Source organism: Klebsiella sp. AqSCr (assembly GCF_008452795.1).
GTDB classification, from domain to species: Bacteria; Pseudomonadota; Gammaproteobacteria; order Enterobacterales; family Enterobacteriaceae; genus Klebsiella; species Klebsiella pneumoniae.
In genome coordinates this window covers 3,186,705-3,242,915 of sequence record NZ_MJDM01000005.1, presented here as the reverse complement: position 1 = coordinate 3,242,915, position 56,211 = coordinate 3,186,705, and the positions used below count along the sequence as shown (strand labels likewise).

The window sequence follows — 56,211 nt, the reverse complement described above, 5'->3', positions numbered from 1 at the left end:
TTATTAACAACCCGACCCGCGTCTGGTTAGCCATTTTGCTGTTAGGGGTGGGTGGCCTGCTCGCCCTGCTCAATATCGGCCGCCTGGAAGATCCCGCCTTCACCATCAAAACGGCGGTGATCGTCACCCACTACCCTGGCGCGTCCGCTCAGCAGGTGGAAGAGGAGGTTACCCTGCCGCTGGAAAACGCGATTCAGCAGCTTCCCTCGCTGGATAACGTCAGCTCCATCTCCTCGAATGGCTTATCGCAAATTACGGTGAATATTGCTTCGCAGTACCATTCCAGCGAGCTGCCGCAAATCTGGGATGAGCTACGTCGCCGGGTCGGTGACGCCAGCCGCCTTTTCCCCCCTGGCGTAGTCCCCCCTTTCGTCAACGATGACTTTGGCGATGTGTTTGGCTTTTTCTTCGCTATCTCGGGCGACAGTTTTACCAACCCGGAGCTGGTGCGCTATGCCGAACAGTTGCGCCGGGAGCTGGTGCTGGTGCCGGGGGTCGGTAAAGTCGCTATCGGCGGCGTCATTCCGCAGCAGATCAATGTGGATATCTCGCTGGCGAAGATGGCGGCGCGCGGGATCACCCTCAACCAGCTCGCCGCAATCCTGGCCCGACTTAACGTGGTGTCCAGCGCCGGGGAGATCCGCGTTGGCAGCGAATCGATCCGCCTCCACCCCACCGGTGAGTTTCAGAGCATCGATGAGCTGGGAGATCTGCTGGTCAGCCCTCACGGCGCCAGCGCCACCACCCGACTGCGGGATATTGCTACGCTGTCGCGCGGGCTAACCGACTCGCCGGCCAGTATCTATCATGCCAACGGGCGCCAGGCGGTGACCATGGGAGTTTCTTTTATCCCTGGCGTCAACGTTATTGACGTCGGCCACGCTCTCGAGGCCCGCCTCCAGCAGATGGCCGCCGACAAACCGGCGGGCATCGACATCGCTATTTTTTACGATCAGGCAGCTGAGGTGGCCCACTCGGTCAATGGCTTTATTACCAATTTTCTGATGGCCCTGGCGATTGTCGTCGGCGTGCTGCTGGTATTTATGGGGGTGCGCAGCGGGATTATTATTGCTCTGTCGCTGGCGCTCAACGTTCTCGGCACCCTGCTTATCATGTATATCTGGGGGATCGAACTACAACGGATCTCCCTCGGAGCGCTTATCATCGCCCTGAGTATGTTGGTGGACAATGCCATTGTGATTGTCGAAGGGGTGCTCATCGCCCGTCAGCAAGGCTCTCCGTTACTGGGCGCGATTAACTATGTGCTCCGTCGCTCTGCGCTGCCGCTGCTTGGCGCGACGATCATCGCCATCCTCGCCTTCGCGCCGATTGGCCTCTCCCAGGACTCTACCGGGGAGTATTGCAAATCGCTGTTCCAGGTGCTGCTGATCTCCCTGATGCTGAGCTGGTTTTCCGCTCTGACCATCACCCCGGTGCTTATTAAGTGGTGGCTGTTTAAAAACGCCCCGTCGGCCGCCGCCGCGGAGGAAAAGGCCGATCCTTACCGCGGCAGCTTTTACCGTGGCTATCAGCAGGCGCTGCGAATACTGCTGCAGCAAAAGACCCTGACCCTGTTGCTGATGGGTGCGCTGTTAGCCGGAGCGATCTGGGGCTTTACCTTTGTTCGGCAGAATTTTTTTCCGTCATCGAATACGCCTATATTCTTTGTCGACCTGTGGCTACCCTACGGTACCGATATAAACGCCACGGAGAAGATGACCCGGGATATCGAGCGGTCGATAGCCGGTCAGCCGGGGGTGGTCACCACCGTCTCCACCATCGGCCAGGGCAGTATGCGTTTCATTCTCACCTACAGCGGGCAGCGCCAGTACAGCAACTACGCGCAGATTATGGTGCGGATGGATGATCAACGCGGCATCGCCCCTGTCACCCGCCACGTGGAGGACTGGATTGCCAGAAACTACCCGCAGGTTAACGCCAGCACCAAACGCATTATGTTCGGCCCCTCCGGAGATAGCGCGATTGAGGTGCGCATTAAGGGCCCAGACCCGGATACGCTGCGCGCGCTGGCGAGTCAGATAGGCGATATCCTCGCCGCGGACCCGGCGACCGACAGCGTGCGTAATGACTGGCAGAACCGCAGCAAAGTGATCCGCCCGCAGTATTCCCCGGCGCTGGGACGCGAGCTGGGGGTGGATAAACAGGATATTGATAACGCGCTGGAGATGAATTTCTCCGGGAGTCGCGCCGGGTTATATCGTGAAGGGGCCGATCTGCTGCCAGTGATCGTCCGGCCGCCGGAAGCAGAACGTCAGGATGCCAACCATCTGAATAATGTGCTGGTCTGGAGCCAGAGTCGCCAGCAATATATCCCGCTGAGTAACGTCATCAATGGTTTCGCCCTGGAGTGGGAAGATCCGTTGATCCTCCGCCGGGATCGTACCCGGGTACTGACGGTCCAGACCGACCCCAGCCCGCTAAGCGGCCAAACCTCGGGTGATATTCTCGCGCGGGTGAAACCGCGCATTGACGCACTGCCGCTGCCGCACGGCTACCGTATCGAATGGGGCGGCGATGCCGAGAACTCCAGTGAGGCGCAGCAGGGGCTGTTTACAACCCTGCCGCTTGGCTATCTGGTGATGTTTATCATAACGGTGCTGATGTTCAGTTCGCTGAAAAACGCCGTCGCCATCTGGCTGACCGTTCCGCTGGCGCTGATCGGGGTCACACCCGGCTTTCTGCTTACCGGCATCCCCTTCGGCTTTATGGCCTTAATCGGCTTGCTCAGCCTGAGCGGTATGCTGATCCGTAACGGCATTGTGCTGGTAGAAGAGATAGAGCAACAAAAACAGGAGAAAGATCAACGACAAGCTATTATTGATGCGGCAACCTCTCGTCTGCGGCCGATCCTGCTGACCGCCTTCACCACCGTACTTGGCCTGGCCCCGCTGCTGCGCGATGTCTTTTTCCAGAGTATGGCGGTGGTGATCATGTTCGGCCTCGCCTTTGCCACCGTGCTGACGCTGCTGGTTCTGCCGGTGATTTACGCCTGCTTTCACCATAAGGATATGACGCCTCAACGATGAACAGTACCGGTCTGAGCATTATCAAGACATTAGGCTGTATGACAGCGGTGACCTTTTTCACCATCTATAACACCTGGGATCGCTTTGATTATGACTATCACTGGATCCTCGGGCTGCTGACATTTATCTCGACCATCGCGACGCCGCTGTTTTTTGTCGTGGCCGGCTATCTTGATGCGCAGACGCGCCACGATGCCAACTGGCAAATTGGTAAAATTAAAAGCGTGGTCATCGTCTTTCTGTTTTGGGTGACGGTCTATTATGTCTGGGAGCCTTACCAGCGCGGCTACCTGATCCAGCCCTGGTTTATTTTCGCCCTGATTGTCATCTATACCTTTCATCCTTTGATCGCCTGGCTCAGCCAGCGGCGCGGGCTCTTTTTCGCCGTGCTCCTGACGCTGCTGTGCTGCTCCTACGGTTACGACCTGCTCTCGGTGATCTACCCGGACAGACATCTTTTCAGTTTGCCGCCGCAGTATCGCCTGTGGACATGGCTACTGTTTTATTTAACCGGGCAGTTGTTTAACGATCCAAAGGTCGCGGAGTGGATACGCAACCCACAGGTGATTAAAGGGTCGATTATCGCCCTGCCCTTTGTCTATTTATTTACCTGGTTTTATGAACGCCATTTCTTCTTCGCCCTGTTTAAAGCAGATCGTAATGCGTTCATTCTCACGGGATCGCAAATTTATATCCTGATCGTCCTGCTGGTTATCGCCGCTAACGCCGTGCAGTTTAAAAAGAACCGCGAGTGGAAAGAGGCCGTGCTGGCGACGGTCAGTAAAGCGATGACCGGAGTTTATATCCTCCACTATTCCGTGTTTCACCTGCTGGTGATGCTCATCCCTGTGCATTCGCTAGCCACCAAGTTGGGGGTAATAGCGCTGACCTTTGTCCTGTCGGTGCTCATTTCCCTTGCCGCGCTCTCCAGTACGCTGCTCAGGAAGGTGATTACCTTGTAACCGACAACGGGACGATTTAGCGGAAGCTCCACTGGATACTGATCACAAACACGCTGGGAATAATAATGCCGCTTTCAACGGCGAAATAATCGGTGAAGTTATACTGGATAGCGTGGTAGATATAGGGTGAAAAGCCGATCCCCGTGGCGTCCTTAAAGTCTTTATAGGAGCCATGATCGCCGCAATGCTCGAAGGCGTCGAAGAAGAATTCGCCGGTATAGCCGTAAACGCCTTTGAAGGTCCACCCGCTGCCGCTGTGGTACCAGTCTCTTCTCACCCCCAGCGCCAGGCAGCGATCGTTGAAGCTGTTATTCATAGTGCCAAGCAGAAGGCTGTATTTGGAGTCTGCAGAGAATTTCCGCTCCACTGAGAAAACATGATTTTCGAAATTCTCTGTATATTGTCCGTGATTATTGGTCAGATGGTAAACATAGGAACCGGTATTCACAGAATAGAGGTTAAGTTCGTTCGCCTGCGCGAGAGAGGCTAACCCGGCCAGGAGCATCACGCTTTTGCCGCGCATTTTCCCTCCTCAGTCCTCAAGGCCTGTCCAGGGACAGAAAGCTTTTGCCGTATTTACCGGTCGTGACAGGGGTATAAGACTCGACAGGGAAATGGGGGAAAGATAACGATGCCAAACCGCCGCGTCGTTACCAAAAAGCGTAGCACAGCCCTTATTCGCCAACAAATCGAATGGGCCGTTTACGACATGGCAGACGTTACCCCTTTACCTTACTGTGCAAAAAGCAGACAAAGCCTCATCATATTTAATGAGATGGTCACTCCCTCCTTCCCGGTACTATGCTGAGGACAGGCTTTCATTCGGAGAACTATCATGGAAAACATTGCGCTCATTGGTATCGATCTGGGTAAAAACTCTTTCCATATTCATTGCCAGGATCGTCGCGGGAAGGCTGTTTACCGTAAAAAATTTACCCGGCCAAAGTTGATCGAATTTTTGGCGACATGCCCCGCTACAACCATCGCAATGGAAGCCTGTGGCGGTTCTCACTTTATGGCACGCAAGTTGGAAGAGTTGGGGCATTCCCCAAAGCTGATATCACCACAATTTGTCCGCCCGTTCGTTAAAAGCAATAAAAACGACTTTGTCGACGCCGAAGCTATTTGTGAAGCTGCATCGCGTCCGTCTATGCGTTTTGTGCAGCCCAGAACGGAATCTCAGCAGGCAATGCGGGCTCTGCATCGTGTCCGTGAATCCCTGGTTCAGGATAAGGTAAAAACAACCAATCAAATGCATGCTTTTCTGCTGGAATTTGGCATTAGCGTTCCCCGAGGAGCTGCCGTTATTAGCCGACTGAGTACCATTCTTGAGGATAATAGTTTGCCTCTTTACCTCAGCCAGTTATTGCTGAAATTACAACAGCATTATCACTATCTTGTTGAGCAGATTAAAGATTTGGAATCCCAGTTGAAACGAAAGTTGGACGAAGATGAGGTTGGACAGCGCTTGCTGAGCATTCCCTGCGTCGGAACACTGACAGCGAGTACTATTTCAACTGAGATTGGCGACGGGAAGCAGTACGCCAGCAGCCGTGACTTTGCGGCGGCAACAGGGCTTGTACCTCGGCAGTACAGCACGGGAGGTAGGACGACATTGCTGGGAATTAGTAAGCGAGGTAATAAAAAGATCCGAACTTTGTTGGTTCAATGTGCCAGGGTATTCATACAAAAACTGGAACACCAGTCTGGCAAATTGGCCGATTGGGTCAGGGATTTACTGTGCCGGAAAAGCAACTTTGTCGTCACTTGTGCTCTGGCAAACAAGCTGGCCAGAATAGCCTGGGCCCTAACGGCACGACAGCAAACTTATGTAGCATAACGGCAGAAATACACCGGTTTAAAGAATTACTGATCTGGTTTTGCGAATACTGATATTGATGATACTAACGGCCCACCGGCCTGTTGAGGAACCTGTAAAACGGAAAGGCTCATTGAAGCCGTATATTTTCTGGAGGTTCATCAGGCGCGGAACTCATCAAGGCGCGGGAATAAAATCCCATTCAGACGCCGGATAGATTCAAGCAAGCCAACTTGTCGTCAAAATCGGTGTTGCAAAAACGGGAGTGACCATAGATTCCGCTATGCTCAGACTCCGACGCGGAAGAAAGCCACCTGTCGACGACAGCGTTGCTGTTTACCCCTTCGCGCGTCGGCGCAATTTCATGCATTTCGCCAGCCATGACAGAATTTTCACAATTGGCTTTCTTCTACCATCATCAGCTTCTTCCCGCTGGTTTTACAGCTAAATCCTGCACAACCCGACTTTTCTGTACAAGTTATCACTTAATAAAATTGTTATAAATCAACAAATTAAAACACACACAAAAAATAAGCCGTTACGTTGTACATATAGTAATGAAAAAAGTTGTACATAGTGAAATCAGCGTCTATAGTTTTGGAGTGTTAACTGCTTGTTGCGCAACAAAGCGGGGAAGCTTGACGATTGCGCAGCGAGTCGGACGGTGGTTCCTGGTTATACATTTCCTGTTCGTGACTTGGCGCGTACCAACGGTACGCTGCGACTTTTATTGTCTGTTTGCTTTATACGTGGGAGAGTTCGAGCTATGCATATTAAAAATACCATTCCAGCAGAGTTTGTCTTCAATTCGGCCCTGATGAAGAATATTGAGAATACGCTCATTAAGCAGCACAGAACGGTAAATAATGAGCGGATGATTACGGAAATCCAGCATCGTCTGCAAACGGAAAGTAACGAAATACTTTCCGATCTCTATCTGCAGGCGCTGGATATGCTGTACAGCAAACCTCATCATTAAATAAACCCACTGTGCTGGCAGCAGGCTTCGACCTGCTGTACCGGCGCGCCTGGGTCTCTATCGGCTAACTGAGGCAAAAAAATGTCACACCATAATACTTGCTATCGTTCTGAGCATTACGATCTGTGGTTTGATAATGGTTTTCTTCTCTATGGGATGTCGCTGATCCTGAATAGCCTGCCGGCATCTTACTTCCGCAAAAAACATGTTTTCTTCACCAGCGACAATTATTTCGCGGTACTGCAGCACAACTATAATCGGCGGGATACATTATTTATTCTGTTAACCGAAGGCAACGATCTTAATTTTCTTAGTGAACTGCCTATGCTGCGCTTACCGGCCAACTCGACGCCGGAAGAGTTAAAGATATTTCTGCATCAACCCACCCGCTATTACAAAACCCATCCGGCGCCAGGCGCCTCGGTGCAGTTTACCGAGCGGGAAAAGAAAGTTATTCAACTTATCAGCAATGGCGAAGCGGTCGCCAGCATTGGCCGGTCGCTAAATCTGCATATAAAAACCATTTATCAGATCCGGCTGAATCTGATTAAAAAGCTCGGCTGCAGCGGTAGAACCGATTTTTTTAATATCAGCCGCAGCGAAACGTTCAAATCCTGGAGCCAGATTCACCTGTAACCCAGCACTCAAGCCCTGATCCGCACCACGGATCGGGGCGCTTAATTTTGGCCGTGAAAATGGATGCTGAAGCCCTGCTCCTGCCAGTGGCTGAGCAACTCCTCCTGCAGAGGCGTGGCGGCACGTCCGGTCCAGACGAAAATATGCTGCCCGGGAAATAGCTCAGGCCGCGGCGACTCCAGCGGTTCGGCGAGAACGTTGACATGCCAGCCGCGTTGGGAAAGACGCCATGCCTCCAGCCACAGACGCGTCCTGTCCTCATTGCTCCAGCCCACCAGCAGCGTCTCTTTGCCATTTTTTTTACGCGCTTCGGCGAGAAACAACGCTACGCAGTCAATTAACAGGCCGTCCAGCATGCTGCTAATCACCAGCGAGGTATTCTGATCCAGCTTGAGACGCTGTCGTACCGGCACTAACAGGCTATCGATGAGGGTGTCGACGGGGTGTTGATGACTGAGCGCCATTAATTTGGCGCGGATTCTGGCGGGCTGCATATAACGCAGAATGGACATCATCTCTTCCTGAAGATGCGCGGATTCGTCGCGCGCCGCCGGCAGGTTATCCTCCAGCAGCGCTTTGACTTTCCCTACTGATACACCGCGCTCTATCCAGCGCTTGATCTCTTCGATACGCAGGATATCTTCTTCATCAAATTGTCGATGCCCGCCTTCGCTACGCTGCGGTTTCAGTAGACCGTAACGACGCTGCCAGGCGCGCAGTGTGACCGGATTGATTCCGCAACGTTCGGCGACTTCACCGATACTGTAAAACGCCATAGCAGCCTCACATCAACCTGATACCTTAATACCTAAACTAACGAATTCAGGCATCCTGTACAACTCTATTTTCTTGTACAGATAAAGATATCAGGTTGCGGCTCACAGCGCCCGGGAAAAAAGATGAAAAAATGTTTAGTTGATTTCGCGGTGGTTCATTTTTTCTCCGGCCATGCGACGGCGGGTAGGCCCCCCAGGCGCGCGCTGGCGAACAAATTGCCCTGAAACTGTGAAATACCGGCTGATTCCAGCCACATCCACTCTTCAGCACGCTCAACGCCGACGGCTGAGACCGCAATCTCCAGAGAAGTACAGCATTTGATAATCGCCTGTACAATCGACTGGCGCGGTCCGTCCTGGTGGATATTGCGTATCAGCTCATGGTCGATTTTAATTCTGTCGGGTTGGTATTGCGCCAGCAGCGATAGCCCGGCAAACCCGGCGCCGAAGTGATCGATGGCAAGATTAATTCCCGCGCCCTTCAGTTTGCGCACCGCATCGGTAAAATCGTCCATCCGCGAAATCACTTCCCGCTCAGTGAACTCGACAATAATCTGCTCCGGAATAAGGTCATTGCGACTAATTTCGTCGAGCAGGAAAGCCACCGCATTCGGCGCTTTGACCATGGTCATCGGCAGTAAATTAATGCTTAACGCCTTATTACGTAAACCTAATTTTCCCGCCAGCGACAACGCCACCCGTTTACTGTGCAGGTCGGCGAGATAAATATCGTCCCCGGTCAGCCCGGCAAAATAGGCGCCGGGGGATTGCCCGTCCGGTGTACGCAACAGCGCTTCCCACGAAATAATTTCGCAGGCGAAAGGGTCGACAATCGGCTGGAAGGCAAAGGAACAACCTTCCGTATTATCGATAATCGGGGTATCAGGATAGAACGTCTCCTTATCAGGAATAAAAACCCAACTATCTGCGGAAGGAATCTCAAAATAGTTCGCTTTTTCTGTGGCTTCGACAAAAGTACGGAAAAATTGCAGCGCCCGGTCATCATAGGTGAGCTGATATTTTGACGTCCCCCGGTCCATCACCGCCTGCAGAACTTCCTCGCGATCGTGTTCGCGTAAATCAAACAGTTCCATCCCGACCTTACCAAAACGACGGGACGGCGCATAATCGCAAAGCAACTCCACCAGATTATAGTGGCGAGGATCCTGGCAGATATGCTGATAAATATCCTGAACCTTTTCTTCAGGCCCCTCAATGAGTTGAAAAAAATGCGTCCCGTTAAAAAGTAAAATACCGGTGACGTCCGCCTGCCCATTTCTTTCGTTTGCCCTGGCGACCATGGCCTCGATCGATTTGAATGAGACATTGTCGCAGATATGGCTGCGATAAATGATGGTGGTTAGCATAGTGATTCCAGATGGGAGGGATAAGCATTCACAGTAGCAGTTATCAGGCTAAGGGTCTCGTAAAACTACGTTTTGTCTTAACAAAAAAGATACACTAAAAATCCCTTTTTTGTGCAAGGTTTTCCTTTTTTTCTTTCCTTGTACAACATGCAACGCTAAACCCCACCTTTACAAGCCAGAACCGCGCCAGGCAAAAAAAATTAAACAATTAAAAATCATATAGTTAAACTAACATGAATCATTATTGTGCAACTTTGTGTGTACAGGTTAATAATTATTGTATAAGTTTAATGGCAGTTAACAGATGAATGAAATGAAAGGAGCACATATGCAGCAGAATGGTTACATTCCAGATACAGCGAACGCAATTGCCCAGTATTTCAACAAAGCATCTTTGCCTTCCCAGCAGGAAACCCTGGGTCAGATCGTGATGGATATTCTTAACGAAGGGCGTCATCTCAACCGCAAAGCGCTATGCACCAAACTGTTGAGCCGCCTGGACCGCGCTCGCGCGCCGGAGGAAGAGAGCCACTATCAGACCTTAATTGGTCTGCTGTTTGCTGGCCAGGAATAACGTCATCGATCGTCGCCTGTTGCAGCGCCGCAGTAGCAGATGAGGGGCGATCGCTTCCACAAACCTGCTGCTGACCTGAATGCCCGTTCGCCTATTCAGGAAAAGGGTGGCATGCATAGAGACGGTTATGAATAACAGTGAAACTGAGGAAATAACCGATGAAATCATCGGCGAGGCGGTTCTAGCGCTTCTGAAAACGAATCGCCCGATTACCACCCCGACCCTGCTGGTTCGACTTCGGTTAATGCAGGCGACAGAACCAGATCGCCAGCGTAGAAAGATCATCGCTGCCGTGATCGAAGAAATTTGCGCGAAGCTTATCCGTCAGCGGAAGTACGCGCCTTTACAGGTAAAGAAAATCAATGGCCGTTGGGAAACCAGAGGTTCGCTGGCGCCAGACAGCATGCCGTCGGAAGCTAAAAAGATCCACTGATTATCCCAACCATGGTGAATTAAACAGAGTGAGAATGTGATGAGACAGACTATGCATCAGCAACCAGATATTTACGCAAGACTGCAGGACACCGCGCTCTCCGACTATTTCCGTAACGCCGGTGATAAACTGGTTGATGAGTCCGCCGTCATGTCGCTCGCCATCAACAGTATTCTCCAGTCCGAGGGTCACCTGAACAATAAGGCCATTATTTTATGGCTGATTCAGGCGCTGGAAACCACCGATGACGTGGTGACCGCGGACGTGATCCGAAAAACGCTGGAGATTGTCGTTGGCTACACCATGGACGATATCTAACGTCGTCACGCTTCTGGCCCGCCAGGACAACTCCTTCTCCGCAGAGCCTGTCCGCTCTGAGCAAAAAAAACCTCGCTAAGGCGAGGTTTTTTCTTTTACCTGATGGCGGTTCAGTGGGCGTTGACCACCACCCACATCGGCCCCTGCCCAACCGCATAGCGGCCTTTCTCCTGCAGCAGTCCCTGCTCACCGACGATATCGTACACCGCGATATGGTGCGACTTCTGCCCGGCGGCAATGAGATATTTACCGCTGTGATCGAGGTTAAAGCCGCGCGGCTGGGTCTCGGTAGGCTGATAGCCTTCCACCGCCAGCACGCTACCATCTTCCGAAACGCTGAACACCGTGATGATGCTGGCGGTACGATCGCAGGCGTAAAGATGACGGCCATCCGGGGTGATATGAATATCCGCCGCCCAGCGCACGCCGCTAAAATCAGGCGGCATCATATCCAGGGTCTGTACACATTCGATGTTGCCCTTAGGATCTTTCAGCTCCCAGACGTCAATCGAGCTGTTTAGCTCATTGACGCAGTAACCATACTGCTGGTTGGGATGGAATACCATGTGACGCGGACCGGCGCCCTCGACGGTCGTCACTTCCGCGGGCTCCTGTGCCGAAAGGAAACCATCGTCGCTGAGGGTAAACAGGCAAATGCGATCCTGCTTCAGCGCCGGCACCCACAGGGTGCGATTATCCGGGGAGATATTGGCCGAGTGGCAGCCTTCCAGCCCTTCCACCACGGTGATGGTTTCGCCCGGCAGGCCGTCGTGCAGCGGGGTCACGCTGACACAGCCCTGATTGTAGGAGGCGCTGAAGACAAAGCGGCCATGGTGATCGGTAGAGATATGGGTCGGGCTGCCCGGCAGCGCAGCTTCGCCCGCAAAGGTTAACGCCCCGTTATCCGGCGTGATGCGATAGGCCAGCACGCGAAACTCCGGACGAACGCCAACGTACAGAAATTCCTTGTTGGGGCTGACCACCATCGGCTGGACCTGCCCTGGGGCATCAACCACCTGCACCAGCGTCAGTTTGCCGTCCGCTTCAAGACTCCAGACATGGATTTGTTGGCTTTCCGGGCTGGCGGTATAAACGGTTTGTTTCATGACTACTCCTTCCCTCACTGCACGTGGAATTTTCATTTTCAGGATAACAGCACCCTGAAAATTATAAGACATCCGCCCATGATACTCGCATCGTCCGCCGAATTTCCGCCGGACGGCGGCACAAAGGGCATACAGACATTCACGGCAGATGTGGAAAAATTGGTCCTGACGCCACGGCGGTGTACCATCATGGCCAGGTCACTTTTCAACATCAACCGGAAATAACACATGACAACACGCGTGATTGCCCTGGATTTAGACGGCACCCTGCTTACCAGCAAAAAAACCATTCTGCCCGCTTCGCTGGAGGCGCTGGCCCGCGCCAGAGAGGCAGGCTATCAGGTCATCGTCGTCACCGGACGTCATCACGTCGCTATCCATCCTTTTTATCAGGCACTGGCTCTCGATACACCTGCAATTTGTTGTAATGGCACCTATTTGTATGATTATCACGCAAAAAAGGTTTTGGCCGCCGATCCTATGCCGGTAGAGCAAGCGGTAAGCCTCACTGCCATGCTCGCCAAACAGCAGATCCACGGCCTGGCATATGTGGACGACGCGATGCTTTATGAACACCCCACCGGGCATGTGATCCGCACCCGCAACTGGGCGCAGGCGTTACCGGAAGATCAGCGTCCAGTTTTCGCTCAGGTCGATTCGCTGGCGCAGGCGGTTCGCGAAGTTAACGCGGTATGGAAATTCGCTCTCACCGATGACGACATTCCCCGCCTGCAGCGGTTTGCGCAGCAGGTTGGCGAGACGCTGGGCCTCGAGTGCGAATGGTCGTGGCACGATCAGGTAGATATCGCGCGCGCCGGCAACAGCAAAGGCAAACGCCTGGCGCAATGGGTGGCCGACCAGGGGCTGTCGATGCAGGATGTGGTGGCCTTCGGCGATAACTACAACGATCTTAGCATGCTGGAAGCGGCGGGCACCGGGGTGGCGATGGGCAACGCGGTGGACGAGGTGAAAGCCCGCGCCAACATAGTCATCGGCGACAATGAGTCCACCAGCATCGCCGAGTTTATCTACCGCCAACTGCTGTAATCAGGCGGCGATCGACACGCTTTTGATCTGGGCAAACACCTGCTGACCTGGCGCTATCGCCAGGTCGTCCCGCGCCCATGGGCTAATCCTGCCCCATAGCAGACGGCCACTCACTCTGAGCTGCACTTCAATCTGTCCGTTGACCTCCAGACACTGAGCCACCTCGGCGCGCAAGATATTGCGGATGCTGGTCCCGGACGGCTGGGCCAGTGTCAGCGAAACGTCCGACGCCTGAATGCGGATCCGTGCGGTGTCGCCTGCGGGACGTTCGAGCCGGTTGACCCACAGCAACTGGTCCCCCAGCGCCAGGGCCGTCATCGCATACTGCGGGTGCTGCGCGGCGACGGTGGCGCTAAGGATCGTACTCTGCTGTTCCGCCGGCAGCCAGGGGTGCATCACGCTGCTGCTCCAGACCTCCTCCAGCGGACCGAAAGCTTTCACCTTACCGGCCTCCAGCACCAGCACGCGATCGGCCAGATGCTGGATCTCATCCAGCGAGTGGCTGACGTAGAGCATCGGAATATGGATCTCCTGCGCCAGCCGCTGCAGGTAGGGCAACAGTTCGCGTTTGCGCGGAATGTCCAGCGAGGCCAGCGGCTCATCCAGCAGCAGTAGCTCCGGTGCGGTCAGCAGGGCGCGGCCGATGGCCACTCGCTGCTTTTCGCCGCCGGATAACCGGCCCGGCAGACGATCCAGCAAGGGCGCAATCCCCAGCAGATCCACCAGCTTATCGAACTGGCTGACCATGGATTTCGCCATCCCATACTGCAGATTGCCGCGCACTTTATAATGGGGAAACAGGCGCGCATCCTGAAAGACATAGCCGATACGGCGCTGCTCCGGCGCCAGGCAGATACGCTGCGCGGTGTCGTTCAGCACCCTGCCGTTGAGCACGATCCGCCCCGCCTGGGGTCGGGTCAGGCCGCTGATGGCGTTAATCAACGAGGTTTTGCCCGCGCCGGAGACGCCAAAGACGGCGGTGATCCCGCTGGCGGGCAGAGTTTCACGGATCTGCAGGCAGTGGCTACCGAGGGTCTGGGTAAAGTCCAGCTCCAGCATCATTATCCTCCCATGCGCTGGCGGCTCACGCGGGCCAGCCATTCCGAGATCAGCAGCGAAACCAGCGCCAGACCGATGGCGATGAGGCAGAGGCGGGCCGCCGCCCCCTCCCCGCCCGGGGTTTGAATCAAGGTGTACATCGCCGAAGGGAGGGTGCGCGTTTCACCGGGAATATTGGAGACGAACGTGATGGTCGCGCCAAACTCCCCTAACGAGCGGGCGAAGGCCAGCACCGTGCCGACAATAATCCCCGGCAGAGTCAACGGCAACGTAATGGTCAAAAATACCCGCCAGCGGCTGGCCCCGAGGGTTCTCGCCGCTTGCTCCAGTTTGACGTCCACCCCTTCCAGCGCCAGGCGAATGGCGCGCACCATCAGCGGGAAAGACATCACCGCCGCCGCCAGCACCGCCCCGCGCCAGCTAAAAGCAAAGCTGATGCCGAACCAGTCATACAGCCAGCTGCCAATAAACCCGCGCCGCCCCATGGCCACCAGCAGCAGGTACCCCACCACCACCGGAGGCAGCACCAGCGGCAGATGGAGAATACTGTCGAGCAGTGCCTTGCCGGGAAAGGTGCGCCGGACCAGCAGCCAGGAAAAAAAGATGCCAAAGGGCAGGCTCAAGGCCACCGCCAGGGAGGAGACTTTCAGGCTCAGCAGCACCGCCTGCCATTCGGGTTCGCTCAGAAACATCAGCGGGTGGTAAATCCGTAACGTTTAAAGATAGCGGACGCTTCCGGCCCTTTCAGGTAGTCATAGAAGGCGCTCACGGCCGCATTGCGGTGCCCATCGACAATCGCCAGCGGGTACTCGACTTTCTGATGCGAGGCTTCCGGGAAGGTGCCGACCACTTTCACCCCCTTGCTGGCCACGGCATCGGAGCCATAGACAATCCCCAGCGGCGCTTCGTTGCGCTCCACCAGCGCCAGCGCACCGCGCACGTCTTCAGCCGGGGCGAGCTTCGGCGACAACGTCTCCCAGGCACCGAGTTTCTGCAGTGCTTCTTTGGCATAGATACCGGCCGGGACATGCTGTGGATCGCCCACCGCCAGACGGCCTCCTTTCCGCAGGCTGGTCCAGTCGGTTTTCTCATCAATGGTTATCGCCCCCTGCGCACTGGCTTTCGGCGCGACCACCACCAGGCTGTTGCCAAGCAGAGTGGCGCGGGTTGCCGGATCGATGGCCTTTTTATCTGCCGCGTAATCCATCCATTTCTGATCGGCGGAGATAAACAGGTCCGCTGGCGCACCCGCTTCTATCTGCCGCGCCAGCGTCGACGACGAGGCAAACGACGACACGACCTCGACGTTTTTTTCTTTCTTGTACGCCTGGGCAATATCCTGCATCGCGTTGGTTAACGATGCGGCGGCGAAAACGGTCACTTTACCCTCTGCCGCCAGCGCCTGACCCGCGACGCACAGCGTGAGTGATACCCCGACAACCCCGCGTAACCAAGAACCTGCCATCTTACTCTCCTGTCAATGCGTTATGTAGTCGATAATATAACGATATGCGAAGCGTTTTTATAGTGATACAGGACAATAAAACGAAGGGAAATGATACAGGAGGGAAATAGCACAGCGCCCGGTTAAACCGGGCGCCGGGAAATCAGTGATTTTGCTGGCTGCGATCTTTGTGGCCTACGCCGGAGAAGAGGTTGAACACTTCGCCAAGACCGTAAATCAGTCCCAGGATGACCGCCATCACCACCGGTACCATGATGACCGCAAAAACCAGACTTTTCAAAAGCTCTAACATGGTTCACTCCAGATAGTATGATTTCCTGATTGTAACGATTTCAGCCGAAAAAACACGTCCCATTTGTGCGGTGGGTAATGACCAACCGCGCAGAGAGGTTTTGCAAGTGGGCGACTATCGGTCACAATACCCTTTTTTGTCAGGAAACGATTATGCAGGCCGAAATTCTTCTCACCCTTAAGCTACAGCAGCGCCTGTTTGCCGATCCGCGGCGGATCGCCCTGCTCAAACAGATTGACCAGACCGGTTCGATAAGCCAGGGGGCGAAGCATGCGGGTATCAGCTATAAGAGCGCTTGGGATGCAATCAATGAGATGAACCAGCTCAGCGAACAGCCGCTGGTGGATCGCGCCACCGGCGGAAAGGGCGGCGGCGGCGCGGTGCTGACCCGCTACGGGCAGCGTCTGATCCAGCTGTACGATCTGCTGGCGCAGATCCAGCAGAAAGCGTTTGATGTACTCAGCGATGACGATGCCCTGCCGCTGGATAGCCTGCTGGCGGCCATCTCGCGCTTTTCCCTGCAGACCAGCGCCCGCAACCAGTGGTTCGGCACCATTACCGGCCGCGATCGCCAGCAGGTGCAGCAGCATGTGGAAGTACTGTTGGCTGACGGAAAAACCCGCCTGAACGTCGCCATCACCGCGCAAAGCGCTGAGAAGCTGGGACTCGATGAGGGCCAGGAGGTGCTGGTCCTGCTCAAAGCGCCATGGGTCGGCATCACCCTCGATCCCGCAGCAGCCCGCCAGGCCGATAACCAGCTGTCGGGACGTATCAGTCATATCGAATGCGGGTCCGGACAGTGCGAAGTACTGATGACCCTGGCGGACGGTCAAACCCTGTGCGCCACCCTGCCACAGGCGCAGGCCGCTGGCCTGGCGGAAGGAACGGAGGCGATCGCTTACTTCAATGCCGATCGCATCATTCTCGCGACGTTATGCTGACCCCATTGACATTACGCGCCTGAAGTCGTATCCCTGATGCACATCGCTGCAAAAAATGGGATACATCATGTCATCATTGCAAATTTCGCAAGGCACGTTTCGCCTGAGCGATACAAAGACCTTAAAAATAGACCACCTGAGCGTGGCGGCGGGTGAAAGCTGGGCGTTCGTCGGCAGCAACGGCAGCGGCAAATCCGCCCTCGCGCGGGCCCTGGCAGGCGACCTGACCCTGCTCAGCGGCCAGCGCGAAAGCCACTTCTCCCGCGTGACCCGCCTCTCCTTCGAGCAGTTGCAGAAGCTGGTCAGCGACGAGTGGCAGCGCAATAACACCGACCTGCTCAGCCCAGGCGAAGAAGACACCGGCCGCACCACCGCGGAGATTATCCAGGATGAGGTGAAAGATCCTGCCCGCTGCGCGCGCCTGGCCGAACAGTTTGGCATCAGCGCCCTGCTGGACCGCCGGTTTAAATACCTGTCGACCGGGGAAACGCGTAAGACCCTGCTGTGTCAGGCCCTGATGACCGATCCGCAACTGCTGATCCTCGATGAACCTTTCGACGGTCTCGACGTCAACTCCCGCCAGCAGCTGGCTGCCCTGCTGGCCGACCTGCACAGCGCCGGCATCACCCTGGTGCTGGTGCTCAACCGTTTCGATGAGATCCCGGAGTTTGTGCAATTCGCCGGCGTGCTGGCTGACTGCACCCTCAGCGAGACCGGCGAGAAGTCTTCCCTGCTGCAGCAGGCGCTGGTCGCCCAGCTGGCGCACAGTGAAAAACTGGACGGCATCACCCTGCCGGAGCCGGATGTCCCACCGGCCCGTCATGCGCTGGCAGACTCGGCGCCGCGTATCGTGCTCAACGACGGCGTGGTCTCCTATAACGATCGCCCGGTCATCAATCACCTCTCATGGACCGTGAATCCGGGCGAACACTGGCAGATCGTCGGTCCCAACGGCGCCGGTAAATCTACGCTGCTGAGCCTGGTCACCGGGGATCATCCGCAGGGCTACAGCAACGATCTCACGCTCTTTGGCCGCCGGCGCGGCAGCGGTGAGACCATCTGGGATATTAAAAAGCATATCGGCTACGTCAGCAGCAGCCTGCATCTGGACTACCGGGTCAGCACCAACGTCCGCAACGTCATCCTGTCGGGCTATTTTGACTCGATCGGCATTTATCAGGCGGTCTCCGACAAGCAGCATAAGCTGGTGCAGCAATGGCTGGATATTCTCGGCATCGATAAGCGCACCGCCGACGCGCCGTTTCACAGTCTGTCGTGGGGCCAGCAGCGGCTGGCGCTTATCGTCCGCGCGCTGGTGAAGCATCCAACCCTGCTGATCCTCGATGAACCGCTGCAGGGGCTGGACCCCCTCAACCGCCAGCTGGTGCGCCGCTTTGTCGACGTGTTGATTGGCGAAGGGGCCACACAGCTGCTGTTTGTCTCGCACCATGCGGAAGATGCCCCGGACTGTATTACCCATCGCCTGGCGTTCGTTCCCAGTGGAGACGGTTACACTTATCAACTCGGCCCCGTGGCCTGACGCCCCCTGCCGGGGATCGAAAGATCCCTGGTATTTTTCAGAAAAATAGCGCCAAACAAACCTAATACATTGAATTAAAATTAAAAATATAAAATTTACGTTATTTACACCCCAAGTGTAAACGATTCCACTAACTTGCCCTATGTCACACTTTTCACTTCTTTGATATGCTATCTTCCTCACAAACGATAAGCCGAATGGAGCGAATCATGAAAGTTCTGGTTACAGGTGGTAGCGGTTACATTGGAAGTCATACCTGCGTTCAACTGCTGCAGCAGGGACACGAGGTGGTGATCCTCGACAATCTCTGCAACAGCAAGCGCAGCGTACTGCCGGTGATTGAACGTCTCGGCGGCAAAGAAGCCACCTTTATTGAAGGCGATATTCGTAACGAAGCGCTGATGACGGAGATCCTCCACAATCACGCCATTGAGGCAGTGATCCACTTCGCCGGGCTGAAAGCCGTCGGGGAGTCCGTCGCCAAGCCGCTGGAATATTACGACAATAACGTCACCGGCACACTGAAATTAGTCTCTGCCATGCGCGCCGCTGGCGTGAAGAACTTTATCTTTAGCTCCTCCGCTACCGTCTACGGCGATCAGCCGAAAATCCCGTATGTCGAAAGCTTCCCGACCGGCACCCCGCAAAGCCCTTACGGCAAAAGCAAGCTGATGGTAGAGCAGATCCTGACCGACCTGCAGAAAGCCCAGCCGGAGTGGAGCATTGCCCTGCTGCGCTACTTCAACCCGGTCGGCGCCCACCCGTCGGGCGACATGGGGGAAGACCCGCAGGGGATCCCGAACAACCTGATGCCCTACATCGCCCAGGTCGCCGTTGGCCGTCGCGAATCGCTGGCCGTTTTTGGTAACGACTATCCGACCGAAGATGGTACCGGCGTGCGCGATTACATCCATGTGATGGACCTCGCCGATGGCCACGTCGCGGCCATGGAAAAACTGGCTGACAAAGCCGGGGTGCATATCTACAACCTTGGCGCCGGCGTCGGCAGCAGCGTGCTCGACGTAGTCAATGCTTTCAGCAAGGCCTGCGGCAAACCCATTAACTACCATTTCGCGCCGCGCCGCGATGGCGACCTCCCGGCCTACTGGGCGGATGCTGCCAAGGCCGACCGCGAGCTGAACTGGCGCGTAACGCGCAACCTGGACGAAATGGCGCAGGACACCTGGCACTGGCAGTCCCGTCATCCGCAGGGTTATCCAGACTAAGGAACCTTCATGAGCGTATTTAACCCCGTTGACCATCCACATCGTCGTTATAACCCGTTAACCGGACAGTGGATTCTGGTTTCCCCGCATCGCGCCAAGCGCCCCTGGCAGGGGGCGCAGGAAACGCCGGCAAAACAGACCTTGCCGGCCCACGATCCGGACTGTTTCCTGTGCCCGGGCAACACCCGGGTGACCGGCGACACCAACCCGAATTACACCGGTACCTACGTATTTACCAACGACTTTGCGGCCCTGATGACCGACACCCCGGACGCACCGGAGAGTGACGATCCGCTGATGCGCTGCCAGAGCGCCCGCGGCACCAGTCGGGTGATCTGCTTCTCGCCAGACCACAGCAAAACGCTGCCGGAACTGAGCCTTGAAGCGTTGGAAGGCGTGGTTAAAACGTGGCAGGAACAGACCGCGGACCTCGGGAAAAGCTACCCGTGGGTGCAGGTTTTTGAAAACAAAGGGGCAGCGATGGGCTGCTCCAACCCTCACCCGCATGGTCAGGTGTGGGCCAACAGTTTCCTGCCTAATGAAGCGGAACGGGAAGACCGTCTGCAGAAAGAGTATTACGCCGCACAGGGCCAGCCGATGCTGCTGGACTATGTGCAGCGCGAACTGGCCGACGGCAGCCGCACGGTGGTGGACACCGAGCACTGGCTGGCGGTGGTGCCCTACTGGGCCGCCTGGCCGTTCGAAACGCTGCTGTTGCCGAAAGCGCACGTGCAGCGCATAACCGATCTCACCGACGCCCAGCGCAGCGATCTGGCGCTGGCGTTGAAAAAGCTGACCAGCCGTTACGACAACCTGTTCCAGTGCTCATTCCCCTACTCCATGGGCTGGCACGGCGCGCCGTTTAACGACGAAGACCATAACCACTGGCAGCTTCATGCCCACTTTTATCCGCCGCTGCTGCGCTCCGCGACGGTCCGCAAGTTTATGGTTGGTTATGAGATGCTGGCCGAAACTCAGCGCGATCTGACCGCCGAGCAAGCTGCCGAACGACTGCGCGCCGTCAGCGACGTCCATTTTCGTGAATCCGGAGTGTAATGATGAGTCTGAAAGAGAAAACCCAAACCCTGTTCGCTGACGCCTTCGGCTACCCGGCCAGCCATGTCATTCAAGCGCCAGGCCGCGTCAACCTGATCGGCGAGCATACCGATTACAACGACGGTTTTGTGCTGCCCTGCGCTATCGACTACCAGACGGTGATCAGCTGTGCGCCGCGCGACGATCGTACGGTGCGGGTGATTGCCGCCGATTACGACAATCAGACCGATGAGTTCTCTCTCGACGCGCCGATTATCAGCCACGACACCCAGCAGTGGTCGAACTATGTCCGCGGCGTGGTAAAGCATCTGCAGCAGCGGAACAGCCACTTTGGCGGCGCGGATCTGGTGATCAGCGGCAATGTACCGCAGGGTGCGGGGTTAAGCTCCTCAGCCTCGCTGGAAGTCGCCGTCGGCACCGTGTTCCAACAGCTGTATCATCTGCCGCTGGATGGCGCGCAAATCGCCCTCAACGGCCAGGAGGCGGAAAACCAGTTCGTCGGCTGCAACTGCGGCATCATGGATCAGCTGATTTCAGCGCTGGGCAAAAAAGACCACGCGCTGCTGATCGACTGCCGTTCGCTGGGCACCAAAGCCGTCTCGATGCCGAAAGGCGTGGCGGTGGTGATCATCAACAGCAACTTTAAGCGTACTCTCGTCGGCAGCGAGTACAACACCCGTCGTGAACAGTGCGAAACCGGCGCGCGCTTCTTCCAGCAGCCCGCCCTGCGCGATGTCACCCTTGAGCAATTTAACGCCGTCGCCCATGAGCTGGATCCGGTCGTCGCGAAGCGCGTACGCCACGTGCTGACGGAGAATGCCCGCACTGTGGAAGCCGCCAGCGCCCTCGAAAAAGGCGACCTGAAGCGGATGGGTGAGCTGATGGCAGAGTCCCACGCCTCGATGCGTGATGATTTCGAGATCACCGTCCCGCAGATCGACACCCTGGTGGAGATCGTTAAGGCCGCGATCGGCGATAAGGGCGGCGTGCGCATGACCGGCGGCGGCTTTGGCGGCTGCGTGGTAGCGTTAATCCCGGAAGATCTGGTCGATACCGTTCAGCAGGCCGTTGCCAACGAGTATGAAGCGAAAACCGGTATTAAAGAGACATTCTATGTCTGCAAACCGTCACAGGGGGCCGGGCAATGCTAACGCAAACCACCGCGCTGGCCCCGGACGATCAGCCATGGCAGCAGGTGACCCTGCGCAATAAGTCGGGGATGACCGTCACCGTGGCGGACTGGGGCGCGACGCTGCTCAGCGCCGAGGTGCCGTTGGCCGATGGCAGCCTGCGCCGACCGCTGCTGGGCTGCGCAAAGCTGGAAGACTATGCTCGCCAGGCCGCATTTCTTGGCGCCTCGGTAGGCCGCTACGCCAACCGTATCGGCCACAGCCGCTTCCCGCTTGACGGCCAGGTCGTCAACGTCACGCCGTCAAACGACGCGGGCCACCAGCTCCACGGCGGCCCGGAAGGATTTGATAAGCGCCGCTGGCGCATTGTCCGCGCCGACGAGCAGGAAGTGCTGTTCGCCCTGACCTCGCCCGATGGCGATCAAGGCTTTCCGGGCACCCTGCAGGCCACCGCGCACTATCGTCTGAGCGACGATAACCGCATCGCGATTACCTATCGCGCCACCGTGGACCAACCCTGCCCGGTGAATATGACCAATCACGTCTATTTCAACCTCGACGGTGAGCAGGGCGATGTGCGCCAGCATCAGCTCCAGATCCTCGCCCAGAGGTATCTGCCGGTGGAAAGCGACGGTATCCCGGGTGGCGAACTGAAAGATGTTGCTAACACCAGCTTTGATTTCCGCCAGCCGAAAACCATCGCCGCCGACTTCCTCGCGGATGCCGATCAGCAAAAGGTGAAGGGATACGATCATGCCTTCCTGCTGGATGCCAAAGGCGACGCCAGCCAGCCTGCGGCACAGGTCTGGTCGCAGGATGGCAAGCTGCAGATGACGGTCTATACCTCCGCTCCGGCGCTGCAGTTTTACTCCGGCAACTATCTCGGCGGCACCCCGTCGCAGACGACGGAGCCCTACGCCGACTGGCAGGGACTGGCGCTGGAGAGCGAATTCCTGCCGGATTCGCCGAACCATCCGCAATGGCCGCAGCCGGACTGTGTATTACGTCCGGGCCAGGAGTATGTCAGCCTGACGGAATATCAGTTTATCGCCCGATAATCGCCAGCGCCCTCCATCAGGGGGCGCTGCTTTTCGTCCCCGCCCTCCTCTCTGCCGCCTCTTTTTTCAGCAACCTGCTCTATTTTCCGTCACCAAAGGACAAAAAAATAACCTGTGTATTACAAGCACCTTACACTGCGACACTATTTTCGCTATGGTTAGGGATAAGCATTGCCGTGCGCCAAATCACGGCAATATAATGAGAATAGTTATCAATCAATAACACATACACCATCACATTCAGCGCACCGTTCGCGGCGCGAGGGATGGCGTGTAGAGAGGAGTGAGAGAATGGCTGTAACTAAGCTGGTACTGGTTCGTCATGGCGAAAGCCAGTGGAACAACGAAAACCGCTTCACCGGTTGGTACGACGTGGATTTGTCCGAGAAAGGCGTTAGCGAAGCGAAAGCAGCGGGTAAGCTGCTGAAGGCTGAAGGCTTCAGCTTTGATTTTGCTTATACCTCCGTGCTGAAACGTGCCATCCACACCCTGTGGAACGTGCTGGACGAACTGGATCAGGCCTGGCTGCCGGTTGAGAAATCCTGGAAGCTGAACGAGCGTCATTACGGCGCGCTGCAGGGCCTGAACAAAGCGGAAACCGCTGAGAAATATGGTGACGAGCAGGTTAAACAGTGGCGTCGCGGCTTCGCTGTCACTCCGCCGGAGCTGACCAAAGACGACGAGCGCTACCCGGGCCACGATCCGCGCTATGCAAAACTGACCGACGCCGAACTGCCGACCACTGAAAGCCTGGCGCTGACTATCGACCGCGTCGTGCCTTACTGGAACGAAACCATTCTGCCGCGCCTGAAAAGCGGTGAGCGCGTGATCATCGCCGCTCACGGTAACTCCCTGCGCGCGCTGGTGAAATACCTCGACAACATGGGCGAAGACGAGATCCTCGAACTGAACATCCCGACCGGCGTACCGCTGGTATATGAGTTCGATGAAAACTTCAAGCCGATCAAACATTACTATCTGGGCAACGCGGAAGAGATCGCGGCGAAAGCTGCTGCCGTCGCCAACCAGGGTAAAGCGAAGTAATTTCTCCTGGTGAGAACAAAAAAGCGTGGAAATCTCCACGCTTTTTTTATGACCTGCGCTAGCGCGGAGTAGCTTAGCCGCGGCGGGTTTTCACCGCTTCCGCCAGCTGACGCAGGATCGTTTCGGTATCCTCCCAGCCGATGCAGGCGTCGGTGACGCTCTTGCCGTAGGTCAGCGGTTCACCGCTCTCGAGGCTCTGGTTGCCTTCCACCAGATGGCTTTCAATCATCACGCCCATAATGGCGCGCTCGCCGCCGGCGATCTGCTGGCATACGTCGGCGCCCACTTCCATCTGCTTCTTGAACTGCTTGCTGGAGTTGGCATGGCTGAAGTCGATCATCACCTGGGCCGGAAGACCCGCTTTCGCCAGACCGATTTTCACCTCCGCCACGTGCTTCGCGCTGTAGTTAGGCTCTTTGCCGCCGCGCAAAATAATATGGCAGTCGCCGTTACCGCTGGTATTCACGATGGCGGAGTGGCCCCACTTGGTGACCGACAGGAAACAGTGCGGCGCGCCGGCGGCGTTAATCGCATCGATAGCCACCTTGATGGTGCCATCGGTACCGTTTTTAAAGCCCACCGGGCAGGAGAGTCCGGAGGCGAGCTCACGGTGCACCTGGGATTCGGTGGTACGCGCGCCAATGGCGCCCCAGCTCATCAGATCGGCGACATACTGCGGGGTGATCATATCGAGGAATTCCCCCGCCGCCGGCAGGCCGCTGTCGTTAATGTCCAGCAGCAGTTTGCGCGCGATGCGCAACCCGTCGTTGATGCGGAAGCTGTTATCCATATGGGGATCGTTGATGAGCCCTTTCCAGCCGACGGTGGTGCGCGGTTTTTCAAAATAGACCCGCATGACGATCTCGAGCTCGCCCTTCAGCGCCTCGCGCAGGGTCAGCAGGCGGGCGGCATACTCTTTCGCCGCTGCCGGATCGTGAATAGAACAAGGCCCAATCACCACCAGCAGACGGTCATCGTCGCCTTTGAGGATCTGATGGATCGCTTTGCGAGCATGTGCAACGGTGTTTGCAGCATTTTCGGTAGCAGGGAATTTTTCCAGGAGCGCAACGGGAGGTAATAATTCGTTGATCTCTTTAATGCGTAAATCGTCGTTCTGATAATTCATCTTCTTTCCAGCGTTGCCATACTTATTCAATGAAATGCAATCCCTCCAATCTATCTCTTCGCTGAAATAGTGTAAACGTGATTTTACAGTAGTGATGGAATAATCCTGGAAATAGGCAAAAATACGCCATAAAGTAGCGAAGCCAGGCTCATGAACTACAATATTTAACTGTTAAAGCTAATTAAGTCTTACGTTTCAGGATTATATAGTGACACTGCGATCGTCTGCGGAGTCTTAAACCATAGCGAGTCAGATCCCTGGCACACTCACCGCGGGAAGCGCATTTCCCCTTCCCGGCTTAACAGGAGTATCCGATGAATATGAAAAAACTGACGACCCTTTTGCTCACCGCCACCTTAGGTCTTGCCAGCGGCGCGGCCCTGGCGGCAGACACCGGCGCCCAGTCCAATAATGGCCAGGCCAACTCTTCCGCGGATGCCGGTCAGGTGGCGCCGGATGCCCGTGAGAACGTGGCGCCGAACAACGTGGACAATAGTCAGATCAACTCTGGCTCTGGGGGCAGCACGGGCTCGACGATGACCCAGGATAATATGTCGAGCGATGAGGTACATAAAAACTCGATGTGTAAAGACGGCCGCTGTCCGGACACCGGTAAAAAACTGGACAACGGCGGCAATACGACCCAAGACAACAGCAAAACCGATGGCACCACCCAGTAACACATGAGGTGGGCAGATCGAAGAAAAGGCGAGCCGGTCTCGCCTTTTCTTCGTTTTTTATCGCTCTCTGTTTATGATGTCATAGCGTAATAATGATAACTATTAAGGGACGACACTATGGCGCACTCGCATTCGCACTCCTCTGTCCAGGCTCCGGATAACAGCAACGCCCGCCGGCTGCTATGGGCGTTTATCGTCACCGCCGGCTTTATGCTGATTGAAGCCGTCGGCGGCGCGATCTCCGGCTCGCTGGCCCTGCTGGCGGATGCCGGCCATATGCTCACCGACTCCGCCGCTCTGCTGTTTGCGCTGCTGGCGGTTCGCTTCGCCAGCCGCCCACCAAATGCCCGCCATACCTTTGGCTGGTTGCGTTTAACCACCCTGGCGGCGTTTCTCAATGCTATTGCTCTGGTGGTGATCACCATGCTGATTGTCTGGGAGGCGATTCAGCGCTTCCAGCATCCGCAGCCGGTAGCCGGCGTGACGATGATGGTCATTGCAGTCGCCGGTCTGCTGGCCAACGTGCTGGCGTTTTGGATCCTACATCGGGGTAGCGAGGAGCGGAATCTTAACGTACGCGCCGCAGCGCTACACGTGCTTGGCGACCTGCTGGGCTCGGTCGGCGCGATCGTGGCGGCCGTGGTGATCCTCACCACCGGCTGGACGCCTGTCGACCCGATTCTTTCCGTTCTGGTTTCCTGCCTGGTATTACGTAGTGCCTGGCGATTACTGAAAGAGAGTCTGAATGAATTGCTGGAAGGCGCGCCGCGTTCGCTGGATGTGGCGGCCCTGCAGCGGGATATCCGTCGCTCTATCCCGGAGGTACGCGATGTTCACCACGTCCACGTCTGGCTGGTGGGGGAAAAACCGGTGATGACGCTCCATGTACAGGTCGTTCCACCGCACGATCATGACGCGTTACTCAACCGCATCCTGCATTTCCTGGAACATAAATATGAAATTGCGCATGCCACGGTGCAGATGGAGTACCAGCCCTGCAGCGGCCCGGAGTGCCATCTCAACACGATGCACGCCGGGCACGATCATCACCACCACCATTAGCCAGAAAACGCGTGAGAACCTCGCTCACGCGCGCTGTTTATCCACATCCGGCTGCCGTTCAACGCAATGAACGTCAGCAAGAGGTATTCCAGCGACATGGCATAGACGCCCTGACGGGCAAAAATCACCACGCTTATCACGTTGACGATCACCCACAGCAGCCAGTTTTCAACATACTTGCGGGTCATTAAGATCATCGCCACCACCGACAGCACCGTCATACAGGAGTCCCAGAACGGGAAAGCATCCGGCTGCAGTTCCGGCATAGTGACCTGCAAACCGAGCGCTTGCATCAGGCTGACCGCGATCCGCGTCAGGAAAGCAAAGAACGGGTTAATAAACAGGGTCAGCAAGCCGATCGCTACCACGCAGGCCGCCAGCCAGCCCAGCGCTTTGCTGCGCGGCAGCCAGCGGATCTGCAGCTCAGCCTCATGGTTGCTGCTTTGTCGCGACCATGCATACCAGCCGTAAACGTTAGCGGCAAAAAAGAACAGCTGCAGCAGCAGGCTGGCGTACAGCTGGATCTGAAAGAAGATGATGGCGAACAGCGTGACGTTGACCAGCCCGAAAGCATAGTTACTGATCTTCTCCAGGCTCGCCAGCCAGATACACAACAGCCCGGCAATCGTTCCCACGGCCTCTATCCAGGAGAGATCGTACCCCCCAGCGCCGATGGGTATATGTACTAAAATATTCTGCGTGCTAAAAAAATCCATTTCCTCCCCTCAGCGTCTGGCGACGCGACAATAGGTTATCCCCGTAGTGTAGCCGCAAAATCCAGCATCCGGTTAAGGGGAATTAATGCGCCGGTTCGCAGCGCTTCGTCGACATGGATTTCATGTTCAGCGCCGCCCTGCTCGAGCCCCTCGGCAATGGCTTTCAGGCCATTCATCGCCATCCACGGACAATGCGCGCAGCTGCGACAGGTCGCCCCTTCGCCGGCGGTGGGCGCTTCCAGCAGCGTTTTCTCCGGCACCGCCTGCTGCATTTTATAGAAAATACCGCGATCGGTGGCCACGATCAGCTGGCGCTGGGGCAGGCTTTTCGCCGCCGCAATCAGCTGGCTGGTGGAGCCTACGGCATCGGCCATCTCAACGATCGCCTGCGGCGACTCGGGATGGACCAGCACGGCGGCTTCGGGATGCAGAGCCTTCATCCGCATCAACGCCTGGGTTTTAAACTCGTCGTGCACGATGCACGCCCCCTGCCAGCACAGCACGTCTGCGCCGGTCTGACGCTGAACGTAACGCCCAAGGTGGCGGTCCGGCGCCCAGAGGATCTTTTGACCAAGACTATCCAGATGGTCAATGAGTTCCACGGCGATGCTGGAGGTCACAACCCAGTCGGCGCGGGCCTTCACCGCGGCGGACGTATTGGCATAGACCACTACGGTGCGGTCAGGATGGGCGTCGCAAAAGGCGTTGAATTCCTCAATCGGACAGCCCAGATCCAATGAACACTCGGCGTTCAGGGTCGGCATCAAAATGGTCTTTTCCGGGCTGAGAATTTTGGCGGTTTCCCCCATAAAACGCACCCCGGCGACCAGCAGCGTGGAGGCCGAATGGCGGGCGCCAAAGCGCGCCATCTCCAGCGAGTCGGCGATACAGCCGCCGGTCTCTTCCGCCAGCTGTTGAATTTCAGGATCGGTGTAGTAATGCGCCACCATCACGGCATCGCGCTCGCGTAGCAGGCGCTTGATTTTTTCGCGGTAAAACTGCTTTTCGTCGACGGTCAGCGGCTGCGGTTTAGCAGGGAAAGGATAAATCGCCGTTTCAGGATCAAACATTACGCTCATCATGCAATCTCGTTTTACTGGCTTAACTCTATAACCGTCAGTATGGCCTGTCGGCGGCTTAATACGGTCATGGTGTTTTATATGCTAAACAAGATAGCCGATTACGAGCTAAAAGTCGTGATGAATTTTGTACATCAGACCCTTTTCCCGGGGACGGTGCTGCGCATCTGCCCGAACGACCGGTTCGTATCCTGTGCAGGCACGGTAAGCGCAGCGTGACCGTGGGAAAATGATGAATTAAGAAATTATTAACATTGATGAGTGGCAGGGAAAATGCAGATAGCAAAAAGGCGCCTTTTTACATTGGTGGGTCGTGCAGGATGACTCGGCTTCGCCTCCCCCTGCGGGCCGTCGCCGCAAGCGGCTCCGTTGTCTCACTGCGTTCGACTCGAACCTGCTGCAGAGAAACTCGTCTCATCCTGAGACTCGCCCTGCGGGCCAACGCTGCCGCGTTGTTCAAAATTGTTCCCGACAATTTTGTCGAATCGTTGAGTTCTGCGCATAGCAAAAAGGCGCCTTTAGGGCGCCTTTTTACATTGGTGGGTCGTGCAGGATTCGAACCTGCGACCAATTGATTAAAAGTCAACTGCTCTACCAACTGAGCTAACGACCCACTCTGGCATTGCTTTGGGCTTGTTTGATATCCCTTGGCAACGGCGGCATATATTACTGATTTCAGAATTCAGCGCAACTAAAATTTCGATAAAGATCACTTAACTGCTGGCGATTCAGGCGACAAGACCAGAAATAACGCGATTTCTGGTCATGCCGTAATCAACCAAGAGCATTAAGTCGTTTTTGCGCTTGTTTCGCACCGTCGGTGCCGGGGAATTTGTTGATCACCTGCTGGTAAACCGCTTTCGCTTTCGCGGTATCACCTTTGTCCTGCATGATCACGCCGACTTTAAACATCGCGTCAGGCGCTTTTGGCGATTTCGGGTAGTTCTTCACCACCGAAGCGAAGTAAAACGCCGCGTCGTCTTTTCTCCCCTTATTGTAGTTCAACTGCCCGAGCCAGTAGTTAGCGTTTGGCTGGTAGGTTGAATCCGGGTACTTTTTGACGAAGTTTTGAAACGCCACCATCGCGTCATCCTGGCGTGAGGCATCCTTCACCAGGGCAATAGCGGCATTATAATCGGTGTTCGCATCGCCGGTCATCGCCGGGGCGCCTGAGGTGGCCGCTGGCGCTGCGCTGGTGGCAGCCGCGCTCTGATCGCCAGAAGACGACGGAGCCTGCGCACCTGATGCTGCGCCGCCACCGCTGCTCAGACTATCTATCTGCAGCAGAATCTGTTTCTGGCGCTCAACGATCTGATTCAGCTGGTACTGGTTCTCCTGGATCTGCCCGCGGAGAGAATCAATGTCAGTCTGGTTATCAGAGAGTTGTTGCTGGAGTTGGGTTAAAAGCTGGCTGTGAGCATTGGAAATACGCTCGAGTTGAGTGACGCGGTCTTCGACCGAGCCTGAGCCGACACTACTGATTGGCGCCTGAGCAAAAGCGGCCCAGGGGGCCGCTATGCCAACCAGTAACGACAGACTCAATAAATGATGTCTGAAGTTACTGCTCATGCAATTCTCTTAGTAAACCAGTACGGCGCGACGGTTTTTGGCATATGCCGCTTCGTCATGACCCAGTACTGCTGGTTTTTCTTTACCGTAAGAAACGATGGAGATCTGATCGGCAGAAACACCTTTGCCCTGCAGATACATCTTAACGGCGTTAGCACGACGCTCACCCAGAGCGATGTTGTATTCCGGCGTACCGCGCTCATCCGCGTGACCTTCTACAGTCACTTTGTAGGACGGGTTGCTGCGCAGGAAGTTAGCGTGCGCGTCCAGCATAGCAGCGAAGTCAGAACGGATATCGTACTTGTCGAGATCGAAGTAAACGATGTTGTTCTGCTGCAGCTGCTGCATCTGCAGACGAGCTTGCTCTTCAGAAGACATGTTGCCGCCGTTACCGTTAGCGTCCATACCAGTGCCGGCACCCAGCATGCCTTCACCGCTCTGGTCGTTGCTGGCGTTCTTGTTAGAAGAACATGCCGCGATTGCCATAACCGGCAGAGCGATCATCAGCCCTTTCAGCACTTTGTTCAGTTGCATTTCTTTGATTCCTTTAATAATCAATTATTTATTATCACAGATACGGCGACCAGGCAGGCGATTTTACCTGTCCATCAGTTGCCGGAAGACGCGCTTTGAAACGCCCATCTGTAGAAACCAGATTCAGCACGGATCCCATCCCCTGAGAAGAGCTGTAGATTACCATAGTGCCGTTAGGTGCCAGACTTGGCGTTTCGTCTAAAAACGTTGATGACAGAACCTGTACACCACCCGTTTCCAGATCTTGTTTGGCAATGTGCTGCTGACCGCCGGCCGAGCTGACCATTACCATGGTTTTACCATCCGCGCTCACGTCGGCGTCCTGGTTCTGAGAACCTTCCCAGGTGATACGCTGCGGCGTGCCGCCATTAATGTTGACTTTATATACCTGCGGACGACCTGCCTGGTCAGAAGTGAAGGCCAGATTCTGGCTGTCCGGGAACCAGCTTGGTTCGGTGTTGTTGCTGCGACCGTTGGTCACCTGACGAATCTGACCCGATCCCAGATCCATTACGTACAGGTTCAGGCTACCGGTTTTCGACAGCGCGAACGCCAGTTTAGAACCATCCGGTGAGAACGCCGGGGCGCCGTTGTGCTGCGGGAAGGAGGCGATCTGACGCACAGAGGCGTTCGCCAGGGTCTGAACCACCAGCGCAGAACGACCGCTTTCAAAGGTAACGTAGGCCAGTTTAGAACCGTCCGGAGACCAGGCCGGGGACATCAGCGGCTGGGAGGAACGGTGAACCAGGAACTGGTTGTAACCATCGTAGTCGGACACGCGCAGTTCGTAAGGGTACTGGCCGCCGTTTTTCTGCACCACGTAGGCGATACGGGTACGGAAGGCGCCCTTGATGCCGGTCAGCTTCTCAAATACCGCGTCGCTGGCCGCGTGCGCCGCATAGCGCAGGTACTGCTTAGTGACTTTAAAAGAACCTTGCGCCAGCGTTGTGCCCGGCGCTCCGCCGGTGTCCACCAGTTGATACGCAACCTGATAAGAACCATCCGGATTTTGCGTGACCTGGCCGACGACTACGGCGTCAATACCCAGCGCAGACCAGGCAGCAGGCTGCACTTCCTGGGCACTGGTCGGCTGCTGCGGCAGACGAGAGCGATCCAGCGGATTGAATTTACCGCTGTTGCGCAGGTCAGCTGCCACGATACCACCGACATCTTCCGGCGCAGCGCCCTGGCCGGCCCACTGGAACGGTACCACGCCGATAGGGCGCGCCGAGTCCACCCCCTGGGTGATCTCGATACGTACTTCTGCGTGCAGCACCGCCGCCCACAGCATTAAAAAACCAAATGCTACTCGTAATGCCTGCTTCATCATATCTCCCTTATCCGGGCGGAAAGCCCACGATAATTTAGCAGAATGTTAACAAACTCAAATATACAAAACTACCAAAACCCTGTGACTACCATAGATTGTTTTTCCCCGTTTGCACGGGGAAAAATGTCACTGAGGTTTGAAGTCCAGTGGCGCATTTTTGAAGACTTCATATACTGCCTGGCTAGGTGGTTTCGGAAACTTAGCCTGTCGGGCTGCGGCAAGAGCGGCCTGGCACAGAGCAGGATCACCACCTTCGGACTGTATATTTAACAACAGGCCGTCAGGAGCAAGTTTGATACGCAAGGTACATGTTTTGCCCGCATAGGACGATGCGTCATAAAACTTACTTTCAATCGCCGATTTTATCTGTCCGGCATAGTTGTTGATATCAGCCCCTGAGGCACTGTTTTTAGTATTACCACTCCCGGCAGCGGAGGCATTGTTTCCTTTGGCCCCACCGCCTGTTTTAGGCGCATTCTTACCAGAACTCAGATCGCCGAGCAGGTTGTCAACGCCGTCCGCTTCTTTCGCAGCCGCCGCTTTCTTCGCCGCCGCGGCTTTTGCTGCTGCCGCTTTGGCCGCTTTATCAGCTGCAGCCTTCTCTGCTGCAGCCGCTTTCGCTGCCGCCGCTTTTTCAGCGGCTGCGGCTTTCTCGGCGGCGGCCTTCTCAGCGGCCGCTTTTTGCGCGGCGGCTTTCTCAGCGGCTTTTTCGGCAGCCGCTTTTTCAGCTGCCGCCTGCTTAGCCGCTTCCTGCTGGGCTTTTTTCTCCGCTTCCTGTTGCGCTTTCTTCGCAGCCGCCGCTTCCGCTTTCTTCTGCGCCTCGGCCGCAGCTTTCGCCGCTTCAGCTTCCGCCTGTTTCTTCGCCTCGGCAGCGGCTTTCACTGCAGCGGCTTCGGCCTGCTTCTTCGCGTCAGCAGCCGCCTTGGCCGCCGCCTGTTCTGCCGCTTTCGCCTGGGCATCCGCCTTCGCTTTCGCCTCGGCGGCCGCTTTGGCAGCGGCTTCCTGCGCTTCTTTTGCCTGTGCGTCCGCTTTGGCTTTTGCCGCCGCGGCGGCCTTGGCAGCCGCTTCTTCAGCCTGCTTCTGCTGCTCCTTCGCTTCTTTCGCCGCTTCCTGCGCCTGCAGCCGCTCCTGTTCGAGCTGTTTCAGCCGTTCCTGTTCCGCCGCCTGTTTCTCACGTAACTCTTCCGCCTGCTGCTGCGCCTGTTTTTCACGCTGTTCAGCGGCGCGACGTGCGCTGGCCTGCTGCTGTTGCTGACGGTTATAGTTATTTACCACCGCCCCCGGATCGACCATGACGGCATCAATCGACGATCCGCCGCCGCCGCCGGCAGAGGCATCCAGATGCTCGTCAAACGAACTCCAGATCAGCAGCGCGATCAGAATGATGTGCAGCGCGACTGAAATGATGATCGCTCGTTTAAGCTTGTCGTTTTGTTCGGTTGCCTTTGACACTATCGGTTCCCAAAAACTGTTCGCCTGTATCCGCGATGCGCACCGACGGCGAGCGATACCCACCACCGGACGCCGCGCGGACGCACCTACCTGAAGCGATTAAATAGGTTTGGTCATCAAGCCGACCGATTTAACCCCTGCACTATGCAACAGGTTCAGCGCTTTAATAATTTCATCGTAAGGGACGTCTTTCGCACCGCCGATCAGGAATACCGTTTTTTCATTGGCTTCAAGACGACGCTTCGCTTCGGCAATTACCTGCTCCGGCGGCAGCTGGGACAGCGTCTCCTGCCCCACCTTCACGCTGTACTGCCCTACCCCGGAGACTTCCACAATCACCGGCGGATCGTCATTGCTTTTCACCGCTTGCGATTCCGTGGCGTCCGGCAGATCGACTTCCACGCTCTGCGTAATGATCGGCGCCGTTGCCATAAAGATCAGCAGCAGCACCAGCAGGACATCCAGCAGCGGAACGATGTTGATCTCGGACTTCAGTTCGCGACGTCCGCGTCCACGTGCTCTGGCCATGGCTTACCCCTTATTGCTTTCGCTGGTGGTAAAGGCCTGACGGTGCAGAATAGCGGTGAACTCTTCCATAAAGTTGTCGTAATTCAGTTCAAGCTTGTTCACGCGCTGGTTCAGGCGGTTATACGCCATGACCGCCGGGATCGCGGCGAACAGACCAATCGCGGTGGCGATCAGCGCTTCGGCGATACCTGGTGCCACCATCTGCAGGGTGGCCTGCTTCACCGCGCCAAGGGCGATAAAGGCGTGCATAATCCCCCAGACGGTACCGAACAGACCGATATACGGGCTGATCGAGCCTACGGTGCCGAGGAACGGAATATGGGTCTCCAGTGTTTCCAGTTCGCGGTTCATCGAAATACGCATCGCGCGCGATGCCCCTTCGACAATCGCTTCCGGCGCATGGCTGTTAGCCCGATGCAGGCGTGCAAACTCTTTGAAACCGCTGTAGAAGATTTGTTCCGAACCGGTCAGGTTATCGCGACGCCCCTGGCTCTCCTGGTACAGACGAGAGAGCTCGATCCCGGACCAGAATTTGTCCTCGAACGCTTCAGCTTCACGCGCGGCCGAGTTAAGGATACGCGTTCTCTGAATAATGATAGCCCAGGAAGCGATAGAAAAACCAATCAAAATCAACATGATAAGTTTTACCAGAAGGCTCGCCTTCAGGAACAAATCAAGGATATTCATGTCAGTCACTGCTTAAACTCCGCGACAATAGACTTGGGAAGCGCACGTGGCTTCATTAAGAGTGGATCAACGCACACAATGAGAACCTCAGCTTCGTTTAACACTGTATTCTCGGCGTTGACGATTCGCTGCGTGAAAACCAAAGAGGTGCCGCGCATCGAGGTAATTTCCGTCTGGACTTCGAGCATGTCGTCGAGTCTGGCGGGGGCAAAATACTCCAGCGTCATTTTGCGAACCACGAAGGCAACGCGTTCAGCCAACAGCACCTGTTGACTAAAGTGATGGTGGCGCAGCATCTCTGTGCGTGCTCTTTCATAAAAAGCGACGTAACTGGCGTGGTAAACCACACCACCGGCATCGGTATCTTCGTAGTAGACCCGAACCGGCCATCGAAACAGCGTTGTATTCACTTTACATCCCGGTAATGCAAAAAAAGGTTAGAGCTTTCAAACTTCGCTACTATACGCGCGGGAAAGGTGGTTTGGAATGGGGGAAAGTAAACGGGGCGTAAATTTTTATGGGCTTATGCAAGCCCATAGCATTAACAGAGATCTCTTATTCAAAAGAAGAAAAAGAAGAGACCTAAAGCGAGCACGATATCAGCGATAAGCGGACAAAAAATCCCCTGCCAGTGAACGGCACGCGGGCGAAAGCCCACGCCGTGAATAACGCCGCTGCAAACCGCCCACATCAGCAAGAAACCATGCCAGATTTCCAGCTCGCTGGTCTTCGCCGCAAAGCGCGACGGATCCCAGAAAATGCAGCCAGCCAGCAGCAGCGCCATCAATAAGGAAAGCGCCCGGAGCGGGCGCTTGTCCATTATCGCGTACAGAGTAGCGATAAATTTCATCAGATTTCTTCTTTCTTCCCGGCTTTGGTGGCTTCCACGTGCTCAAGCGCCAGCGCGGTAATGACCCCAAAAGCACAGGCAAGAAGCGTTCCCAAAATCCATGCGAAGTACCACATATATAGCTCCTTACCTTAGTACAGCGAGTGGGTATTCTTTTCGATGTCTTCGCGCGTGATGCGGCCAAACATCTTCCAGTAACACCAGCTGGTGTAGGCCAGAATGATCGGCACGAAAACAATCGCCACGTAGGTCATCAGGTTCAGCGTCCGCTGACTGGAGGTCGCGTCCCACATCGTCAGGCTGGCGTTCAGCATGGTGCTGGACGGCATGATGAACGGGAACATCGCGATACCGGCAGTCAGAATGATGCAGGCCAGGGTCAGCGAGGAGAACAGGAATGCCCAGGCACCTTTATCCGCTTTGGTCGAAACGACGGTCAGCAGCGGCAACACCACGCCCAGGGCAGGCACCGCCCACAGCGCTGGCATATTGTTAAAGTTCACCATCCACGCGCCAGCTTCCCGCACCACTTCCTTGGTCAGCGGGTTAGACGGGCCGGTATGGTCAATCACCGATTTCACCACATAGCCGTCGATGCCGTAGTAGACCCACACGCCCGCCAGCGCGAAGCAGACCAGCGTCACCAGCGCCGCCACCATGGAAACGGTGCGAGTACGCAGGTGCAGTTCGCCTACGGTACGCATCTGCAGGTAGGTGGCGCCCTGAGTCAGGATCATCGCCACGCTGACGATACCGGCCAGCAGACCAAACGGGTTCAGCAACTGGAAGAAGTTACCGGTATAGAACAGACGCAGGTATTCATCGACGTGGAACGGCACGCCCTGCAGCAGGTTGCCAAAGGCCACGCCAATCACCAGCGGCGGCACGAAGCTACCGATGAAGATGCCCCAGTCCCACATGTTGCGCCAGCGGGTGTCCTCGATCTTGGAACGGTAGTCAAAACCGACCGGACGGAAGAACAGCGAGGCCAGCACCAGAATCATCGCCACATAGAAGCCAGAGAACGCCGCGGCGTAAACCATCGGCCAGGCAGCGAACAGCGCGCCGCCGGCGGTGATAAGCCACACCTGGTTACCGTCCCAGTGCGGGGCGATGGCGTTGATCATAATCCGACGCTCGGTGTCGTTGCGGCCGAGGAAGCGGGTGAGCATGCCCACCCCCATGTCGAACCCGTCGGCGACGGCAAAACCAATCAGCAGAATGCCAATCAGCAGCCACCAGATAAAACGCAATACTTCATAATCGATCATTTGACGACTCCTGTCTTAGCGTGCCGACTGAATAGCCGCAGAGGACTGTTCAAAGTGATAGCGGCCGGTTTTCAGGCTGCTAGGTCCTTTGCGGGCAAACTTGAACATCAGGAACAGTTCAGCCACCAGGAACAGCGTGTACAGACCGCAGATCAGCAACATTGAGAAGATCAGATCGCCCGCGGTCAATGATGAGTTAGCCACCGCCGTCGGCAGGACCTCACCAATCGCCCACGGCTGACGGCCGTATTCGGCAACAAACCAGCCCGACTCCACGGCAATCCACGGCAGCGGCAGGCCGTAGAATGCGGCGCGCAGCAGCCATTTTTTCTCGCCGATGCGGTTACGGATCACGCTCCAGAAGGAGGCGCCTATAATCAGCAGCATCAGGATGCCGCACGCCACCATGATACGGAAGGCGAAGTACAGCGGTGCGACGCTTGGAATGGAATCTTTGGTCGCTTTGGCGATCTGCTCTTCCGTGGCGTCAGCGACGTTCGGGGTATAGCGCTTCAACAGCAGGCCATAACCGAGGTCCTTCTTCACGTTATTGAACTGGTCACGCACGGCCTGATCGGTTGAACCGGCGCGCAGCTGTTCCAGCAGCGCGTAGGCTTTCATGCCGTTACGGATACGCTCTTCGTGCTGAACCATCAGATCCTTGAGGCCGATAACCGGCTTGTCCACCGAGCGGGTAGCAATGATGCCCAGCGCGTAGGGGATCTGGATCGCAAAGTGGTTGGTCTGCGCATTCTGATCGGGAATACCAAACAGGGTGAAGGCCGCCGGCGCAGGCTGGGTTTCCCACTCTGCTTCGATAGCCGCCAGTTTGGTTTTCTGCACGTCACCCATTTCGTAACCGGATTCGTCACCCAGCACAATAACGGAGAGGATCGCCGCCATACCGAAGCTGGCTGCGATGGCAAAGGAGCGCTTGGCAAAGGCGAAGTCGCGACCTTTCAGCATGTACCAGGAGCTAATCGCCAGGATGAACATCGCGCCGGTGACATAGCCCGACGCCACAGTGTGAACGAATTTCACCTGGGCGACCGGGTTGAGCACCAGTTCAGAGAAGCTGACCATCTCCATACGCATGGTTTCGAAGTTGAAGTCCGATGCGATAGGGTTCTGCATCCAGCCGTTGGCGACAAGGATCCACAGCGCGGAGAGGTTGGAACCCAGCGCAACCAGCCAGGTGACGGCCATGTGCTGAACTTTGCCCAGACGATCCCAACCGAAGAAGAACAGACCTACAAAGGTGGATTCGAGGAAGAAGGCCATCAGACCTTCAATGGCCAGCGGCGCACCAAAGATATCGCCCACGTAGTGTGAGTAATACGACCAGTTAGTCCCGAACTGGAACTCCATGGTCAGACCGGTCGCCACACCCAGCGCGAAGTTAATACCAAACAACTTGCCCCAGAATTTGGTCATATCTTTATAAATCTGTTTGCCGGAAAGGACGTAGACCGTTTCCATGATGGCCAGCAGGAACGCCATACCGAGCGTTAGCGGCACAAACAGGAAGTGGTACATCGCGGTCAAGGCAAACTGTAAGCGCGACAGTTCGACTATATCTAACATCATGACTCCTTGCTCATCGCATGAAGACTCCGAAAATGAACCGAGAAGCTCTGGCTCATACGCATGCCCCAATACAAATTTATTTGTCGCCCGTCCACAGCAGGTTTCAATCGAAGGTAAAACCATGCCAGGGTAAGGTTACAAATACGTTAACGAAAAACCCAATTGATTCCCCAATATATTACGCCGCAATAACCTTACAATAAATATGTTTTTATTGTTCCAGTTTTACATTTTTCGACGGTGATCAATATATAGTGAAGATGGCTGAATTCAGCCAATTTGACTTGAGACAATTTAACGTTTTTTGAGGGATTTTTCCAAGGATTAAGTATTGATATAAATCAATTTTTACTCTATGTGTTAATTATGTAGCCCAATAAAGAATATTGGTGAACTTAATGTTAATTAAGTGTTTAAACTATGGCTTTTCCAGTTACTAAAAAGAGAGATATGAGAATCATAGGTAATATTATTTAACGTCGTGGAAAAAAAACAAAAAAAGGAACCGATCCGAATAATGTTAGACCGCTCACAGTATTTTATCTGCTTCCTTATCCCCTGCCCCACGCTTTTTCGATGCCGCTTTTGTTTCCCTACGGTACAGCCGGGGTATATTTTTTTTAGCCACTACAGCGCATCGAAAATACTTATTAAATAATAAATTAAATCAATATGATAGATAAGGCTTTTCGCAGAAAATCAATTCGTTGTTGGCACTGCGGTTCTGACGAGACGGGATAACGGTCACAAAAAAGGCCACCTGACGGTGGCCAACCATGTCGAAATCGGACAGATTTCTGCTTGCGGACAAGCAGAGAGGGTTTACTTGATAATAGCTTTCAGCGCTTCGCCGATGTCGGCCAGGCTGCGAACAGTTTTCACATCCGCCGCTTCCAGCGCTGCGAATTTCTCATCCGCTGTACCTTTACCGCCGGCGATGATAGCGCCCGCGTGGCCCATACGCTTGCCTTTCGGCGCGGTAACACCCGCGATGTAGCCAACAACCGGCTTAGTGACATGATCTTTAATATAAGCAGCCGCTTCTTCTTCCGCGCTGCCGCCGATCTCACCGATCATGACGATCGCTTCGGTCTGCGGATCTTCCTCGAACATCTTCAGGATATCGATGAAGTTGGAGCCCGGGATCGGGTCGCCGCCGATACCGACGCAGGTAGACTGGCCGAAGCCGTAGTCGGTGGTCTGCTTAACCGCTTCATAGGTCAGGGTGCCGGAACGGGAAACGATGCCCACTTTACCCGGCTTGTGAATGTGACCCGGCATGATGCCGATTTTGCACTCGCCCGGAGTGATAACGCCCGGGCAGTTCGGGCCGATCATACGCACGCCCGCTTCGTCCAGCTTCACCTTCACGGTCAGCATATCCAGCGTTGGGATACCTTCGGTGATGGTGATGATAAGCTTAATGCCCGCGTCGATCGCTTCCAGGATGGAATCTTTGCAGAACGGCGCCGGAACGTAGATCACGGTCGCGGTCGCGCCGGTCGCTTCAACGGCTTCGCGCACGGTGTTGAACACCGGCAGGCCCAGATGAGTGGTGCCGCCTTTGCCTGGCGTCACGCCGCCAACCATTTGCGTACCGTAAGCGATCGCTTGTTCAGAGTGGAAGGTCCCCTGGCTACCGGTGAAGCCCTGGCAGATAACCTTGGTATCTTTATTAATTAAAACTGACATTATTTCCCCTCCACTGCGGCAACAACCTGCTGTGCTGCGTCCGTCAGACTTTTCGCTGCAATAATATTCAGGCCGCTGTCAGCCAGTTTTTTCGCGCCCAGTTCGGCGTTGTTACCTTCCAGACGAACCACAACCGGAACGTTAACCCCTACTTCCGCTACCGCGCCGATGATGCCGTCAGCGATCAGGTCGCAACGCACGATGCCGCCGAAGATATTAACCAGCACCGCTTTAACGTTGTCGTCAGAGAGGATGATTTTGAACGCTTCGGTCACGCGCTCTTTGGTCGCGCCGCCGCCTACGTCGAGGAAGTTAGCCGGTTCGCCGCCGTGCAGCTTAACGATGTCCATGGTACCCATCGCCAGGCCTGCGCCGTTAACCATGCAGCCGATGTTGCCGTCCAGCGCGACGTAGTTCAGTTCCCACTGCGCCGCCTGCGCTTCACGTGGGTCTTCCTGAGACTGATCGCGCATTTCGCGCAGATCCGGCTGGCGGAACAGCGCGTTGCCGTCAGCGCCCAGTTTGCCGTCGAGGCAGATCAGGTCGCCCTGCTTGGTGATCACCAGCGGGTTGATCTCGATCAGCGCCAGGTCGCGCTCAAGGAAAATGGTCGCCAGACCCATGAAAATCTTGGTGAACTGCTGAACCTGTTTACCTTCCAGACCCAGTTTGAACGCCAGTTCACGACCCTGGTAAGGCATCGGGCCCGCCAGCGGATCGATGGCGATCTTGTGGATCAGGTGCGGGGTCTCTTCCGCCACTTTCTCGATTTCCACGCCGCCTTCGGTAGACGCCATGAACACCACGCGACGGGAGCTGCGGTCAACAACCGCGCCCAGGTACAGCTCTTTGTCAATATCGGTCGCCGCTTCAACCAGGATCTGGTTAACCGGCTGGCCGTTCGCATCTGTTTGATAGGTCACCAGACGTTTGCCCAGCCAGTGCTCGGCAAATGCGCGGATCTCTTCTTTGCTCTTAACTACTTTCACACCGCCCGCTTTGCCGCGGCCACCAGCGTGAACCTGACATTTCACTACCCACGGACCCGCGCCGATTTTTGAAGCGGCTTCTTCTGCTTCACGCGGAGTAGTACAGGCATAACCCACCGGCGCCGGTAAGCCATAGCGGGCAAAAAGTTGTTTTGCCTGATATTCATGTAAGTTCATGTGTTCAGTCCATCCTTCAGGGTGTAATTATCTTTAAACCTGTAGGCCTGATAACGGCGCTAACGCGTGTTATCCGGCCTACGGTAGGTAATACGCTTGCTGACTACACGTCCAGCAGCAGACGGGTCGGATCTTCCAGCAGCTCTTTAATCGCCACCAGGAAGCCTACCGATTCACGTCCGTCGATCAGACGGTGGTCATAGGAGAGCGCCAGGTACATCATCGGCAGGATCTCTACCTTGCCATTGACCGCCATCGGACGGTCTTTAATGGCATGCATACCCAGAATAGCGCTCTGCGGTGGGTTGATGATCGGCGTGGACATCAGGGAGCCGAAGACGCCGCCGTTGGTAATAGTGAAGTTACCGCCGGTCAGGTCGTCTACGGTCAGCTTGCCGTCGCGGCCTTTCACTGCCAGCTCTTTGATATTCTTTTCGATATCCGCCATGCCCAGCAGGTCGACGTCACGCAGCACCGGGGTGACCAGACCGCGCGGAGTGGATACGGCCATGCTGACGTCGAAGTAGTTGTGGTACACCACGTCGTCGCCATCGATGGAAGCGTTCACTTCCGGATAGCGTTTCAGCGCTTCCACTACCGCTTTGACGTAGAAGGACATAAAGCCCAGGCGGATGCCATGACGTTTTTCGAACGCCTCACCGTACTGCTTACGCAGATCCATGATGGGCTTCATGTTGACTTCGTTAAAGGTCGTCAGCATGGCGGTAGAGTTTTTCGCTTCCAGCAGACGTTCGGCTACGCGTTTACGCAGACGGGTCATCGGAACGCGTTTTTCCGAACGGTGGCCCAGCTGCGGCGCCGGCGCGGCTGCCGGGGCGGCGGCTGGCGCTTTGGCTTCTGCCGGCGCCGGGGCTTTCGCCAGATGTTTCTCAACGTCTTCGCGGGTCAGACGGCCGCCGACGCCAGTGCCTTTGATGGCCGCTGGGTCAAGGTTGTGTTCAGCCAGCAGACGACGGATCGCCGGGCTCAGCGCGTCGTTGTTCTGCTCTTCCAGAGAGGCCTGCTGACGCTGCGCCGGAGTGGACGCTTTCGCATCGGCTTTCTCGCTGCTTTCTTTACCTGCGCTGTTGCCTTCGCGCAGGCGGCCAAGGATCTGGCGAGACAGGACGGTGGCGCCCTCGTCTTCCAGCACTGCATCCAGAATGCCGTCCGCTGATGCCGGTACTTCCAGTACCACTTTGTCAGTTTCGATTTCGACCAGAACTTCGTCACGGACGACCGCGTCGCCCGGTTTTTTGTGCCAGGTGGCGACGGTTGCGTCAGCTACGGACTCAGGCAGGTCGGGAACCAGAATATCTACGCTACTCATTGTGTATCCTTTAATTAATCGACGTTCAGCGCGTCATTGACCAGATCTTGTTGCTGTTTCTGGTGAACGGACATATACCCTACCGCCGGAGAGGCGGAGGCCGGGCGGCCTGCATAACGCAGAGAGGCCCCAAACGGAATCACTTCACGGAAGTGATGCTGGCTGCAGTACCATGCGCCCTGGTTGAGCGGCTCTTCCTGGCACCAGACAAAATCATGCACGTGCGCATACGCTTTCAGCGCTTCCTGCACCGCCTGATGCGGGAACGGATAGAGCTGCTCGATACGAACGATAGCGACATCTTTTTGCTCGTTTTTGCGGCGCTGTTCCAGCAGGTCGTAGTAAACCTTACCAGAGCACAGCACAACGCGCTTCACAGCCTGCGGATCAAGTTGATCGATTTCACCAATAGCCGGCAGGAAAGTGCCGTTCGCCAGCTCATCCATGCTGGAAACCGCCAGCGGATGACGCAGCAGCGACTTCGGCGACATCACCACCAGCGGACGACGCATACCGCGCAGCGCCTGGCGACGCAGCATGTGATAAACCTGTGCCGGCGTGGACGGCACGCAGACCTGCATGTTTTGTTCAGCGCACAGCTGCAGATAACGCTCCAGACGCGCGGAGGAGTGCTCCGGGCCCTGGCCTTCGTAACCGTGCGGCAGGAGCATCACCAGGCCGCACATCCTTCCCCACTTCTGCTCACCGGAGGAGATGAACTGGTCGATCACCACCTGCGCACCGTTGGCGAAGTCGCCAAACTGCGCTTCCCAGATAGTCAGAGTGCGCGGCTCGGCGGTGGCGTAACCATATTCGAACGCCAGCACCGCTTCTTCAGACAGTACCGAGTCCCAAACGCGGAACTGGCCCTGGCCGTTATGGACATGCTGCAGCGGCGTGTAGGTTGAACCATTGGTCTGGTTATGGATCACCGCATGACGGTGGAAGAAGGTGCCGCGGCCGGAGTCTTCGCCGGACAGACGAACCGGAATACCTTCGTCAACCAGCGTGGCGTAGGCCAGGTTTTCGGCACCGCCCCAGTCAAACAGCTTCTCGCCTGCCGCCATCGCCTGGCGGTCGGCATAAATTTTCGCCACGCGGGACTGCATTTCGATACCTTCCGGTACCGTGCTGATGCGTTTGGCCAACTCCTGCAGACGTTTCGGCTCAACTTTATCCGGATAGCTCTCGTCCCACTCGTGGTTGAGGTACGGCGACCAGGTAAAGGAATGCATATTCATCGGACGCCATTCCTGCACCACGCATTCGCCGGCATCCAGCGCATCGCGGTAGAGGTTAACCTGCTCGGTCGCATCTTCCAGAGTCGCCACCTTCTCCTGCTCCAGCTTGTCAGCATAGATTTTGCGCGGAGTCGGATGCTTTTTGATCTTCTGATACATCAGCGGCTGGGTTGCGCTCGGCTCATCGGCTTCGTTGTGGCCGTGACGGCGGTAGCACACCAGGTCAATGAAGACATCGCGTTTAAAGGTATTGCGGAAATCAAGCGCCAGACGGGTGACGAAGGCGACCGCTTCCGGATCGTCCGCATTGACGTGGAAAATCGGCGCCTGCACCATTTTACCGATGTCGGTGCAGTACGGCGTTGAGCGCGCATCCAGCGGGTTAGAGGTCGTGAAGCCCACCTGGTTGTTGATAACGATGCGCACGGTACCGCCCACTTCGTAACCGCGGGCTTTGGACATGTTCAGAGTTTCCTGAACCACGCCCTGGCCGGTGACGGCGGCGTCGCCGTGGATGGTAATAGGCAGAACTTTGTTGCTGCTTGGCTCGTCCAGACGATCCAGACGGGCGCGTACGGAACCGATAACCACCGGGCTGACGATCTCGAGGTGCGACGGGTTAAACGCCAGCGCCAGGTGCACCAGACCGCCTTCGGTTTCCATATCGGAAGAGAAGCCCATGTGGTACTTCACGTCGCCGGTGCCGAGGTGTTCTTTATGTTTGCCCGCGAACTCGTCGAACAGGTCCTGCGGTTTTTTACCCAGCACGTTGACCAGCACGTTCAGACGGCCGCGGTGCGCCATGCCCAGCACCACTTCGCGGGTGCCGCTTTTGCCTGCATGGCGGATCATCTCTTTGAGCATCGGGATCAGGGCGTCGCCACCCTCCAGCGAGAAGCGCTTCGCCCCCGGGAATTTGGCGCCGAGGTAGCGCTCCAGACCTTCCGCGGCGGTCAGTTCGCTGAGGAAGCGTTTTTTCTCTTCCGGGGTAAAGCTCGCTTTGCCAGCTACCGATTCAATGCGCTGCTGGATCCAGCGTTTTTCTTCGGTAGAGGTGATATGCATGTATTCCGCGCCGATGGAGCCGCAGTAGGTTTGCTTGAGGGCGGCAATCAGCTCGCCCAGCTTCATCGTGTCTTTACCGATGGCAAATGAACCTACGTTATAGCTTTCCTGGAAATCGGCCTCGGTCAGATCGTGGTAGGCCGGATCGAGATCCGCCACTCTCTCTTGCTTCCACAGCCCCAGCGGATCGAGATTCGCATGCTGGTGGCCACGGAAACGGTATGCGTTGATGAGCTGCAGGACTTTAACCTGCTTCACATTGGTGTCTGGGTCGGAAATCGAAGAAGTGTAACGTGAGGCATCCTTCGCCAGTCGACGGAAATAATCACGCGTTTTGGAATGAAATTGATCCGGTTTAACTCCGGTGCCAGGTAACTGCTGGAACATTGAACGCCAGTTGGCGTCAACAGAGTCAGGATCGGTTAAGAAGTCTTCATAGAGCTGTTCTATCCAGCTCTGGTTCGAACCAGAGAGGTAAGAAGAGTCCAGCCAGGCTTTCATTGCGCCGTTCTGCATCGTGATCCCTTAAGCATTCATATGCTTATTTCGCCGTAGAAACTACCACGCACACCGAGTGCACGTGCCGGGGTTCACTTGTTGCGGACGAGTTGTGGTTTCTATCCGCTAAGGAACCTTTAAAAACTGCCATTAATCTTCAGCGTTCAGGCTGCGGTTGCGTTGGCTGCCTTCGCTTACCCCGGTCACATAGTTCACTATGATCCCGGGGATGCGCTCAGTTGCCGCCTTACCTCGCACTGAACGCCTCGATTACTGGTACATCTTGTGGCGGTTTTTAAAGATTTCCTGCTATATCCCCCGGCGGCGCTAACGCTTGCCGGGGCTACTGCTTTGGTAGCCCGGATAAGCGCTAGCGCCATCCGGGACAGACCGTGTTGCTTACGCGCTGCGCTGCAGCAGCATCGACTTAATATGGCCGATGGCGCGCGTCGGGTTCAGCCCCTTCGGACACACACTGACGCAGTTCATAATGCTGTGACAGCGGAATACGCTGAAAGCATCGCTCAGGCCGTCCAGGCGCTCGCTGGTTTCGGTATCGCGACTGTCGATCAGGAAGCGATACGCGGCCAGCAGGCCAGCCGGGCCGATGAACTTGTCCGGGTTCCACCAGAACGACGGGCACGAGGTCGAACAGCAGGCGCACAGAATACACTCGTACAGCCCGTCGAGTTTCTCACGCTGCTCAGGCATCTGCAGATGCTCGCGAGCCGGAGGATTTTGCCCATTATTCAACAAGTAAGGCTTAATCTTCTCATATTGTGCATAGAATTGCCCCATGTCCACCACCAAATCACGGATAACCGGTAATCCTGGCAGCGGACGGATAACAATCTTCTTGCCCGGCTGATTCAGCGCGGAGATTGGCGTGATGCACGCCAAACCGTTTTTCCCGTTCATGTTCAGACCATCGGACCCGCAGACCCCTTCACGGCAGGAGCGGCGGAACGACAGCGACGGATCTTTTTCTTTCAGCTGGATCAGCGCATCCAGCAGCATCATGTCGCGACCTTCTTCCGCTTCAAGGGTGTAATCCTGCATGTGCGGAGCGTCGTCAACATCCGGGTTATAGCGATAAATTGAAAACTCGAGTTTCATTTTCCTGTCTCCGCATTAGTAAGTACGAATCTTCGGCGGGAATGCCGGACGCAGTTTCGGTTCCATATTGACGCTACGACGCGTCATGGATTCCGACTCTGGCAGGTACAGGGAATGGCACAGCCAGTTTTCATCATCACGATCCGGGAAGTCGAAGCGGCTGTGGGCGCCACGGCTCTCGGTACGGAAGTTAGCGGATACGGCGGTCGCGTAGGCGGTTTCCATCAGGTTATCCAGCTCCAGGCACTCAACGCGCTGGGTGTTGAACTCGCTGGAGGTATCGTCGAGACGGGCGTTTTTCAGGCGCTCGCGGATCACTTTCAGTTGCTCCAGACCTTTGTGCATCGCATCGCCTTCGCGGAACACCGAGAAGTTATGCTGCATACATTCCTGCAGCGCTTTGCGAATCGCCACCGGATCTTCACCAGAGCGGGTGTTGTTCCAGCGGTTGAGGCGATCCAGCGAGCCTTCGATATCGGATTCGCTAGCGTCGCGCAGCGTGCCCTGCTCGGCAATGGATTCCTGCAGATGCAGGCCCGCCGCGCGGCCGAAGACCACCAGGTCGAGCAGCGAGTTGCCGCCCAGACGGTTGGCGCCGTGGACCGATACGCAGGCGATTTCGCCTACCGCGAACAGGCCCGGGATCACCACGTCTTCGCCCTTCTCATTCACGGTCAACGCCTGGCCGGTGACTTTGGTCGGGATACCGCCCATCATGTAGTGACAGGTTGGGATAACCGGGATCGGCTCTTTCACCGGATCGACGTGGGCAAAGGTACGGGAAAGTTCAAGGATACCCGGCAGACGAGATTCCAGAACCTCTTTACCGAGGTGATCCAGTTTCAGTTTCGCGTGCGGGCCCCACGGACCGTCGCAGCCGCGGCCTTCGCGGATTTCGATCATGATGGAACGCGCCACCACGTCACGGCCCGCCAAGTCTTTAGCGTTCGGGGCATAACGCTCCATAAAGCGTTCGCCGTGTTTGTTCAGCAGGTAACCGCCTTCGCCGCGGCAACCTTCGGTAACCAGAACCCCAGCCCCGGCGATACCGGTCGGGTGGAACTGCCACATTTCCATATCCTGCACCGGCACGCCGGCGCGGATGGCCATCCCGACGCCGTCACCCGTATTGATGTGGGCGTTGGTGGTGGACTGATAGATACGGCCTGCGCCGCCGGTCGCCAGCACGGTGGCGCGGGCTTTAAAGTAGACCACTTCGCCGGTCTCGATGCACAGGGCGGTACAACCGACTACCGCGCCGTCCTGGTTTTTCACCAGATCGAGGGCGTACCATTCGGAGAAGATAGTGGTGTGGTTTTTCAGGTTCTGCTGATACAGAGTGTGCAGCAGGGCGTGACCGGTACGGTCAGCCGCCGCCGCGGTACGCGCCGCCTGTTCGCCGCCGAAGTTCTTCGACTGGCCGCCAAACGGGCGCTGATAAATACGGCCATCGTCAAGACGAGAGAACGGCAGTCCCATGTGCTCCAGCTCAAGAATCGCTTCCGGGCCGGTCTTACACATGTATTCGATGGCGTCCTGGTCGCCGATATAGTCCGACCCTTTTACGGTGTCGTACATATGCCATTCCCAGTTATCTTCATGGGAGTTACCGAGCGCGACGGTGATGCCACCCTGCGCGGATACGGTATGGGAACGGGTAGGGAACACTTTGGAGAGCAGTGCACAGGTCTGTCCGCTCTGGGAAATTTGCAGCGCCGCGCGCATACCTGCGCCGCCGGCACCGATGACAACAGCATCAAACTCTCTGACTGGCAATTTCATTACACACCCCACACCACAACAAATCCATAAAGAACGTAAGCCACCAGCGCCACAACGATAGCCAGCTGCAGAACCAGGCGCAGAGCCAGTGGTTTAACGTAGTCTGTTAACACCTGCCACATCCCGATCCAGGCATGGATGAGAATGGAAACGAGAGCCAGCAGAGTGAAGACTTTAGTGAAGCCGGAGGCAAAGAACCCGGTCCACACTTCCCATGAGATTTCACCGGTGGTGGCGAAGAAGCCAACCATGTAGATGATGTAGAGGGTCAGAACGATGGCGGTAGCACGGACCAGGATAAAGTCATGTACGCCGTTGCGTCCCAGTGCTGAGGCGTTGCTTACCATACGAGGACTCCTGCGAGAAGTGAAAGCACGACAGTAATAACAAAAGAAATTTTGGCGGAACGTTTCCCTGCTTCGAGGGTTTCGTCAAGGTAGCCAAAGTCCATCATCAGATGGCGAATACCGACAACGACGTGATAGGCCAGCGCGGTGAGAATGCCCCACATGATGAACTTCACAAAGAAGCTATCCATGATGGAGGCCGCCGTCAGAAAACCTTCTGGGGAGGAAAGGCTGGTGCCCAGCAGCCAAAGCAGAATTCCGACCGCCACGAAGGTGATGACACCGGAAACGCGATGGAGAATGGACGCTATCGCCGTGATTGGGAACCGTATCGTTTGTAGATCCAGATTGACAGGTCTTTGTTTTTTCACATTTCTTACCATGAATAACGCCCACATGCTGTTCTTATTGTTTCCTTCCTCCGGTCTGCTTGCGGGTCAGACAGCGTCCTTTCTATAACCAGAAGTCATGTTAAAACGTCTTTTCAGGCATTAAAACATCACTAAACAACGCTGGGTGGCTCGGGATTGCAGGGTGTTCCGGAGACCTGGCCGCAGTATAGGCCGTTCACAAAATCATTACAATTAACCTACATATAGTTTGTTGGGTTTTCTCCGGAACAGTGATCAAGGTCACGATACCAACATTTTTTTAATTTTTAATCACCTGATTTGACAAATATTAAACATTCTTGTTACAACCATTACCAGTTAAATGCAATAATGCTCAAAAGTTATGGGGTCACTCTTTCACCTGAGAATAAGTTATGTAACAGTGTGTCAGTATTGACCGATGTAATCAGGACAGTTATTAGTGGTATATAGGTTTTAATATTCGGACTGCTAAAACGCTGATTTGCTGTTGTTTCACCGCAGCCCTGAAGGACGTGCCATCAAGCGCCGTTGCTCTGTACCCTGCCCTTTTCGCTGACGCAGAGCTGTGTGCAACATAACAAACTGGTAACGTATGCAGGCGCGGGCCGAAAGCAAATCCACCACCCGGCAGTCTTAAGCAATAAAGGCGCTAAGGAGACCATAAATGTCTGATGCTAAAGCAAAAATCACCCTGGGTGGTGACACTGCTATTGAACTGGATGTGCTAAAAGGCACGCTCGGTCAGGATGTTATTGATATTCGTAGTCTTGGTTCAAAAGGCGTATTTACCTTTGACCCAGGTTTCACATCAACGGCTTCTTGTGAATCTAAAATTACGTTTATCGATGGTGACGAGGGGATCCTGCTGCACCGCGGCTTCCCGATCGACCAGTTAGCGACCGAATCTAATTATCTTGAAGTCTGTTATATCCTGCTGTACGGCGAAAAGCCGACCCAGGCCGAATATGACGAATTCAAAACTACCGTCACCCGCCACACCATGATTCATGAGCAGATCACCCGTCTGTTCCACGCGTTCCGTCGCGATTCCCACCCGATGGCGGTGATGTGCGGGATCACCGGCGCGCTGGCGGCGTTCTATCATGATTCCCTCGACGTGAATAACCCGCGTCACCGCGAGATTGCCGCCTACCGTCTGCTGTCCAAAATGCCAACCATGGCAGCCATGTGTTACAAGTATTCTATCGGCCAGCCGTTTGTTTATCCGCGCAACGACCTCTCCTACGCCGGCAACTTCCTGCGCATGATGTTTGCGACACCGTGCGAAGAGTATGAAGTCAATCCGGTGCTGGAGCGCGCGATGGATCGTATTCTGATCCTGCACGCCGATCACGAGCAGAACGCGTCGACCTCCACGGTACGTACCGCGGGCTCCTCCGGCGCTAACCCGTTCGCCTGTATCGCTGCGGGCATCGCCTCCCTGTGGGGACCGGCACACGGTGGCGCCAACGAAGCGGCGCTGAAAATGCTGGAAGAGATCAGCTCCGTTGAGCACATTCCGGAATTTGTTCGTCGTGCGAAAGACAAGAATGACTCTTTCCGCCTGATGGGCTTCGGCCATCGTGTTTACAAAAACTACGATCCGCGCGCCACCGTGATGCGTGAAACCTGCCATGAAGTGCTGAAAGAGCTGGGCACCAAAGACGACCTGCTGCAGGTGGCCATGGAGCTGGAGCATATCGCGCTGAACGACCCGTACTTCATCGAGAAGAAACTGTATCCGAACGTCGACTTCTACTCCGGTATCATCCTGAAAGCGATGGGTATTCCGTCCTCCATGTTTACCGTTATCTTCGCCATGGCGCGTACCGTGGGCTGGATTGCGCACTGGAACGAAATGCACAGCGATGGCATGAAGATCGCCCGTCCGCGTCAGCTGTATACCGGCTACGCCAAACGCGATTTCCAGTCCGACATTAAGCGTTAATCGCACTGTCCGGATCATAAAAACGCGCCTGCTGGCGCGTTTTTTTATGCCTGATAACGCGCTTCATGCTGAAATCGCCCGCCAGCCGGCTTAATGCTGGCATCCTGGACACCAGTAAAATGGCCGCGAGGAGAGCGTCGTCTTCTCAATGATTCCCCCACAGCGTTCGCACCTTTCCCTATCGCGATGGAAGACCTTAAAGCGAAACAGCGCGCCATGATGCTTGTTGTCATCCACCAGACCGCGAGTACGATAGGACAGCCGCGGGATATCGAGCAGCGCGTGCGCCAGCGCATCCAGCTGACTGTCGCTCAGTTCAGCGGCTTTACGCTTACCGCTTAATCCCACCTGCCAGAGAATTTCCACCCGCAGATAGTTTCCGAGCCCGGCAAGAAAAGCCTGATCCAGCAGCAGGCCGGAAAACTGACGATTGCGGAATTTGGCCGACAGCAGCCGCGCTTTCACCTGCTCCGCGGTTAACGTCATGTCCAGCACGTCCGGTCCGACGCGCAGCAAGAACGGATGGTTGGCAACCTGCTCCGCCGTGAGGATATCAATGTCCGACGCGCTGTAGAGCAAAATCGCCTTGCTGGCGGTCTGCAGCCTGACGCGCAGTACGCGGTTCGATTGCGGCTCAACGCCGGCGTCCACCACACGCCAGACGCCGTACAGCTGGTTATGGCTATATAGGGTCAATCCGCCGGAGAAGTGGGTTAACAGGGCCTTGCCGCGGGTGGCGATATGGGTCACCCGCTGACCAGTTAGCTGAGTTTGATAGGGTTGCAACTGAGGAAAGGCGAACCAGACGTTGGTTAAGGGTTCGCCTTTGATTGCCGCCTCCAGTTTATCCGCCGCACGGCGGATCTCCGGACCTTCCGGCATACTGTCATCCTTCTGTTAATGGGTGGCGCCGCCGCCAATTTTGACATCGTCATCCTGTTCAAGGGCGACGGCAATCGCCGTTTCCAGCGCCGCGCGTACCGTCGCGACCGACATACTCGCCTGCCCCGGGTGGGCCGCCGCCTGTTCAGGCAGATAAGGAATATGGATAAAACCGCCCTTCTGCCCGCTTTTTCCCTGCAGCTGATGCAGCAAACCATACATCACGTGATTGCAGACGAAGGTGCCCGCGGTTTGCGACACCGAGGCCGGGATCCCCTGCTGGCGCAGCGCGCTGACGATCGCTTTGATCGGTAGCGTACTGAAGCAGGCCGCAGGGCCATTAGCGACGATCGGCTCGTCGATCGGTTGCTGGCCTTTATTGTCGGGGATCCGCGCATCATCGACATTGATCGCTACACGTTCGACGGTAATATCGACACGGCCGCCGGCCTGTCCGACGGCAATCGTCAGCCGCGGTTGATAGGTTTCCAGCGCCGCCTTCAGCACCGTCAGCGCTTCGCCGAATACGCAGGGTAACTGTTTAGCCACCACCTGCTGTCCGCGAATAATCATGCCATCCAGCTGCTTAACCACTTCCCATGAAGGATTAACCGTTTCGCCGCCGAACGGCTCAAAACCGGTAATCAATACGCCAGCCATCATCCCTCCTTACAGGAACATCAGGAAATAGAGTAAGAATACATTGACGATAAGCAACAGGATACCGGTCGGTATCTGGGCTTTAATCACCGCGTTTTTATCCGGCAGTTCCAGCAGCGCCGCCGGGACAATATTGAAGTTCGCCGCCATCGGCGTCATCAGCGAGCCGCAGTAGCCGGAAAACATACCAATCGCCGCCATTACCGCCGGATTGCCGCCGTGCTGCAGGACTAAAATCGGAATGCCAACTCCGGCGGTCACAATCGGGAAAGCGGCAAAGGCGTTGCCCATCACCATTGTCAGCACCGCCATGCCGATGGCATACACAGCCACGGCGATAAAGCGGTTATCGACCGCCAGATAGTGCTCGGTCAGCCACGAAATGCTGGTTCCGACACCCGCCGCGGTGAACAGCAGCCCCAGCACCGCGAGGATTTGCGGCAGGATAAAGGCCCAGCCGACGGAATCAAGCAAACGGCGCGCTTCCTGCATTGGCTGCGCCACCGTTTCATGCGTCATACTAATCGCCATCGCCAGGCCAATCAGCGTACCGACAGTCATCGAGAACAGAGTGATCAGCGTCGCGTGGTTGCCCGGTCCGAAGAGCGCCACCTGCCATGAGGGCAGATTGTTAAACAGCAGTACGCCAATGACGGTGACGACCGGAATCGCCAGCGCCGGAAAGAAAAGTTTGTTGCCGAGGCGTTTCGCGCTGGCGGTTTTCTCTTCCTGGCTACGCTGATGGTAGCTGCCGAGACGCACGCCGCCAAAACCGGCGATCAGCGCCAGGATGACCACCACCCCGCCGACAGCGATATTCACCGTACGCTTATCGCCCACCAGTTGATATGTCCAGTCGCCGAGCAAGAACACCAGCCCGTACAGGCCCCAGAACAGACCGGTTGTCAGACGCCGCGGATTGCTTTTGTCGCGCCAGGACATGATAGCCACGACCAGCAGTACCGCGCCGGCCAGCCAGTATAAATAGGTTTGCTGGAAATTCATGCCGCACCGCCTTTCGCCTGTCCGACGTTTATCCGGTCCAGCTCGCGCTGGAGATGGCGATCGAGTCGCCACAGGCGCGCGGCGTGGATCAGAAAGGCGCAGATCGCCGTCGGGATCCCCCACAGGGCAATATGCAACGGTTCTGTCTGGATCCCACCCGACTCCAGCATAAAGTTGTGCATGAAGATGATCGCGCCGAAGGCGACAAAAATATCTTCGCCGAAGAACAGCCCGACGTTATCGGTCGCCGCCGACATCGCGCGCAGGCGGTACCGTACATTGCCCGGCAGCGGGCCAAAGCGCTTTTCCGCCGCCCCCTCCGCCATCGGCGCCAGCAGCGGGCGCACCATTTGCGGATGTCCGCCGAGGCTGGTCAACCCCAGAGCGGCGGTGGCTTCGCGCACAAACAGATAGACGATCAGCAGACGTCCGGCGGTCGCGCTATGGATCTTCGCGATCCACGCCTGCGCCCGCTCTTTCAGACCATGGCGCTCCAGCAGCCCGATCACCGCCAGCGGCAGCAGCAGAATAAACGGCAGATTACGGGTATTCAGGAAGCCCTCGCCCAGTTTCTCCAGAATAGTGGCTATTGGCATATGCGCCGCCACGCCGGTGACGATCCCGGAGATAATCACCACCAGCACCGGGTTAAAGCGTAATACAAAACCGACCACAATCACGGCAATGCCGATTAGCGGCCAGAGGGATATCGCCTCTTGCATAATAACGTCCTGTTCAGTTGTGAGTATTGTGAGTGTTGTTAATTATTTGATTTAATTATTATTAATAACTTAGGCGGACTATTACTCGAGGTCCGCGCTGACGTCGATATTCCGCCTGGCAAACGCGGCGCGCAAGCGTCGGGCGAAATCGAGCGCGTGAGCGCCATCGCCATGCAGGCAGACCGTTTCCGCCTTTACATGCGCCCATTCGCCGCTCAGGCTGCGCACCCGATTGTGCTGCACCATTTCCAGCGTTTGCGCCAGCGCCTGCTCTTCGCTCTCAATCAGCGCGCCCGGTTGGCTACGCGGCACCAGGCTGCCGTCGGCCTGATAGCCGCGATCGGCGAAGACTTCCTGGCGCGTCGTCAACTGATAATGCTGTCCGGCGCGGATAAGCTCGCTGCCCGCCAGCCCAACCAGCACCAGGTCGGCGTCGGCATCGCGCACCGCACGAGCGATAGCGTCGGCCAAAGGCGGCTCTTTCGCCGCCTGGTTGTACAACATGCCATGCGGTTTGACGTGCCGCAGCTCGCCCCCCTGGGCGTGTACGATTGCCGCCAGCGCGCCAATTTGGTACAGCACCTGGGCGTAGACCGTCTCTGGCGGTAACTGCATCGCGGTTCGACCGAAATTTTCCCGGTCCGGGAAGCTCGGGTGTGCGCCAATAGCGACGCCGTTTTTCAGCGCCTCGCGCACGCATTGCTGCATGAGAACCGCATCGCCGGCGTGAAAGCCGCAGGCGATATTGGCGGAAGAGACCAGCTGCAGCAGCGCGCTATCGCTGGCGCAGCCTTCGCCGAGGTCGGCATTTAAATCAATTTTCATCGCTTAATCTCCAGGCCAGTTGTTCAAGGTAGCGCTGCTGGTCGGCGCGCGCTTTTAGCGCTTCCTCCAGCGAACAGGGGACGAAATGGATCGGCTGACCTAGCGGAATTTGCGCCAGTTGGTACATATCGGCTTCAATAATGCAGGCTATACGCGGATAGCCGCCGGTGGTTTGCGCATCGTTCATCAACACAATCGGCTGGCCGTTATGCGGTACCTGTACCACACCGGGCAGCAGGCCATGAGAGAGCATTTCCCGGTCGGTTGTGCGCCTGAGCGGCTGCCCCTGCAGGCGGTAGCCCATACGGTTGCTCTGCGGACTCAGCTTCCACGGCGAGCGCCAGAAAGACTCCTGCGACACGCTGTCGAATTCGTGATACTCCGGCCCCGGCAGCGCGCGAATAATATTGCCTATCGGCAGCTGTTTAACGCCGCGCGAGGCGCTAAAGCGGCGGGACGATTTCCCAATCTTCACTTGATCGCCATCCTGCAACCGGCGCCCTTCGATTCCGCCGATACCGACTTTCAGATCGGTAGAGCGGGAACCTAAAACTTCAGGGACATCAATACCGCCCGCGACCGCCAGATAGCTGCGGATCCCATGCTGAGGATTTTTCAGCACCAGCCGCTGCCCGGCCTTCGCCTCCATTCGCCAGCCCAACCAGACCGGCGCGCCGTCGAGCGTCGCTTCACAGGCGGCGCCGGTCAACGCGAACCAGCAGTGGCGGGTAAACTGCACATCGATCTGACCCAGCGTAATTTCCAGCGCCGCCGCCTCCGGCGCATTGCCCACCAGCAGATTGGCAATGGTCATCGCCGGTTTATCCAGCGCGCCGCAGCGGCTAATCCCCCACTGGCGCTGGCCTTCCCGGCCGCCATCCTGTACCGAGGTATACATGCCGGCGCGGATAAATTTCAACATACCCCCTCCTTCTGCGGCACAAAGCGCACGCGATCGCCGGAACGCAGCAGCACCGGCTCTTCACGTTTTGGATCGAATAATGCCAGCGGCGTGCGCCCCAGTAGCTGCCAGCCGCCCGGCGTCGCCAGCGGATAAATACCGGTTTGCGATCCGCCGATGCCGACGGATCCCGCCGGTACCAGTACGCGCGGCTCGGCGCGACGCGGCATCGCCAGCTGCTCCGGCAGGCCGCCAAAATACGGAAACCCCGGCTGGAAACCCAGAAACCACACCATATACTCCACCGAAGA

General features: G+C 56.2%; 58 protein-coding genes, 1 tRNA gene and 1 other RNA gene (2 of these 60 running past the window's edge). 20 read left to right on the top strand and 40 right to left on the bottom strand.

Annotated features, from left to right (window positions below; translation table 11 throughout):
- Window positions 1–3,047 carry the 3' portion of an efflux RND transporter permease subunit gene (locus BHE81_RS19890; protein WP_023342924.1) on the top strand. Its footprint begins 19 nt before the window's first position, so the window shows 3,047 of its 3,066 coding nt (coding positions 20–3,066); the start codon falls outside the window, past its left edge; its stop codon occupies window positions 3,045–3,047.
- A 38-nt stretch (window positions 3,048–3,085) separates the two neighbouring features.
- Window positions 3,086–4,009 carry an acyltransferase gene (locus BHE81_RS19885; RefSeq protein WP_002895284.1) on the top strand — a complete coding sequence of 308 codons (924 nt, stop codon included), beginning with the start codon at window positions 3,086–3,088 and terminating at the stop codon, window positions 4,007–4,009.
- 16 nt (window positions 4,010–4,025) lie between these two features.
- Here the strand turns inward: BHE81_RS19885 and BHE81_RS19880 are convergent, their stop codons facing one another.
- The gene (locus tag BHE81_RS19880) at window positions 4,026–4,532 is read right to left on the bottom strand and encodes a hypothetical protein (RefSeq protein WP_023302150.1); all 507 of its coding nucleotides are present in this window, start codon (window positions 4,530–4,532) and stop codon (window positions 4,026–4,028) included.
- 312 nt (window positions 4,533–4,844) lie between these two features.
- Between BHE81_RS19880 and BHE81_RS19875 the strand changes: the two genes are divergently transcribed.
- Entirely contained in the window at window positions 4,845–5,849 is a 1,005-nt protein-coding gene (locus tag BHE81_RS19875; protein WP_000427623.1) for an IS110-like element IS4321 family transposase, read from the top strand.
- Window positions 5,850–6,030: 181 nt separating this feature from the next.
- On the opposite strand, the gene BHE81_RS28830 is transcribed toward BHE81_RS19875, so the two are convergent.
- Entirely contained in the window at window positions 6,031–6,210 is a 180-nt protein-coding gene (locus BHE81_RS28830; RefSeq protein WP_077254074.1) for a hypothetical protein, read from the bottom strand.
- 384 nt (window positions 6,211–6,594) lie between these two features.
- Here BHE81_RS28830 and BHE81_RS19865 point away from each other — a divergent pair, with 384 nt between their 5' ends.
- Together BHE81_RS19865 and BHE81_RS19860 are read left to right on the top strand one after the other, a co-directional pair.
- Window positions 6,595–6,807 carry a biofilm development regulator YmgB/AriR family protein gene (locus BHE81_RS19865; RefSeq protein WP_002895280.1) on the top strand — a complete coding sequence of 71 codons (213 nt, stop codon included), beginning with the start codon at window positions 6,595–6,597 and terminating at the stop codon, window positions 6,805–6,807.
- Between the two features lie 81 nt (window positions 6,808–6,888).
- On the top strand, window positions 6,889–7,443 hold the full coding sequence (locus tag BHE81_RS19860; RefSeq protein ID WP_004151695.1) for a helix-turn-helix transcriptional regulator: 555 nt from the start codon (window positions 6,889–6,891) through the stop codon (window positions 7,441–7,443).
- 41 nt (window positions 7,444–7,484) lie between these two features.
- On the opposite strand, the gene BHE81_RS19855 is transcribed toward BHE81_RS19860, so the two are convergent.
- Together BHE81_RS19855 and BHE81_RS19850 are read right to left on the bottom strand one after the other, a co-directional pair.
- Entirely contained in the window at window positions 7,485–8,219 is a 735-nt protein-coding gene (locus BHE81_RS19855) for a MerR family transcriptional regulator (RefSeq protein WP_004176830.1), read from the bottom strand.
- A 155-nt stretch (window positions 8,220–8,374) separates the two neighbouring features.
- Window positions 8,375–9,586 carry a diguanylate phosphodiesterase gene (locus tag BHE81_RS19850; RefSeq protein WP_004176831.1) on the bottom strand — a complete coding sequence of 404 codons (1,212 nt, stop codon included), beginning with the start codon at window positions 9,584–9,586 and terminating at the stop codon, window positions 8,375–8,377.
- Window positions 9,587–9,914: 328 nt separating this feature from the next.
- Between BHE81_RS19850 and ycgZ the strand changes: the two genes are divergently transcribed.
- The 3 genes from ycgZ (at window position 9,915) to BHE81_RS19835 (ending at window position 10,911) form a co-directional block, all read left to right on the top strand.
- Complete coding sequence (ycgZ, locus tag BHE81_RS19845; protein ID WP_004151693.1) at window positions 9,915–10,160, top strand: regulatory protein YcgZ; 246 nt, start codon at window positions 9,915–9,917, stop codon at window positions 10,158–10,160.
- A 127-nt stretch (window positions 10,161–10,287) separates the two neighbouring features.
- Window positions 10,288–10,593 carry a hypothetical protein gene (locus BHE81_RS19840; protein ID WP_004147654.1) on the top strand — a complete coding sequence of 102 codons (306 nt, stop codon included), beginning with the start codon at window positions 10,288–10,290 and terminating at the stop codon, window positions 10,591–10,593.
- 51 nt (window positions 10,594–10,644) lie between these two features.
- Window positions 10,645–10,911 (top strand): biofilm development regulator YmgB/AriR family protein, encoded by a 267-nt coding sequence (locus BHE81_RS19835; RefSeq protein ID WP_002895168.1) that lies wholly within the window; start codon window positions 10,645–10,647, stop codon window positions 10,909–10,911.
- 110 nt (window positions 10,912–11,021) lie between these two features.
- Here BHE81_RS19835 and pgl read toward each other — a convergent pair whose 3' ends face one another.
- Window positions 11,022–12,017 (bottom strand): 6-phosphogluconolactonase, encoded by a 996-nt coding sequence (gene pgl, locus BHE81_RS19830; protein WP_004183458.1) that lies wholly within the window; start codon window positions 12,015–12,017, stop codon window positions 11,022–11,024.
- 228 nt (window positions 12,018–12,245) lie between these two features.
- On the opposite strand from pgl, the gene BHE81_RS19825 reads away from it, so the two are divergent.
- Entirely contained in the window at window positions 12,246–13,064 is an 819-nt protein-coding gene (locus BHE81_RS19825; protein ID WP_002895164.1) for a pyridoxal phosphatase, read from the top strand.
- On the opposite strand, the gene modC is transcribed toward BHE81_RS19825, so the two are convergent.
- From modC to BHE81_RS19805, 4 genes are all read right to left on the bottom strand, one after another.
- On the bottom strand, window positions 13,065–14,123 hold the full coding sequence (modC, locus tag BHE81_RS19820; RefSeq protein ID WP_023302152.1) for a molybdenum ABC transporter ATP-binding protein ModC: 1,059 nt from the start codon (window positions 14,121–14,123) through the stop codon (window positions 13,065–13,067).
- A gap of 2 nt (window positions 14,124–14,125) precedes the next feature.
- On the bottom strand, window positions 14,126–14,815 hold the full coding sequence (modB, locus tag BHE81_RS19815) for a molybdate ABC transporter permease subunit (RefSeq protein WP_002895159.1): 690 nt from the start codon (window positions 14,813–14,815) through the stop codon (window positions 14,126–14,128).
- A complete protein-coding gene (gene modA, locus BHE81_RS19810; protein ID WP_023342925.1) occupies window positions 14,815–15,588 on the bottom strand; it encodes a molybdate ABC transporter substrate-binding protein in 774 nt (257 codons plus the stop codon). Before modA ends, modB begins: the two co-directional genes overlap by 1 nt.
- Window positions 15,589–15,730: 142 nt before the next feature.
- The gene (locus BHE81_RS19805) at window positions 15,731–15,880 is read right to left on the bottom strand and encodes an AcrZ family multidrug efflux pump-associated protein (protein WP_002895156.1); all 150 of its coding nucleotides are present in this window, start codon (window positions 15,878–15,880) and stop codon (window positions 15,731–15,733) included.
- Between the two features lie 152 nt (window positions 15,881–16,032).
- Here BHE81_RS19805 and modE point away from each other — a divergent pair, with 152 nt between their 5' ends.
- The 7 genes from modE (at window position 16,033) to gpmA (ending at window position 23,875) form a co-directional block, all read left to right on the top strand.
- Complete coding sequence (gene modE, locus BHE81_RS19800) at window positions 16,033–16,821, top strand: molybdenum-dependent transcriptional regulator (protein WP_002895154.1); 789 nt, start codon at window positions 16,033–16,035, stop codon at window positions 16,819–16,821.
- Window positions 16,822–16,888: 67 nt separating this feature from the next.
- On the top strand, window positions 16,889–18,361 hold the full coding sequence (gene modF / locus BHE81_RS19795; RefSeq protein WP_004179072.1) for a molybdate ABC transporter ATP-binding protein ModF: 1,473 nt from the start codon (window positions 16,889–16,891) through the stop codon (window positions 18,359–18,361).
- Window positions 18,362–18,570: 209 nt separating this feature from the next.
- The gene (gene galE / locus BHE81_RS19790) at window positions 18,571–19,587 is read left to right on the top strand and encodes a UDP-glucose 4-epimerase GalE (RefSeq protein WP_023302153.1); all 1,017 of its coding nucleotides are present in this window, start codon (window positions 18,571–18,573) and stop codon (window positions 19,585–19,587) included.
- A gap of 9 nt (window positions 19,588–19,596) precedes the next feature.
- Window positions 19,597–20,643 (top strand): galactose-1-phosphate uridylyltransferase, encoded by a 1,047-nt coding sequence (gene galT / locus BHE81_RS19785; RefSeq protein WP_023302154.1) that lies wholly within the window; start codon window positions 19,597–19,599, stop codon window positions 20,641–20,643.
- A 2-nt stretch (window positions 20,644–20,645) separates the two neighbouring features.
- Window positions 20,646–21,794 carry a galactokinase gene (gene galK, locus BHE81_RS19780; RefSeq protein WP_004179071.1) on the top strand — a complete coding sequence of 383 codons (1,149 nt, stop codon included), beginning with the start codon at window positions 20,646–20,648 and terminating at the stop codon, window positions 21,792–21,794.
- On the top strand, window positions 21,788–22,831 hold the full coding sequence (galM, locus tag BHE81_RS19775; RefSeq protein ID WP_023302155.1) for a galactose-1-epimerase: 1,044 nt from the start codon (window positions 21,788–21,790) through the stop codon (window positions 22,829–22,831). The genes galK and galM overlap by 7 nt, the downstream gene beginning before the upstream one ends.
- 291 nt (window positions 22,832–23,122) lie before the next feature.
- Complete coding sequence (gpmA, locus tag BHE81_RS19770) at window positions 23,123–23,875, top strand: 2,3-diphosphoglycerate-dependent phosphoglycerate mutase (RefSeq protein WP_002895089.1); 753 nt, start codon at window positions 23,123–23,125, stop codon at window positions 23,873–23,875.
- A gap of 73 nt (window positions 23,876–23,948) precedes the next feature.
- On the opposite strand, the gene aroG is transcribed toward gpmA, so the two are convergent.
- Window positions 23,949–25,001: a 3-deoxy-7-phosphoheptulonate synthase AroG gene (aroG, locus tag BHE81_RS19765; protein ID WP_002895086.1), complete on the bottom strand. Its 1,053-nt coding sequence runs from the start codon at window positions 24,999–25,001 to the stop codon at window positions 23,949–23,951.
- A gap of 314 nt (window positions 25,002–25,315) precedes the next feature.
- Between aroG and BHE81_RS19760 the strand changes: the two genes are divergently transcribed.
- Together BHE81_RS19760 and zitB are read left to right on the top strand one after the other, a co-directional pair.
- Window positions 25,316–25,681, top strand: coding sequence for a YbgS-like family protein (locus tag BHE81_RS19760; protein WP_020804020.1), 366 nt, complete (start codon window positions 25,316–25,318; stop codon window positions 25,679–25,681).
- 117 nt (window positions 25,682–25,798) lie between these two features.
- Window positions 25,799–26,743: a CDF family zinc transporter ZitB gene (gene zitB / locus BHE81_RS19755; RefSeq protein WP_004147641.1), complete on the top strand. Its 945-nt coding sequence runs from the start codon at window positions 25,799–25,801 to the stop codon at window positions 26,741–26,743.
- On the opposite strand, the gene pnuC is transcribed toward zitB, so the two are convergent.
- A complete protein-coding gene (gene pnuC, locus BHE81_RS19750; protein ID WP_004151689.1) occupies window positions 26,740–27,459 on the bottom strand; it encodes a nicotinamide riboside transporter PnuC in 720 nt (239 codons plus the stop codon). The two genes, zitB and pnuC, sit on opposite strands and share 4 nt — an antisense overlap.
- Window positions 27,460–27,494: 35 nt before the next feature.
- Window positions 27,495–28,538 carry a quinolinate synthase NadA gene (gene nadA, locus BHE81_RS19745; protein ID WP_002895074.1) on the bottom strand — a complete coding sequence of 348 codons (1,044 nt, stop codon included), beginning with the start codon at window positions 28,536–28,538 and terminating at the stop codon, window positions 27,495–27,497.
- Between the two features lie 69 nt (window positions 28,539–28,607).
- On the opposite strand from nadA, the gene BHE81_RS19740 reads away from it, so the two are divergent.
- Window positions 28,608–28,757, top strand: a complete 150-nt coding sequence (locus BHE81_RS19740) for a hypothetical protein (RefSeq protein ID WP_004218635.1) — start codon at window positions 28,608–28,610, stop codon at window positions 28,755–28,757.
- Window positions 28,758–28,842: 85 nt separating this feature from the next.
- On the opposite strand, the gene BHE81_RS19735 is transcribed toward BHE81_RS19740, so the two are convergent.
- The 21 genes from BHE81_RS19735 to sdhC all read right to left on the bottom strand — a co-directional run bounded on the left by BHE81_RS19735 (window position 28,843) and on the right by sdhC (window position 48,981).
- Window positions 28,843–28,980, bottom strand: a non-coding RNA gene (locus BHE81_RS19735) — RtT sRNA.
- Between the two features lie 95 nt (window positions 28,981–29,075).
- A tRNA-Lys gene (locus BHE81_RS19730) sits at window positions 29,076–29,151 on the bottom strand.
- A 161-nt stretch (window positions 29,152–29,312) separates the two neighbouring features.
- Window positions 29,313–30,107 (bottom strand): cell division protein CpoB, encoded by a 795-nt coding sequence (gene cpoB / locus BHE81_RS19725; RefSeq protein ID WP_002895071.1) that lies wholly within the window; start codon window positions 30,105–30,107, stop codon window positions 29,313–29,315.
- A 9-nt stretch (window positions 30,108–30,116) separates the two neighbouring features.
- Window positions 30,117–30,641, bottom strand: coding sequence for a peptidoglycan-associated lipoprotein Pal (pal, locus tag BHE81_RS19720; protein ID WP_002895068.1), 525 nt, complete (start codon window positions 30,639–30,641; stop codon window positions 30,117–30,119).
- A gap of 34 nt (window positions 30,642–30,675) precedes the next feature.
- Window positions 30,676–31,968, bottom strand: coding sequence for a Tol-Pal system beta propeller repeat protein TolB (gene tolB, locus BHE81_RS19715; RefSeq protein WP_002895066.1), 1,293 nt, complete (start codon window positions 31,966–31,968; stop codon window positions 30,676–30,678).
- A 129-nt stretch (window positions 31,969–32,097) separates the two neighbouring features.
- Window positions 32,098–33,423 (bottom strand): cell envelope integrity protein TolA, encoded by a 1,326-nt coding sequence (tolA, locus tag BHE81_RS19710; protein ID WP_023302156.1) that lies wholly within the window; start codon window positions 33,421–33,423, stop codon window positions 32,098–32,100.
- Between the two features lie 99 nt (window positions 33,424–33,522).
- Complete coding sequence (tolR, locus tag BHE81_RS19705; protein WP_002895061.1) at window positions 33,523–33,951, bottom strand: colicin uptake protein TolR; 429 nt, start codon at window positions 33,949–33,951, stop codon at window positions 33,523–33,525.
- Window positions 33,952–33,954: 3 nt separating this feature from the next.
- The gene (gene tolQ / locus BHE81_RS19700; RefSeq protein ID WP_004152221.1) at window positions 33,955–34,647 is read right to left on the bottom strand and encodes a Tol-Pal system protein TolQ; all 693 of its coding nucleotides are present in this window, start codon (window positions 34,645–34,647) and stop codon (window positions 33,955–33,957) included.
- The gene (gene ybgC, locus BHE81_RS19695; protein ID WP_002895056.1) at window positions 34,644–35,048 is read right to left on the bottom strand and encodes a tol-pal system-associated acyl-CoA thioesterase; all 405 of its coding nucleotides are present in this window, start codon (window positions 35,046–35,048) and stop codon (window positions 34,644–34,646) included. Before ybgC ends, tolQ begins: the two co-directional genes overlap by 4 nt.
- 149 nt (window positions 35,049–35,197) lie before the next feature.
- Window positions 35,198–35,488 carry a cyd operon protein YbgE gene (gene ybgE / locus BHE81_RS19690; protein ID WP_002895053.1) on the bottom strand — a complete coding sequence of 97 codons (291 nt, stop codon included), beginning with the start codon at window positions 35,486–35,488 and terminating at the stop codon, window positions 35,198–35,200.
- Window positions 35,488–35,604, bottom strand: coding sequence for a cytochrome bd-I oxidase subunit CydX (cydX, locus tag BHE81_RS19685; protein WP_002895051.1), 117 nt, complete (start codon window positions 35,602–35,604; stop codon window positions 35,488–35,490). The genes ybgE and cydX overlap by 1 nt, the downstream gene beginning before the upstream one ends.
- A gap of 15 nt (window positions 35,605–35,619) precedes the next feature.
- Window positions 35,620–36,759, bottom strand: coding sequence for a cytochrome d ubiquinol oxidase subunit II (gene cydB, locus BHE81_RS19680; RefSeq protein WP_002895049.1), 1,140 nt, complete (start codon window positions 36,757–36,759; stop codon window positions 35,620–35,622).
- A 15-nt stretch (window positions 36,760–36,774) separates the two neighbouring features.
- A complete protein-coding gene (cydA, locus tag BHE81_RS19675) occupies window positions 36,775–38,343 on the bottom strand; it encodes a cytochrome ubiquinol oxidase subunit I (RefSeq protein ID WP_002895047.1) in 1,569 nt (522 codons plus the stop codon).
- A gap of 825 nt (window positions 38,344–39,168) precedes the next feature.
- Window positions 39,169–40,038 (bottom strand): succinate--CoA ligase subunit alpha, encoded by an 870-nt coding sequence (sucD, locus tag BHE81_RS19665; protein ID WP_023302157.1) that lies wholly within the window; start codon window positions 40,036–40,038, stop codon window positions 39,169–39,171.
- Window positions 40,038–41,204 (bottom strand): ADP-forming succinate--CoA ligase subunit beta, encoded by a 1,167-nt coding sequence (sucC, locus tag BHE81_RS19660; protein WP_002895039.1) that lies wholly within the window; start codon window positions 41,202–41,204, stop codon window positions 40,038–40,040. The genes sucD and sucC overlap by 1 nt, the downstream gene beginning before the upstream one ends.
- 103 nt (window positions 41,205–41,307) lie before the next feature.
- Window positions 41,308–42,534, bottom strand: a complete 1,227-nt coding sequence (odhB, locus tag BHE81_RS19655; protein WP_004142209.1) for a 2-oxoglutarate dehydrogenase complex dihydrolipoyllysine-residue succinyltransferase — start codon at window positions 42,532–42,534, stop codon at window positions 41,308–41,310.
- 14 nt (window positions 42,535–42,548) lie between these two features.
- Window positions 42,549–45,356, bottom strand: a complete 2,808-nt coding sequence (sucA, locus tag BHE81_RS19650) for a 2-oxoglutarate dehydrogenase E1 component (protein ID WP_012068464.1) — start codon at window positions 45,354–45,356, stop codon at window positions 42,549–42,551.
- Between the two features lie 381 nt (window positions 45,357–45,737).
- On the bottom strand, window positions 45,738–46,454 hold the full coding sequence (gene sdhB, locus BHE81_RS19645; RefSeq protein ID WP_002894954.1) for a succinate dehydrogenase iron-sulfur subunit SdhB: 717 nt from the start codon (window positions 46,452–46,454) through the stop codon (window positions 45,738–45,740).
- A 15-nt stretch (window positions 46,455–46,469) separates the two neighbouring features.
- The gene (sdhA, locus tag BHE81_RS19640; protein WP_004179067.1) at window positions 46,470–48,236 is read right to left on the bottom strand and encodes a succinate dehydrogenase flavoprotein subunit; all 1,767 of its coding nucleotides are present in this window, start codon (window positions 48,234–48,236) and stop codon (window positions 46,470–46,472) included.
- Window positions 48,236–48,583, bottom strand: a complete 348-nt coding sequence (sdhD, locus tag BHE81_RS19635; protein ID WP_002894949.1) for a succinate dehydrogenase membrane anchor subunit — start codon at window positions 48,581–48,583, stop codon at window positions 48,236–48,238. Before sdhD ends, sdhA begins: the two co-directional genes overlap by 1 nt.
- Window positions 48,577–48,981 carry a succinate dehydrogenase cytochrome b556 subunit gene (sdhC, locus tag BHE81_RS19630; RefSeq protein ID WP_004142216.1) on the bottom strand — a complete coding sequence of 135 codons (405 nt, stop codon included), beginning with the start codon at window positions 48,979–48,981 and terminating at the stop codon, window positions 48,577–48,579. Before sdhC ends, sdhD begins: the two co-directional genes overlap by 7 nt.
- Before the next feature lie 640 nt (window positions 48,982–49,621).
- On the opposite strand from sdhC, the gene gltA reads away from it, so the two are divergent.
- A complete protein-coding gene (gene gltA, locus BHE81_RS19625) occupies window positions 49,622–50,905 on the top strand; it encodes a citrate synthase (protein ID WP_002894943.1) in 1,284 nt (427 codons plus the stop codon).
- A gap of 90 nt (window positions 50,906–50,995) precedes the next feature.
- Here gltA and nei read toward each other — a convergent pair whose 3' ends face one another.
- The 7 genes from nei to pxpB form a co-directional block, all read right to left on the bottom strand.
- Window positions 50,996–51,787 carry an endonuclease VIII gene (gene nei / locus BHE81_RS19620; RefSeq protein WP_004176853.1) on the bottom strand — a complete coding sequence of 264 codons (792 nt, stop codon included), beginning with the start codon at window positions 51,785–51,787 and terminating at the stop codon, window positions 50,996–50,998.
- A gap of 15 nt (window positions 51,788–51,802) precedes the next feature.
- Window positions 51,803–52,447, bottom strand: coding sequence for a pyroglutamyl-peptidase I (gene pcp, locus BHE81_RS19615; RefSeq protein ID WP_004183438.1), 645 nt, complete (start codon window positions 52,445–52,447; stop codon window positions 51,803–51,805).
- 9 nt (window positions 52,448–52,456) lie between these two features.
- Complete coding sequence (locus BHE81_RS19610; protein WP_149888823.1) at window positions 52,457–53,452, bottom strand: DUF979 domain-containing protein; 996 nt, start codon at window positions 53,450–53,452, stop codon at window positions 52,457–52,459.
- The gene (locus BHE81_RS19605; protein WP_023302159.1) at window positions 53,449–54,174 is read right to left on the bottom strand and encodes a DUF969 domain-containing protein; all 726 of its coding nucleotides are present in this window, start codon (window positions 54,172–54,174) and stop codon (window positions 53,449–53,451) included. The genes BHE81_RS19610 and BHE81_RS19605 overlap by 4 nt, the downstream gene beginning before the upstream one ends.
- Window positions 54,175–54,255: 81 nt before the next feature.
- Entirely contained in the window at window positions 54,256–54,999 is a 744-nt protein-coding gene (gene pxpA, locus BHE81_RS19600) for a 5-oxoprolinase subunit PxpA (protein WP_023302160.1), read from the bottom strand.
- Window positions 54,989–55,921, bottom strand: coding sequence for a 5-oxoprolinase subunit PxpC (gene pxpC / locus BHE81_RS19595; protein ID WP_004147614.1), 933 nt, complete (start codon window positions 55,919–55,921; stop codon window positions 54,989–54,991). The genes pxpA and pxpC overlap by 11 nt, the downstream gene beginning before the upstream one ends.
- Window positions 55,915–56,211 carry the 3' end of a 5-oxoprolinase subunit PxpB gene (gene pxpB, locus BHE81_RS19590; RefSeq protein WP_004176857.1) on the bottom strand. The gene runs 360 nt beyond the window's last position, so only the last 297 of its 657 coding nucleotides appear in the window; its start codon lies beyond the right edge, outside the window; it ends in the stop codon at window positions 55,915–55,917. The genes pxpC and pxpB overlap by 7 nt, the downstream gene beginning before the upstream one ends.

Coding starts and splice junctions, on each gene's coding strand:
- BHE81_RS19885 (WP_002895284.1), top strand. CDS start 3,086: ATGACAGCGGTGACCTTTTTCACCATCTATAACACCTGGGATCGCTTT.
- BHE81_RS19880 (WP_023302150.1), bottom strand. CDS start 4,532: ATGCGCGGCAAAAGCGTGATGCTCCTGGCCGGGTTAGCCTCTCTCGCG.
- BHE81_RS19875 (WP_000427623.1), top strand. CDS start 4,845: ATGGAAAACATTGCGCTCATTGGTATCGATCTGGGTAAAAACTCTTTC.
- BHE81_RS28830 (WP_077254074.1), bottom strand. CDS start 6,210: ATGGCTGGCGAAATGCATGAAATTGCGCCGACGCGCGAAGGGGTAAAC.
- BHE81_RS19865 (WP_002895280.1), top strand. CDS start 6,595: ATGCATATTAAAAATACCATTCCAGCAGAGTTTGTCTTCAATTCGGCC.
- BHE81_RS19860 (WP_004151695.1), top strand. CDS start 6,889: ATGTCACACCATAATACTTGCTATCGTTCTGAGCATTACGATCTGTGG.
- BHE81_RS19855 (WP_004176830.1), bottom strand. CDS start 8,219: ATGGCGTTTTACAGTATCGGTGAAGTCGCCGAACGTTGCGGAATCAAT.
- BHE81_RS19850 (WP_004176831.1), bottom strand. CDS start 9,586: ATGCTAACCACCATCATTTATCGCAGCCATATCTGCGACAATGTCTCA.
- ycgZ (WP_004151693.1), top strand. CDS start 9,915: ATGCAGCAGAATGGTTACATTCCAGATACAGCGAACGCAATTGCCCAG.
- BHE81_RS19840 (WP_004147654.1), top strand. CDS start 10,288: ATGAATAACAGTGAAACTGAGGAAATAACCGATGAAATCATCGGCGAG.
- BHE81_RS19835 (WP_002895168.1), top strand. CDS start 10,645: ATGCATCAGCAACCAGATATTTACGCAAGACTGCAGGACACCGCGCTC.
- pgl (WP_004183458.1), bottom strand. CDS start 12,017: ATGAAACAAACCGTTTATACCGCCAGCCCGGAAAGCCAACAAATCCAT.
- BHE81_RS19825 (WP_002895164.1), top strand. CDS start 12,246: ATGACAACACGCGTGATTGCCCTGGATTTAGACGGCACCCTGCTTACC.
- modC (WP_023302152.1), bottom strand. CDS start 14,123: ATGCTGGAGCTGGACTTTACCCAGACCCTCGGTAGCCACTGCCTGCAG.
- modB (WP_002895159.1), bottom strand. CDS start 14,815: ATGTTTCTGAGCGAACCCGAATGGCAGGCGGTGCTGCTGAGCCTGAAA.
- modA (WP_023342925.1), bottom strand. CDS start 15,588: ATGGCAGGTTCTTGGTTACGCGGGGTTGTCGGGGTATCACTCACGCTG.
- BHE81_RS19805 (WP_002895156.1), bottom strand. CDS start 15,880: ATGTTAGAGCTTTTGAAAAGTCTGGTTTTTGCGGTCATCATGGTACCG.
- modE (WP_002895154.1), top strand. CDS start 16,033: ATGCAGGCCGAAATTCTTCTCACCCTTAAGCTACAGCAGCGCCTGTTT.
- modF (WP_004179072.1), top strand. CDS start 16,889: ATGTCATCATTGCAAATTTCGCAAGGCACGTTTCGCCTGAGCGATACA.
- galE (WP_023302153.1), top strand. CDS start 18,571: ATGAAAGTTCTGGTTACAGGTGGTAGCGGTTACATTGGAAGTCATACC.
- galT (WP_023302154.1), top strand. CDS start 19,597: ATGAGCGTATTTAACCCCGTTGACCATCCACATCGTCGTTATAACCCG.
- galK (WP_004179071.1), top strand. CDS start 20,646: ATGAGTCTGAAAGAGAAAACCCAAACCCTGTTCGCTGACGCCTTCGGC.
- galM (WP_023302155.1), top strand. CDS start 21,788: ATGCTAACGCAAACCACCGCGCTGGCCCCGGACGATCAGCCATGGCAG.
- gpmA (WP_002895089.1), top strand. CDS start 23,123: ATGGCTGTAACTAAGCTGGTACTGGTTCGTCATGGCGAAAGCCAGTGG.
- aroG (WP_002895086.1), bottom strand. CDS start 25,001: ATGAATTATCAGAACGACGATTTACGCATTAAAGAGATCAACGAATTA.
- BHE81_RS19760 (WP_020804020.1), top strand. CDS start 25,316: ATGAATATGAAAAAACTGACGACCCTTTTGCTCACCGCCACCTTAGGT.
- zitB (WP_004147641.1), top strand. CDS start 25,799: ATGGCGCACTCGCATTCGCACTCCTCTGTCCAGGCTCCGGATAACAGC.
- pnuC (WP_004151689.1), bottom strand. CDS start 27,459: ATGGATTTTTTTAGCACGCAGAATATTTTAGTACATATACCCATCGGC.
- nadA (WP_002895074.1), bottom strand. CDS start 28,538: ATGAGCGTAATGTTTGATCCTGAAACGGCGATTTATCCTTTCCCTGCT.
- BHE81_RS19740 (WP_004218635.1), top strand. CDS start 28,608: ATGGTGTTTTATATGCTAAACAAGATAGCCGATTACGAGCTAAAAGTC.
- cpoB (WP_002895071.1), bottom strand. CDS start 30,107: ATGAGCAGTAACTTCAGACATCATTTATTGAGTCTGTCGTTACTGGTT.
- pal (WP_002895068.1), bottom strand. CDS start 30,641: ATGCAACTGAACAAAGTGCTGAAAGGGCTGATGATCGCTCTGCCGGTT.
- tolB (WP_002895066.1), bottom strand. CDS start 31,968: ATGAAGCAGGCATTACGAGTAGCATTTGGTTTTTTAATGCTGTGGGCG.
- tolR (WP_002895061.1), bottom strand. CDS start 33,951: ATGGCCAGAGCACGTGGACGCGGACGTCGCGAACTGAAGTCCGAGATC.
- ybgE (WP_002895053.1), bottom strand. CDS start 35,488: ATGAAATTTATCGCTACTCTGTACGCGATAATGGACAAGCGCCCGCTC.
- cydX (WP_002895051.1), bottom strand. CDS start 35,604: ATGTGGTACTTCGCATGGATTTTGGGAACGCTTCTTGCCTGTGCTTTT.
- cydB (WP_002895049.1), bottom strand. CDS start 36,759: ATGATCGATTATGAAGTATTGCGTTTTATCTGGTGGCTGCTGATTGGC.
- cydA (WP_002895047.1), bottom strand. CDS start 38,343: ATGTTAGATATAGTCGAACTGTCGCGCTTACAGTTTGCCTTGACCGCG.
- sucD (WP_023302157.1), bottom strand. CDS start 40,038: ATGTCAGTTTTAATTAATAAAGATACCAAGGTTATCTGCCAGGGCTTC.
- sucC (WP_002895039.1), bottom strand. CDS start 41,204: ATGAACTTACATGAATATCAGGCAAAACAACTTTTTGCCCGCTATGGC.
- odhB (WP_004142209.1), bottom strand. CDS start 42,534: ATGAGTAGCGTAGATATTCTGGTTCCCGACCTGCCTGAGTCCGTAGCT.
- sucA (WP_012068464.1), bottom strand. CDS start 45,356: ATGCAGAACGGCGCAATGAAAGCCTGGCTGGACTCTTCTTACCTCTCT.
- sdhB (WP_002894954.1), bottom strand. CDS start 46,454: ATGAAACTCGAGTTTTCAATTTATCGCTATAACCCGGATGTTGACGAC.
- sdhA (WP_004179067.1), bottom strand. CDS start 48,236: ATGAAATTGCCAGTCAGAGAGTTTGATGCTGTTGTCATCGGTGCCGGC.
- sdhD (WP_002894949.1), bottom strand. CDS start 48,583: ATGGTAAGCAACGCCTCAGCACTGGGACGCAACGGCGTACATGACTTT.
- sdhC (WP_004142216.1), bottom strand. CDS start 48,981: ATGTGGGCGTTATTCATGGTAAGAAATGTGAAAAAACAAAGACCTGTC.
- gltA (WP_002894943.1), top strand. CDS start 49,622: ATGTCTGATGCTAAAGCAAAAATCACCCTGGGTGGTGACACTGCTATT.
- nei (WP_004176853.1), bottom strand. CDS start 51,787: ATGCCGGAAGGTCCGGAGATCCGCCGTGCGGCGGATAAACTGGAGGCG.
- pcp (WP_004183438.1), bottom strand. CDS start 52,447: ATGGCTGGCGTATTGATTACCGGTTTTGAGCCGTTCGGCGGCGAAACG.
- BHE81_RS19610 (WP_149888823.1), bottom strand. CDS start 53,452: ATGAATTTCCAGCAAACCTATTTATACTGGCTGGCCGGCGCGGTACTG.
- BHE81_RS19605 (WP_023302159.1), bottom strand. CDS start 54,174: ATGCAAGAGGCGATATCCCTCTGGCCGCTAATCGGCATTGCCGTGATT.
- pxpA (WP_023302160.1), bottom strand. CDS start 54,999: ATGAAAATTGATTTAAATGCCGACCTCGGCGAAGGCTGCGCCAGCGAT.
- pxpC (WP_004147614.1), bottom strand. CDS start 55,921: ATGTTGAAATTTATCCGCGCCGGCATGTATACCTCGGTACAGGATGGC.